Below are 57,671 nucleotides of genomic sequence, written 5' to 3'. Positions count from 1 at the left end.
CTGACTAGTAAATATCCTATTTACTATATCGATTCCATTCGATTATCCCTTCACAGTCCTTGTCCGATAAATCATCCTAATTCATCGCCCTCTTCCTGAGGCTACCAAATCCTTGGCTTAGTTCCTGTTCCGTTCCGTCAGTTCCTTCCGACGAGATAAAGATTACGCGATCTAGGATTTGAAACAACACTTGCAGATCACATTTTTTCTTATCCTGTTAATTTATTTTAACACTTAAGCATTAAGGTGTTGTTATATAATGGATTTTTCATTTCACCGAGAAATAAGACACAAGACATTACGATATAACCCTATCAAGTTGTGAGAGATCTCTCACAAGCTCACAAGAGATTCACCCAGTGCGAACTTATAGAGTACTCATAATAAAAATAGAGTTAATCAACATAGAGTCGACTGGCCAAGTAAACAAAAAGCGCACAGATGAATACATACTCATCGGTGCGCTTTATTTGTTGTCACAACCTAACAGGGAAAACAATGAAACGAAGAGTTAGTGCGTTACTGACTTTGAAAATACATTAATAATGATGGTACCAGCCATGATTAAACCTATCCCTAGCACTGCGTATTTATCAAGATGTTGACCTGAAAAAATCCAACTCAGCATCGCCACTAAAACAATACCAGCTCCGCACCAAATCGCATACGCAACACCAACAGGCATAGTACGCACAGTAAGCGATAACATAAAAAAAGCGATACCGTAGCCAGCTAACACTAATAACGTCAGTCCAGGCTTAGTAAACTGCTCTGTTTTAGGTAAGAAGCTCGTTGCAATCACTTCGCACACAATCGCGATAGACAATGGAATCATTGGTGACAAGGATGTTAAATAAGAGAGCATAGACGACAAATATGGTTTAATAACAAACCAAGAATACTACGTGATTATGACGAAAAAGAAATAACAATCACCATTAAATGTTCTTTATGTCGCAATAAGTGTTTCTTATGGTCAAGAACCGCAAATCGAATTAATTATTTCGTTAGCATGACTATAATTACAATGACTTAGCAACGTGGATTACTCATCCCACTCTACAACCTGACCACAGTCGTAAACCCCATCACTATAAGCTGGGGTAAAATTAATGAAGATGTTATTTTTCGCTACAGGCACTTGCTCAACTAAAGTAGCAGCAATTAACTCCAACATCGAAGCTATTTGCTGCTCTGTATTGAAGTTTGGTGCAATCAAGTCGATCAATATTGGGTGGGTATTAATCGGTTGCTGATGCACCGCTTTACCACCATGAACATAATGACCCGCAGGGATATAATCCCAAGTCAGCATAATATGATGAGGCTCAATGCCGGTTGATGCAGAAACGGCGCTGGAAAGACTATTTAATACTTGCGGGATCGGTACTTCTTGCTGTGCAAAAGGTAATGATTTAATTCTTATTAGCGGCATATCAACACTCCCTAATTGGCCTCTCCTTCACCGACCTTCTTACTTCACAATCGGCTACCTCTAATAAATCTTAGCTAATCAACAAATAAACGCCCTATCTTATCGATGAGACAAATAAAAAAACGCCAGCCGAAGCTGACGTTACTTTCTCTAACACGATGAGACGCACGCTGAGTTACTCGCAGGCGTCCTTACCGCAACAAGGGTTATGAACCCGTTCTGCACAGTTATACGGCTCTATATGGATGATGACATCAACAACTTCATCAATTTCTTCTAAAATATGGCTTTTAAAATTTTCAGCTATCGTATGGGCGTTATCGACTGACATTTCTGGGTCCACAAGTAGGTGGAAGTCCAACAAGATATTACTGCCAGTACGACGACTTCGAATCGCGTGTACTTCGCCAATGTCTTGATCATTATCAGCGTAACGTTGGATTTTCTGTTCAAGCTCACTGTCAGCTTCAGCTTCCGTAAGTTCCCAGATAGCAGGCCATAATATTTCAAAGGCCGCTTTTAAGATCATCGTCGTTACCAGCAAGGCTGCGATTTGATCAAGATAATACAAATCAGGCAACACGTAATTTGCAATAACCGCAATCGCAACAGGTAACGAACTCAACGCATCAGAACGGTGGTGCCATGCATTGGCGTGTAATGCTCGACTGTTAATCTTTTTCGCTTGAATTATCGTCCAACGATAAAGGGCTTCTTTAACCAAAATAGAGGCGATTGCAGCGCCAAAGGCAAGCATACCTGGTGTGTTAGTTGATTCATGACCAATCGTGCTTATTGAATCCCACCCTATGCCAAGTCCAACTAAAACAAGGATCACACCGATAAAAATATTGGTTAGCGTTTCAAATCGCCCATGCCCATAAGGATGCTCTTTATCTGCTGGCGCCGTCCAGTAACGAGAACCGATCAAAATAGCGGTATCAGTCACAAGATCAGAGAAACTATGAACACCATCGGCAACGAGTGCTTGGCTACCTGTAATTTTACCCACGGTTATTTTAATAATAGCTAAAACGACGTTAGCGATTGAACCGACCCAAGTGGCTTTTTGAATTACCTTTACTGGCTGCTGTAGCATACAAACTCTCAATTACATCAATCAGCAGGTATGATAACGGGGTGTTTACCGAAACACTAGCTTCTGTTTTGCAATTACTTTTTGATAACAGTCACAATCCACGACATGATCATTGACCATCCCCGTTGCCTGCATAAAGGCATAACAGATTGTTTCACCTACAAACTTAAACCCTTTCTTCTTCAAAAATTTGCTCATAGCCCTCGATGCCTCTGTCGATACAGGCACTTCGGCCATCGAGGTCCATTGGTTATTTATGGGAAAACCGCCTGTAAACTGCCAAAGCGCTTTCGCTAATGACCCATATTCATTCTGTAAAGCTATTGCTGCCGCCGCATTGGTATACACAGAGGCGATTTTCCCTCGATGTTTTATCACATCGTATGTAGCAATCACACTATCAACATGGTTCTCATCTAGCACAGCTAAGCGGGTCAAATCGTAATGTAAGAATGCATTTTTATAGCCATCTCGCTTTTTCAGTACCGTTAACCAACTCAGCCCAGCTTGAGCACCTTCTAAGGTGATAAATTCAAATAATTGTGTATCGCAAACAACGGGAAGTCCCCACTCCGTATCATGGTAGTCTTTTTCTAACGCATGATGCTGAGCCCAACCACAGCTATTACTTTTCATTATATAAACCCGACTCAATTTAAGTATTAAATAATATAAGTTTAGGTATATTCAACTCATTAAAAATCGACATTTTTTTGACGGTTAAATATACTCTGTCAATATTGCGAGATGATATAGCAACTATTTACATCGTCTTTTATAAAGAAAGCATATAATAGCTTTACTTGATTGCATAAATTTCCCGTAGCCTTCACATAACGCATATTTTCATTTGATTAATTTGCTAATCGCACCATAATGTCTAGGAATCAATACTAATATTATTGATGTTAGAAAAAGGATTTTTATGAAAAACATCACCGCTTTCATCGATCAATTTGAAAAGCAGCATCGTTCTGCTGCTTGTTGGGTTTACTCTGAAAATGACACCTATACTGAAATTGAGGGAGGCGGCATTATCCGTGTAAGTAAGCTCCGAAGCATTTTAGAGCATCATTTACACATTGTAATCCAACCCATCGATGCAGGTTCATTGGATGCTCACTTGCTTCTTCCTGAGATATCTATGGCTGTACCTGTTCAATTTATTAGTGGCAAAATTTCATCATTTTCTGAGTTAAATGCCGCTTAAAAACTAGACAACGGGTTGCATAGCTTAAATTTAATTAAGCGCATTCTTATTTAAGGGAGTAGTTATAATAACAACTCCCTTTTTCATTTAGCGATGACGTCTTATCATTAAAAGTAGAATAAGTACGAAATTTCTTCGTAACCATTCATTATGTTATTTTCTTATTTATTTTCGATATAGTTAGAAACCGTACGTGGAGTACCATCTTCACAGGATTTTCTTCCTTCTTCGATTCCATCGTTATATTTTTGACTTCTCTTTGCTAATGTATGATCTATTTCTACGGGTAAACGTCCGCTTTGAGAATCATAGGTTTTCGAACGACATCCCTGATTAAAACCATAAAAGAATATACTGTTGTATTCAGTTTCAACATCATACTCATCGGGTAAGAACTGATAATTATCCAGCCCTGTATCAATATTATTAACACTGCTATTGGTACAACCAACTATCGACATAACCATCATCCCTGACGCAATCCATATAAATTTCGATTGTTGCATGACAAGTCCCTACCATTTCAATACGTCTATTAAGCTTATACCAATACTGAATTTTCACTGCGTTAACCGCGCCGCTATCGCACGATAACGGTAATAAAAAACCACCCGAAGGTGGTCTGTTAGTATTCTCGTGCTAGTTATTAGCGCTGATCACGATTAAGGATCGCGTTGAAACGTTCAAAGCCTCGCTCTAGATCGCGGATCAAATCGTCAGGATCTTCCAAACCAATATGTAACCTCAGCATTGGCCCTGCAAAGTCTTTCTTCGTCGCAGTGCGTAGGCTATTAATGTTTTCGTTCGCCAGAATAAGACTTTCAAAACCGCCCCAAGAATACCCCATGCTGAAATGTTCCATACCATCGAGTAACGCAGTAAGCGCCTCAGTATTGCCACGGTTCAATACCAGAGAAAACAAACCATTGGAGCCTTTAAAATCACGCTTGAAAAACTCATGTCCTTCACAAGAAGGTAAAGCTGGGTGGCGAACATGATCAACCTCTTCACGCTCAGCTAACCAATGTGCGATACGCAGTGCGCTTTTTTCGTGCTGCTTTAAACGAACCCCCAAAGTACGTAAACCGCGCATCGCCAAGTAAACATCATCAGGTGATGTACATTGCCCCATAAGGTAACTGTTTTCGCGTAGTTGATCCCAGCAACGTGCATTTGCTGTTGCTGTTCCTAACATGACATCGGAATGGCCAACAACATATTTGGTTGCCGCTTGCACCGAAATATCAACCCCGTGCTCGAATGGCTGGAAGTTAATTGGCGAGGCCCAAGTGTTATCTAGCATCACCACTATGTCTTGCTCATGCGCAATACGAGCTAAAGTCGGCACATCTTGTACTTCCATTGTGATAGAACATGGTGATTCAAGGAAAAGTACGCTGGTATTAGGCTGAATTAAATCACGAAGTCCTTCGCCGATCATTGGGTCGTAATACGTCGTTTCGATACCCATATTCTTCAGGATCTTGTCACAAAAATCGCGGGTTGGCTCATAAGCGCCATCAACCATTAAAATATGATCGCCTGTTTTTACAAACGATAGAATAGCATTACTGATCGCCGCTGTTCCACAAGGATACAAAGCACAACCTACTCCGCCCTCTAATTCCACCATCGCATCTTGAAAAGCGAAATGGGTATTTGTGCCACGACGCCCATAAAACAATGACTTATCCATGCGTTTAGACGCGGATTCTTTCATATCTGCAACGCTATCAAACACTATCGTCGATGCGCGACTCACAGGGGGGTTAACTAACTTCTGCGTCCATTTCTTTGCTCGACCAGCCGTCACAATACTGGTATCTAACGCTTTCTTTTCCATGGATAATTCACTTCCCTATTCATGTAAAGGCACAATAAAATCAAACTCAACGTTACCACACCTAATAGAATATGAAAGTGAAGATTATCGAAGACCTTCAATGCATATATAATCAAAACGCTGTTGCGTATTTTTCAACAGTACTCACTGTGCCATGCATTGATTCTGGTACCACTTGATGTTCTTCTATATCCCTTTGCCATACCAGTTCATCACTAATTTCAAGATGAGCACGATAATTCAAACATGCACGCATTATGTCCTCTTCACCACTCACTTTTGCGGTTAACATGGTGAGTAATAATGCTTTATGGGCGTAATGGCGATGAAGAGTAATAGCTAATGTTGAAGAGCAAGGTTTATCACCTTGTGGACGTAGCACTTGAAGGGCCTGTTTTTTAGGATAAATCTGAAATACATTATGATTTATCGATTTCGCCTGTTTGATCGTAGAACGAATTTCACAACGAGTAATCGGGCTATAGCATGATTCACAATGAGCGCTACTGACCCCTTTTAAATAGGCTTTATGTAAGCTGGTTAACTCACCATCTAAGCTAGGTAGGCTTAAAAAAATAATATCTTCGTAGTCATCACCCAGCGTTTGAAAGATGCCTCGCGTTTGAGCGACATAGCCATGCTCAAGCAAACAACTGATGGCCTTTAGTCCCGCTAAATACTGCTGCAAGATGTCGCGCATCACTTCACACCCTTGCTGATGAGGTAATACCATCGCCCCCTCTGATTCGACAGCGGACGACTTCAATCGCTGTACCTGCATTTCTACATATTGAGTAATCTGGTGATTTAACTTCATGTCTGATTGATACATAGCGCCGCCCTCTACCATGAGTGTTAACGATTGCGTTATAAGCACCATTACGGTGTATCACTAAGGTAAAGCAATTGTAGTGCCTATTTTTATCAACCTTATCCTCTGCCTTTTCGGGCATTTATGATGCAGGATGCACAATCCTTTCTTGTCTGTCTTAATTTGCGAATCTTATTGCAAATTTGTTGTTAGGCTTAGTTTTCCGCTAATAAATCAGAAAAACGTTTTATAACAACTTCTCTGCCACATTCAACACATCGGTAAACCGCAGATCCTGTTAACTGGGAACCTGCACATCTAGGGGTTACTCGGATAAAATGTATAGCCCCACAATAATTACATTCCATCATTATTTCTCACTGTCGAAAGGGGATTTAACGAAATAGCGAGCCATGCTTCTTAACACTAACTGCCAAGTAAATGAAAAAACACAGCTCGCTGTATTTGGTTACTTAGACTTTTTCGTACAAAAGCTAAGAGAAAGATCATAGGCAAAGGCGAACATGCGTGCACTGCTAGTGCTACCAATAACAATCCCAGACATCTCGCTGCGACTGTCACATTCCGTAATGTAACTACTGTTGTTCCACTTCAAAGTGATGCGCTGTTTAACCCCACCAGGACATATAACGACTTGGCTGTAATCGTCAGTGGTATGTACCGTGACATATCCTTGGCATTCAAGGCTTTCAATCTCTTTGATGATGGCAAGTGCCAAAGGGTACTGCTCAGATGTTGGCGCATGTATTTTCTGGTGAATGGTTCTATTATTCATTACGACTTTACTTATTCAGAATGGTTGGCCATGTGACTAATTAACTGTCAGGAATAATTGGTTAAGCATGACCAACCAAATTCAGTTGAGTTGTGACTAAACTATTTACATTCATTGAATAGCCCCTCGCGATCTGCTTTATAAAACACCTGGTGCCTGAATCAAAAGCTTACTTCTCAAGCACTGTCACAGAACACTCATCGCGCTTTAGCTTGCCCTTTACGACCATGGCAGGGCGTACCATTCCTTACCGCTGCAAATCACAAACAAACGGTCGATCATCGGCTACTCTCTGTATACATAGCCCGAAATATTGATGCTTTCACAGGCAACCCACATAAAGGACACCATCCTTTATAAAGGCAAAAAAATGAACGAAGACCCAAACCAAAAATAAGGGACTTCATCCTTTATTCGTATAATACACACCTCACCTCTTCTTATCAACAGGATCAATAATGCAATTCATTTATAAATAAAAAAGCGCCTGATACAAAGCATCAGGCGCTATTTCTATATCACTCTTTTGTGAATCGTTAAGCCAATCAGTATCACTTAGACAACACGAAAACGGCTCATCGCCTGCTGTAGGTTAACAGCTAACTGGCTTAATTCATGACAAGCTTGTGTCGTGTGACCAGATCCTTCCACCACTTCAGCTGAAGATTCATTAATCTTAGTGACACTGCGGCCTAGTTCTTCGGTAACTGAATCTTGCTCACTACAAGCACTCGCAATTTGAACACTCATATCCGCGATTCTACCTACTGTTGCTTCAATAGATTGAATCTTATCACCCGTATTTTGGCTTTGCTGCACACAGGAATGGATCAACGAGCAACTTTCATTGGTTGCTTCACGCGCTTCATTTGCACTTTTTTGTAGCTTTTCGATAATCGCAATAATTTCACCCGTTGAGTGCTGCGTACGACCTGCTAGCGTTCTCACTTCATCGGCAACAACAGCAAAACCACGGCCTTGATCACCAGCACGTGCAGCTTCAATCGCGGCATTTAACGCAAGTAAGTTTGTTTGTTCGGCGATATCGCGGATCACATCAACAACCATGCTGATGTTTTCAGATTCTTTTACCAACTGCCCAACTAATGCACCTGCATTTTCAATTTCAGCTGACGCACTTTGGATATGTTGAATGGTTTCTGTCACCTCTGCCGCACCTTCAGAAGCCTCAATGTTTGCTTCCGATGCCGATGATGATGCCACTTCAGTATTACTTGCCACTTCCGCAACGGTGGCTTTCATTTGCTCCATCGCGGTTGCAACCATAGTGATTTCGTTTTGTTGAACACTCATACCCGCAGATGATTGTGCAGCAACTGCACTCACTTCTTCAACTGCCGAACTTAGTTGAGTAACCGCCGCAACAATCTCTTCAATCAAGCTGCGTAAATTGTATTGCATGGTGATCGTAGTATCGGCTAACTTGCCCAGCTCGTCATTGCCCATCTCATCACGTTGAATGTTATGAGTTAAATTACCGCTAGCAATGGCTTGTGCTTGCGCCATCACAAGGCTGAGTGGATGACAGATTAGACGAGACAATAAGATATTGCTGCCAATCATAAAAGCAACCAAGCCAATAATACTTGCGATAGTAATGTTCACCACACTCGCAATGCTTTCAAGCATTGACTCTCGGTTACTCTCAACGAAACTAAGGTTCATCTCGAGTAGTTCATCCATTGCAGCTTCAAGCGCTGTAAACTCTTCAAATGTACCCGCTAAAATCGGTTGGGCTGCACTGATATCGCCTCGACCAGCCGCTTCATTAAAGCCGTTTAATGAATATTGATAACTCCGCCATGTCGACATAACACGATCAAAAACGCGCTGTTCATCAGCAGAGGCAACCGTTGCACCATAATCAGCAAACTTTTGAGCTACAGCTGCGTGCTGTTGGTCCGCTTTCGCAATACGTGAGCGGATATCATTCAGTTCAGTATAAGTTAGAATGGCATATTGGGTGCGGCGTGCGTATGACAACTCAAACATCATATCTTCGACGCTGAGCACACTTGGTAATGTTGAATCGGTAAAGTTAACCACACCATTGCGAACCGTATTTAGCTCACTATTAATGAATAAGCCAAAACCGATTAAAACCAAAACGATGGCTGAAAAGACACTGGCTATTTTTTTGCCAATGGACAAATTGCGAAAAGTAAGCACTGAAAAGACCTTATTTATATACATATAAGTATTTACTAGCAGGCTCAAAAAGAAAGACCTCGTCATGAATTATGCTTTCATGTTCGTGAGGTTTTATATGCTGATTCTATCTACCTGAGCAAAGATTAACACCAAACCTTGTACTCATTTCATATCAAATCAGGAAATGGTTCTTCTCTTGCGTCTGTTAAATACCCCCATAAACTTATAGGCGGCCATACCTAACCCGTTGTTAAGCAACAAGTGGTATTTTCATAAAATAAGAGATTTAGCCCAAACATAATGCCTATAAATGAGTCACAATCCTCCCAAAAGGAGCCCCGCCACCTCCCCCAAATCCCATAATGAAGAAAGTTGACCTTCCTGTTACATATTCACAATGTGATTTAACCACAAACAAAAACGGGCCACATTATGTGGCCCGCTTAAAATTGTGATGACCGATTAAGGCTCTTCACTAATAGGTTTTGGCATATAGTGCTCAGGTTTTAAGCCTAGATACTCAGGTAACGTAGTACCTACTGAAATAGACGACCAAGTACCCGTGACGATACCAATGAACATAGCAATCGAGAAGCCTTGTAATGGCCCACCACCGAGTAACCATAAAGCTCCCACCGTAATAAGCGTTGTCCCTGACGTGACCATAGTACGAGAGATCGTTGCTGCGATTGCCTGATTATTCGTGGTTTCTGTATCTTGATTTGGCTTAGAAATCAGTAGTTCACGGATCCTATCGGCAATAATAATCGAGTCATTCAAGGAGTAACCTAAAATCGCCAATACCGCAGCAAGTACTGTTAGATTGAATTCCATTTGCGTTGCCGCAAAGAAGCCCAGAACAAAGACCACATCATGTAATAATGCGAATAACGACCCCGCCGCCAAGCGCCATTCAAAGCGGTAGCTTAGGTAACCCAAGATACATAGCATCGCGACTAAAATCGCCATACCACCTTGGTTCGCCAATTCAGCCCCCACTTGTGGGCCAACAATTGATGTATTTAACACCTGAATTTGGCTATGTAGCGGCGCAAGAATTGTACTGATATCTTGCAGCTCTTGGCCTGTTTCAGGCGCAGCATAACGTAGTACCCAACGGCCAGGTTCGCTGGCAGAAATGACAGCCACATCTTGTTTCATTGCCGCATTCATAAGAGGCGCAATTTCGCTACTGGTAATTTCAGGCTTGATCTGAATTTCAGTAACCACACCACCAGTGAAGTCTAAGCCCCAGTTAAGCCCATTTACGGCTATCATGGTGAACGATATCGCCATGAGTAATACTGACACCATACTGGTACGGTAACGCCACTTTGTTGCATTTTTCATATTAATAAACATGGTGTTAAATCCTTACTTCGCGGCGAGAGTCACGACCCCACACCAAGTTAATCATGGCGCGTGAGGCAAAAATACCTGTAAACATACTGGTGAGTAGACCAAGGCCGAGTGTTAGTGCAAAGCCTTGAATAGGGCCATTACCCACAGAATAAAGCACAACTGCAGTGATCATTGTGGTGAAGTTAGCATCGAAAATCGTACCAAAAGCACTATCGAAACCACGATCTATGGCTTGGGCCATACTGCGACCTTCTCGTAATTTATCCTTAATACGCTCAAAGATAAGTACGTTAGTATCAACCGCCATACCGACTGTCAGCACTAAACCGGCAATACCAGGCAAGGTCAGTACTGCGCCTGGGATCATCGCCAACAGACCAAATAGCATGATCATGTTAGAGACAAGTGCGATATTCGCCACCCAGCCTAAACGACGATACCAGCACGCCATAAATAGCAAGGTAATACCAAGACCCAGACCTAGCGCAGCAAAACCATTCTCAATATTTTCAGCACCCAATGTCGGGCCGATAGTACGCTCTTCTACAATAGTTACTGGCGCGGTTAATGAACCTGCACGTAGTAGCAACGCCAATTCTTGCGCATCTTGCAACGAACCTGCACCTGTAATACGGAAGCGGTTACCTAGCTGTGATTGAATCGTCGCGACACTGATGATGGTGTTGCTTTGGCTTGCTTTGCCATTTTCATCGCGGCTGTATTCACTGTAAGAGGTTGCCATCGGTTTACCAATGTGAGTTCGCGAAAACTCAGACATGATCTTACCGCCAGTGCTGTCTAGGGTAATGTTAACTTCAGGCATACCCATTTCACCTAAACTACCGCGAGCGTCAACAATGTGATCTCCCCCTAGCACGGCTTTACGAGCAACACGTACTGGACGACCATCTTTATCGTTAACCACCATGGTGCTACCCGTGCCCGCTTCTCTTACTTCATAAAACGCAAGACTCGCCGTTGCACCAATCACATTTTTAGCGGCGGCTGGATCTTGAACACCCGGTAATTCAATACGAATACGGTGCTCACCCTGACGCTGTACTAAAGCTTCCGTAATACCCAGCTCTTCAATACGGCTGCGCATTGTTTGTAGATTTTGTTGTACGGTTAAATTACGAAGCTGGGTTTGCTCGCTTTCTTTCATGGTGATGTAAACACCATCACCTTTACTGCTACGTACCTGCCATTGTGGGTATTGCTTACTAATAAACTTACGAACAACGCTATTCGCGTCTGAATTCGGTAAGTTCACCGCTAGCGTATCACTTTGGGTTTGCGTCATAGACGTAGAGCGAATGCCTTCTTTACGCAGCTGAAGACGTAGCTCATCGGCTAGCTGTTCAGTTTGAGCGCTAAATACTTGGTCAATATCCACATCCAGCAAGAACTGCACACCACCACGTAAATCTAAGCCCAATTTAATTGGTTCAAAGCCCATAGATTGCAACCACATAGGGGCTGCAGGCTCCAGCGCCAACGCAACTTGAGAGTCATCTTTCACCATAGTCGATAGCACGGCTTTCGCATGGGATTGTTGGGTTTCATCATTCAACACAACAATGGTTCTTTTGTCGCTTTGATCTATACGTTTAGTTGTAATGCCTTGCTCTGCTAACGCCTGCTGTAACGCTAATGGCGTCGAGGTTAGTCCTGCTTTCGCACCGATCTGAACCGCAGCATTCTCACCGTACCACGTAGGAATTGCACTCAGTGCCATCACACACAAGGTCACAATTAATACAACATACTTCCACGCCGAGTAGTGGTTCAATAAACGCGGTTTGTTTCTTTGGCTAGCTCTTTGACTAGATCTTTGATTAGTTCTTTGATTCATTTTATAAACGCCAAGTCTCACACGGCAGATGCCTAGTTACGCCTTAAAAAGCACAACTACACGCAATCTGAGTGTTCAAAAACACAGAGATAACTCCATAACAAGCAAGTGATCAGAGTTTTGGAGGCATGAAGTTCAACAGTTGTCGACGGGTGATATAGATAATACCTAGCGCCATCTATGTTGCCCTATCAATGCCAAAGGAGAAACTAAGCGGTGATCAGGCGGTGCTGATACTGAGTATGAGTGAGGTTTGACTCTTTCCAGCCAGCAAGCCGAGAAGAAGAGGATACGTGCGTTAACATCCAATCCACAGAGGGACTGATTTCAGCTTGATAGCCAATCACAAAGAATTGTGAGGGTTCAATCGGCAGCTCATGCGCCAATTGATAACTTGGTTGAATCGTCTCAGGATCATCACGCAACATACTGCTATAGCGCGATGTGTACATCATACCAAGGTGGAAGCGGTGCATATCATCGGTATGCGAACCCTTTTCTGGTTGCTGATGATTCACACTAAATGTTGACTTAAATACACATTGCTGTTGCGGAAAATTCGCAGCCATGTCGAGGGCCTGCGTTGAATGCGTCTTGAAAAGTGATTCGTGTATATGCTGCGAATAATGCAATGACGTTGCTGCAGGTATTTGAGGTGCACGAATCTCGTCCGCGTGTGCAAGAGAACCTGCACCCAGACAAAATACCACCATCAATACACGTAGAAACGTTGTTAGCATAGTCTTTGCATTATTATTTCAAGTCACAGCATCATAGAGTTCGATACTCGTTGTTACAAGCAATTATTTGAGCAAGATCGGTCATTACGTCAATTTGACTGATATATTTTCTGACAACACTGATAATCGCCCCCGTTTCTACCTCAACAAGCACAAATCCATCTTAATTACATTCACCTTAATACCGAATAACAACGCATCATTACCCTTATTTAGCACGATAACCATTCACGGATAATATTTGAATCCCTTACCCTCCCTCGTTATATTGCCATAACAAAAATCACAATAAAGGAAGTTAGCGCTATGGCAACACACAAAATCGCCTTCATTGGCCTAGGTACTATGGGCTTTCCAATGGCAGGACATTTAGCCAATGCAGGTCATGACGTTACCGTGTATAACCGCACTACAGCAACCGCTGAGCGCTGGCTAACACAGTACCAAGGTTCACATGCATTAACGCCTGCAGAAGCTGCACAAGGTGCTGAATTTATTTTTACTTGCGTAGGCAACGATGACGATGTTCGTCAAGTTTATACCGGTGAAAATGGTATTTTAGCGACAGTACAAGCGGGCGCCATTCTTATCGACAACACCACAGCCTCGGCGGAAGTTGCTCGTGAAGTCGCCGCTGCCGCTTTAACTGCCAATACACAGTTTTTAGATGCCCCCGTTTCTGGTGGTGAAGCTGGCGCAGTCAACGGTTGCCTTACCGTCATGGTTGGCGGTGACGCGGCTACATTTGAAAAAGCACAACCCGTGATGGATTGTTTTGCAAAAGCAACAACCCTGATGGGTGACGTTGGCTACGGGCAAATAACCAAAATGGCTAACCAACTTTGTATTGCGGGCGTTTTACAGGGCCTTTCTGAAGCGATTACCCTAGCAAAATCCGCAGGACTAGATATTGCACAAATGACGGAAGTGCTAAAGCATGGCGCTGCGGGGTCTTGGCAATTAGAAAACCGTGCTGCGACCATGGCCAATAACGACTTCGATTTTGGTTTTGCCATTGATTGGATGCGTAAAGATTTAAGCATCTGTTTTGATGCCGCAGACAAGCTCGGTGTGGATCTGCCTCTGGCGAAACAAGTTGACGAGCGTTATGCCTCATTACAGCAACGTGGTTACAGCCGCGCAGATACCTCGGTGTTAATTAAACAGTTTGATGACGAAGCGCGCTAAAAACAATTAACCTAGAGGGCGATATAATTCTTATTGCCCTCTTTATATAGCTGTATTTGGTCAGAACTGAAACTGTGTTTTAGTCTTTATCTGACCATACAGCAAATTCATTGCCACTTGGTTCAATAAAGTGAAAACGTCTACCGCCAGGAAAAGTGAAAATAGGCCTGATGATCGCCCCACCCGCTTGCTCAACTTTCGCTTGAGTTTGTTCAAGCTTCTCACTATAAAACACAATCAAAGCTGCACCTTGCGATGTGGTACTCATTAAATCAGATTGATAAAAACCACCCTCTATACAAGGGTCACTGAAAGCAGAATACTCAGGACCATAATCGACAAACGTCCACTTAAACACCGTTGTAAAAAAGGCTTTAGTTGCAGAAATATCTTTGGCGGGTAATTCTAAATAGTTAATAGCTTCATGCTTATTCATTTGTCATCCCTTACTTTGTTTTTTCCAGTGTAATCACTGCCTATTATTGTGTCTCAAGCAATTCAAATAATCGTGATCCCTCTACCCCTTTCATCACCTTTCTTCCATTGCTTCCCTTCTGGCTATGGGGATCGTAAGAATTAAGTTAGCCCTCTGTAAGACAACAAAAAAGCCGCTGCATCTCTGCAACGGCTTCCTTATTTACGCTAAATCGATATTGTCTTATAGACCAATGAAGATACCCGCAAGTGCAGCACTCATTAGGTTAGCCAATGTCGCAGCCAATACCGCTTTAAAGCCAAGGCTTGCAACATCACTGCGGCGTTCAGGCGCCATTACACCAATCGAACCAATCTGAATCGCAATAGAACCAATGTTAGCAAAACCACACAGTGCAAAAGTGATGATCACTTGGCTTTGTGCCGATAGCGTTTCTTTCACGCTAACGAAATCAAGGAAGGCAACAAATTCGTTCAAAATCATCTTCTGACCAATGAACGCACCCGCTTGCAGCATTTCCGTAGCAGGAACACCGATGATGAATGCAAGTGGTGAGAATACGTAACCAAGAATGCTTTGCAGTGTCAGACCTTCAAAACCAGCCCAACCGCCAACCATTTCAAGGCCAGCATTCGCCATCGCAATCACACTCACAAAAGCAATAAGCATAGTACCGATTGCAACAGCAACCTTCATACCATTCATCGCACCAGCTGCCAGTGCGTCAATCATATTGCTGTGATCGCTTTTCGCCATCTCAATATCAGTTTGCTCAACGGCAACACTTTGCTCTGGCACTAAAATCTTCGCCATCAGCAAACTACCTGGAGCTGCCATAAAACTTGCTGCGATAAGGTATTTTAGATCAACACCTAAGCCTGCATAGCCACCTAGAACACTACCCGCAACTGACGCCATACCACCAGTCATCACTGCAAACAGTTCAGAACGTGTCATTTGAGGAAGGAAAGGCTTAACAAGAAGAGGGGATTCACCTTGAGAAAGGAAGATATTACCAGTAGCAACTAAAGATTCTGCACGGCTAGTACCAAGAAGACGCTGAATACCACCACCAATAACACGGATGATCCACTGCATCACGCCAAGGTGGTAAAGCAAAGAGATTAAAGCACTAATGAAAATAACGAGAGGAAGGACGCGAATTGCGAAGATAAAACCAGTTGTTGCTAAATCACCAAATAGGAACTTGATCCCTTCATCAGCGAAACCAAGAATGCTTGCTACGCCACTACTCATGGCTCCCAGCATCTTTTGCCCAATTGGTATATACAATACCAAAGCGGCAAATCCGGCCTGTAATAATAAGGCCCCACCAACTGTTCGCCAGTTGATTGCTTTTCGATTTTCAGATAATACGCACGCACATGCCACCAGTACAAAAATACCGGCAATACTAATTAACAACTGCATTATTTCGTCCTGCTACTTCTTTTAAAATGGATTGCGAAAAATGAAGGTGTTACTGCCTGCTGCCATAGCGGAACAACTGCTTTCGGGGAAAAAGCACAATAGGAGGGTTCTGAAGAATAACCTTCAGAAAATAAAGAGATGTCCGTCCAACTAAACAACATACAAGTCACCTTGATAACAAGCTAATACTCTGCCGGTCCAACTCCGTGGGTCGTTCACATTCCATGGTGACAGCTTGTAATAAGGTGGCTGAACTCGATGGTTCTGGCCGAGGGCGGAGTATATAGAGATCAAAATCACATTAACAATTTTATTCCCATAATTTTTCGTGATCTGGCGCTGATTGTGCACTTTTTGAACTAGACAAGAGACGAAAACGTTTGCCTGAGCCAGCATAACTAACAACGCAATAATGGATAGTTGATAACCATCAAATTGCAATAAGTTTCATTTGTAAGTTTACCAACCACATTCTAGGTTTAGATGAACAGCTCTTCACTCCATTCATACGGTGTGTCACATGCAAAAAGGATTTACGTTAATTGAGCTCGTGGTTGTCATTGTCATCTTGGGCATCTTAGCCGTTTTTGCTGCTCCACGTTTCTTAAACATACAAAGTGATGCCCGCATTGCGACACTGCAAGGTTTTCAAGGAGCCCTGCAAGGCGCAGATGGCATTGTGTTTGGAAAAGCCATAGTTCAAGGCCTAGAGAAACAAGAAAAAGTTCACTTAGATGGCACTCTTGCATCATCTGGTAGCGCGCCTGCAACATCGATAGAACTTAAATACGGCCACCCAGCTCAAAACAAAGAGAACCTAACGCTAGCAATGAAGACAGACTTACAAATCACCGACATTGAAGTTAGCGAGACGGAGGATTATTACGGTGAAGGGATCTATGCTTATCAAAGTGAGCAGGCACTAGAGCAAGTGCAAATTGAAGATAGCATGTGCTATATGCGGGTTCTTAATAAGAAGCAGACTGGTGAATTGCTCTTTAGCCTAATAAAAGAAGGCTGCTAACCAACTTCGCGTTGCTATGTATTTCTGGCATAATGCAGTACGACACCCGCTACCCGACACATTATGCCTATGCCGATGCCGATGCAAAACCTGACACAATGTGTAAAACCAATAACAACAATAGCATTAGTGATTGCACTGCTTATCAAGCCTGACGCTTATGCTAATCAGTTCGTGTTAGATGTTAAGCTTCTTAATTACAGCGATTCGTACGGCAATCTTCGTATACCAAGCAGCGTTCAGCTTGATCTCCCCGATCCTCTCAATGTGAAAGGCAACTTAAACCTAGAGAAAAGCCAGCTTACACGATTACCGCGGTCGTTAACGGTTGGCGGCAATCTCAACCTCGCTTATAGTCAAGTCACACAACTTCCTCGCAAGCTGAAAGTTAAGGGTTATATTAATTTAGCGCATTCAAATATTCAGCTACTAAATAATGGTCTACAGGTCACTGGCGATTTAAGTTTAATGGGCACAAATATAAAGCAACTCCCTCCCTATCTTTACGTAGGCGGAAACTTATATCTTGCTCATACGAAAATAACAGAACTTCCTGAGTATCTAACAGTGAAGGGAAGTGTTTATTTAGGGGGAATACAAATAAAGAAAACGGCAGAAAGCATCAATATTGGTGGTAATATTTATCAATAAAGTTAAGCAAACGTTTACTTACCAATGATAAATAAAAGGTTATTAGTAAATAGTGATGACTTCAGGTGTAATTAGGGATTTTTATTAGCCAGAAACATATTTCTAATGTTTCTGGCTAAACAGATAATCTGACATAAGGAAACCTATGTGGTTGATAAGATGTCAGATTTTTTCTTACTTCGCGCTGTTTTTAGCGCTTGTTGTTTGTGATTGATGGTAGAACCATTGTCTGCGGCTTCTATTTCTCATCTTGCACCTCTCTTCATAAATACTATGAGTAGGTGGTATTACAACTTTATACCGGTTACTCACTTAACTCGCTGTACTATACGCAGGTAAATATTACAAACATATTACGTATTGGATAAATACAACGTCATTTGCTTCCCTTGAGGTATTAAACACATTAAACAATAAGAACAGACAGCTAGTTAATAACTACTGAGTGTTTTGTTTTATTCAATACTGAGGGTTAAAGAACGATAAATGTAACGGAGGAATTTCGAAGGAATTAATATGAATGGATATCGCCTACGACTTACTTTACAACCTCTGTTTAACACTTATACGATTTAATATAAGGTGCTTTTTATCATGTTGCAACCTTATCTAGCAATAATTTATGTGATAAACAGCAATCTTTTTTATCTTACCTTAGCAAAAGTAGTTCAAAACACGGCTGTAAGTCTATGTTGTATATTGTTTAATCGTTTGCGTAAACTCAGGATACCAAAGCGGCATAAAAACCTATTTTAACGCTCAAAAAACAAACAAGGCTCCATTTGCATTCCTGCTAATCTTGGTGAAACCAGATATGAGCGACTTTTTCTAAACCTTGACAGTATAAAGTTTCAATACAACACTTATGATGGATATTTAGATGCTACCGCGCTCTAGGAGAGCTACATAAAAGAAGGATTTTCCTATCTATTCACTTTCTTCTGAGCAATAGCAACATTGATAGGCCGCTAATGAAAGGAGTGAGTTATGAGTGTTCATCAGATCACCTTGGAACAAAAGGCAAAAGTCCCACGTAAAGTCCTGTTTGATCTACTCGCTGATCATGAAAACCTCGATCGATTCTTTCGTGCTAACTTCTCTCTGATCAAAAAAGGAAACCCAACATCGAATGGTATTGGTGCTGTACGCGAAGTATCAACAGGCCCTTTTACCTATCAAGAGCAAATCCTAGACTACAAAGAAAATGAACACCTCCACTATAAAATAATTCAAGGTGGGCCAGTTAAAGAACACGGCAGCTGGATCCAAATCCAAAGTGTGAATGCCAAGCAGAGCTTGATTCATTACCGGATAATGTTTACGCCAAAGGTCGAGGGCACAGGCTGGCTCATCAAATTTGTACTTGAGCAAGAACTTAAAAAAGCACTACAAACACTTGCCAAGCACGGCGAAGCCAAATGGCAGGTATGAAGAACAACGATTAGCTTACCCATTTATTAAATGGCACCAATGTCAGCGACACCAGTGCGTAAATTTGGCTGCATAAAAGCCATATCACTCTATTTGCCTTCCCTTTACCTTCCCTTGCTGCACTGTCATCGGCTTGTCACCTCTTATTTCTAACCTGTAGACAGCTATGTTATTAGTCATATTTTTGATCTAGTCGGTGTGAATCCTTCGTTGAACAAGATTTAATCAAGTCATACCACCCAACACACTGCATTGATGTTTTTTCAGCCCAGAAAGGTAGTTCTTTAATGAAGCAGCAGCCGCTATTAACCACCGAGCGCCTTATTTTGCGCCCATTCCAGTTATCCGATGCTTTAACAGTCCAAAAGCTTGCGGGCGATCCCCTTATCGCTAATGGGACGATTAATGTCCCCCACCCTTACGATGATGGCATGGCTGGACAATGGATCGGTAAACATGTCGCTGGTTGGCATAGTCAGCAATCGGCCATTTACGCCATTACCCTTAAATCGAATCACCAACTTATTGGATGTGTCGGACTGCATAATATTAATAACCATACCGCACAGCTTGGCTACTGGATTGGGGTACCTTTTTGGGGGAAAGGATATTGCACCGAATCGGCTCAACGAATAGTTGATTTTGCCTTTAAGAAATTAGAATTAGAGAAAATATATTCGCGCCATTTAAGCCGTGAAGCTGCACCTGGCAAAGTCATGAAAAAAATAGGCATGAAACATGTGATGAGGAAAAATGGCGCGCTCAGGGTAAACCGATTAACCGAAGATCTCGATTATTACGAAATGAAAACCGCAGATGAAATGACATGCAGCGCGACTTAATACTGCATCAAAATTATGTGGCACCTGCTATGTGGTACCACACTCAGCGATGATGGTTAAATACGCTTAACCTTTGCCATGTAAAGCGCATCAACGTACTCGCCATTTCGGAATGCGAATTGAGTCGCAAGCCCCTCTTCAACAAAACCTAGTTTTTTGTAAAGTGCGATGCCCGCTTCATTATCGGTATATACTGTCAGCTCAATTCTGCGAATATTCAGCCAGTTCTCTGCCAAGTCTACCGCTGCCGCAAGAATTGTCGAACCCACCCCTTGCCCCTGAAAATCATCATGCACTGCCATCCCCACACTCGCCACGTGTTTACGACGGGGATTTTCCTCTACCATCATCCCCAGTTGACCAACGATACGGCCATCTAATTCTGCGACTAAGCTATGAACATTATTCGGCATATCTGTCAGGCGTTTTTGCCACATCGCCAGTGAAGGAAGTGGGAGTTGTAAAGTTCCCGCTTGTGCTTTCGCTCCGGCATACAAATTGCGAATTTGCTCTATGTCTGTCTGTTCCGTTGGTCTCACTTCAATCATTACTTCGCTTCCTTGTCATTCTACATAACCGCCACTAACAATTTTTTGATTGCTAGGGTTCTTCGAAGATGACAACAAAAGCATAGAAGATCAACTGCAATTCATTAAATAATAACAAGTTAATACCAAATCCAAACATGTTGTATTCGGGCAACCTTGTCTCGTTATCAAACTAAGCGCCTCTTTGTTCAAGCTAACCAAACCCACTATTGATATCTTTATTATTAGCGAGAATAAATAGCAAACTAAGAGTTATAACCCGTGCCCCCCATTCACCTATACTCTTGTTAATTAGTGCTCCTTATGATCTAAACAAGGTCTTAACGCGTTAATACTCAGTGAATGTAAAAGTGAAAGCCAAAACAATAATTGAACAGTTTATTCAACATAAAGATCTAGCTTGTTGTACATTTAATTTTTTATATTTGCAAACGGTAGTAAGCCACTGAATATATAGCTTTTGATAAATAAGCATGGAATTTTGCAATAAATCGTAAAAGATATCGGTCTTATATGTTGATTGTGAAGTTCCACAAAACAACAAGAAAACACCAACAATGGATGAGGTAAAATTATGTCTAGCTTAAAAGTAATCGCTGCAACTGCTGTACTTTTGATGTCTTCGTCTGCTTTTGCTGATATCAGAGTTGCAGATACCCACAATGGTGCATGGGTGACCATTACTGAAAATGGCCAACCTGCGGCTAATGCCAAGGTCTCCGTCGCGAATGTACCACAGCAGAAAGATTCATACACAACCGATGAACGTGGCCGTGTATTTATTCCATTAACATTAGAAAGCTCGCGTTCAATTAAATACCATGCAACAACAGAAAGCGGTAAAAAATCATCTCGTTTCGCTTTCCACTCTACTAATAAATAGCAAAATTGCCCCTGTTTATAACATTAAACAGGGGCTTATTTATCATAATCCTTTCGATTTAAATCTCTCGCAAGCACTAAGCCTAAACCTATTATTTGTAAAAATAACGCTAAGCTTTTCAACATGGAAATATTTTTTGCTTTATCAACTTGGTAATCAATTAATGCTAAGTTATCAATATAAAGTTGATTTATTTTATCGCGTTGTGATGATTGAAGATTAGTTAGCTTTTCCATTATATTAGGCAATGCTTCTTTGGTTATTTTATCTACGGGCTCTCCTAGCCAGGCTTGAATATCATCAATAACAAATTGAGCTAAATAGGGCGAAATATGATGATGATTTGCTTCACTTATAACCATCAGCGTTACTAGGTGTTCACGTTTTCGATCAATGGCTTCGACTTGCTGCCAGGTTAGCGCTATTAATTTATCGTTGCTGATCTGCTGCTGAATTAATACGTTTGCCGCTTGCACTTCGTCCTCAATGTAAAAATTTGTCATGAGTGCCGATACAATATTCATCAATAAGCCCGTTGCAACCACAGACCATGTGGGTATTTGCCACCTTAATGTCATCGCTCACCCCTTCTTCACTCTACTCTTTGAGTTGCATTTCACTACTCATCTAACCACTTGCTCCACCAGCCCCTCTAAGTATGGCAGGAGATACTCTCTCGAGATTGACTCCAGATACAATCTCGCTACTATTTACCGCCATAACCATTGCCTTAAGAGCTGTACTATGAAAACGCCGTGTATTGGGATATGTAAAAGTAATGACGGTATCTGTATTGGATGCCATCGAACGATAACTGAAATTCAACAATGGCGTCATTTAACGGATGAACAACGTGATGAAAAAATGGCTCAAGTTCAGCGTATCAACACGACACATACTTGCCAATTATGTGGTCAGCCCGCCTATTGCGAAATTACAGCGGGTGAAAGTCATTGTTGGTGCTATGAAATTACCCAAAGAGACACCAGTAGTATTAAAAGCGTTAACTGCCTTTGTAGAAGTTGCTTATCAAACCTTCCCATTAAAGTTGACTAAATAGCAGATAAAACAAACTAAACGTTTACTTTTTAGTTAAAAAGATCACAAAGTCGTTTGGCTTAGAATGATGCATCCACTATAATGCGTGCACCTTTACTAAAACAGTGTTCATTATGTCTTTTAGCCGTCATATTTTCTTCCTTTTGCTACTCTGCTCTTCAAGCTCAGCGCTCGCCTCTTCTCCTGTAAAGGCGCTACCTGACAACGAAATAATTTGCATGAAGGCACTAGAGAAATTGATCGTTACTAAGCAAATGGTATTTAGTAATAGCTCAGCAGAGCCAGACGCACGTCGTGATGCGGAACGTGTTATTGATGCGGCACGAGAAGTCTTTAATAACAATCAAAGCTATTGCGAAGCGGAATCGGCGATGCATCAGTACCAAGCAGACAAAGATGCAGGCTTTCGCTCTCGCCAAGGTGAGATCAACTTTTTTGGCCGTGGCGTAAGTTAATCGTCGCTCCATTACATCAAGTACTTACACTCATTTGACTGGTTTTGGTCTATGCTTCAACTAGGTTTAATAATAGAGAGTATGTACAATGTTTGGTCTAGAAAAAACCTCAAAATACAAGGCTATCTTTACGCATTCAAGTAAGGTTATCTTGCCTATAATTTTCGTTATTATTGGTATATCGGGCTGTGAGAAAAAAGCCCAAGTCGGCTTCACCCAAGATGACCTCAAACAAAGCTGGGTACTGACTAAAGTCGACGGTAAAGACCTGCAAACCACCGAACCGCGTATTACCCCCAATATGGCGATTGATTCAGATCTTAAAATCGCTGGCTTTAGCGGCTGCAATCGCTTTTTTGGCCAAATAGAGCTAACGGAGAATAACCTGAAGGTCACCGCGATGGGCTCCACCAAAATGGCGTGTATTCAAGATGATCAAGCGACGCTTGAAGCGCTCGTAACAACCTCACTGCAAAAAGATAATACCGTTTCATTAGAGAATGACACACTAACACTCACATCTGACCAACATATCCTGACATTTATGCCTGAAGACATTCCTGAAGGCGATGAGAAATAAAAAACATCATTTTTTATTTGTTGCAATGCGCTGTTTCTCACGGCATCATTTAGTCACAATATACTGACGACAAGACGGTAACTGCAAGTTTATCGTCTGATGCTTTGATAGGTAGATATGAAACTCAATAAACGCAAAGCTAAAGTCCTCCTCTCTGCTATCGACGAGTGGAAACGCGAGGATCAAATTTCACCAGAGCAAGCCACTAAACTCACCCAATCGATTGAAGTGGCAGGCTTTGACTGGCGTTTATTAGCGGTGTACTCCTTTTGGATTGCTATCAGCTGTTTCATTATCTCGGTGGGAGTGTTGTTGGCTGATGACTATCTGCTAGCACTGCTTGCTAATATTTTCGATGCCCCTGCCAGTGTCATGTGTGGCACCACAGCGGTTATTGCCGCCCTTTGCTATTATGCAGGGGTAAGACGACGATTCACCCATCCCTCAAAGACAATCAGTAACGAAGCGATTTTCTTTTTCGGGGTATTAATGAGTGCGGTATCAGTTGGTATTTTGGGGCAAACAACCATGTTTACACATGTAGACGATGCCACATTATTGCTGTTACTCACCGTCATTTATGCTGTGCTTGGTATTCGACTTTCTTCTGTACTTATCTGGATTTTCGCTTTATTAAGCTTTGTCGCTTGGATACAGCTAGAAACCACTGAAATTTCAGGTTTTTCCGATTACTTCCTTGGCATGAATCACCCAATGCGGTTTACCATCGTTGGTGGCTTTATTGCGCTAATGAGCCTGCAATGCCATCGCTTTATCCGTTCACAGCCTCTCAAAGATTCTACCCAGTTTATAGGGCTGCTCTTTTTCTTATTTGGATTATGGCTACTGTCTATTTTTGGCAATTATAGTAGTGCCAGCGCATGGTCGAGCGTGAAGCAAATCGAACTGATTCACTGGGCTATCTTATCAACCAGTATTTGTGCAGCCGTTCTTTACATGGGTATCCACTATGCAGATAGCCTGTGTCGTAGTTTCGGTATGACTTTCCTGTTGATTAACCTTTATACACGCTTTTTTGAGTATTTTTGGGATACCGCACATAAGACCATCTTTTTTGCCATTCTCGCGTTGAGCTTCTGGTTTATTGGCAGTCATGCAGAAAAGCTCTGGCAACTAGGTACGAAAACAGAAAACAAATAGGCTGTTTACGCTTATATCGCACTAAATAACTGAAATATTTAGCTTCACTGTTTAGTCTCTATTCAAACTTCGAGTATGATGGATACAACTACTTGCTTAAAATAGCTATGAGGATCACTCTATGAAAAAAGTTTTAATTGCAGCAGCACTCGCAACCTTATTAAGCGGCTGTGATAAAAATGAAGTTGGTGATGTGAGTTTAGGTATGTTCACCATGAAAGACATCAAAATCTCAAACTTGGATGATGAAAAGATCCCTGGAGTGACCTGCCATATTGCCTCTGTTGAAGCTAATTTAAGCCTTTCCGACCCAAGTGATAGCTCTATTTCTTGTCGTCAGACGGGTGATATCACACCTGAAATGCTCGCTCGAATTGATAAGAGTAAATCTGGTGAAGTGGTGTTTAAACAATCTAAAAGCATCTTCTTCAAATCAATGAAAGTTCGACGCATTTACGATGCCGAGAACCAAACATTACTTTACTTGTCTTACACAACCAAAGAGACAGAAGGCAGCTTCAAGCATAGCTTGTCTACTGTACCGCTATGGGGCACGAAGGCTTATGTTCAGCCTGCCACGCCAGCGTCATAGCCAAGTATAAAAGCAGCATCAATAAAAAGGCCGCAATCTTAATGACTTACCCAGAATGGTATTCATTAAGACTGCGGCCTTTTTGATACGCGATACGCAGCGCTATGACTGGTTATCTATAGTCACTGTCGCGACTACCTGTTGCTGAACAGACGCTTTTTGCGCGCGCGTCATCAACCAAGATGCAAGGCAACCAAACACCACCACTTGTAGCCATAATTGTCCCCACCAGCCAATCACTTGCTCAAACGTTGCGCCCATTTGATTCAAACGTACAAACCCATTTATAGCGGGCGTCGCAGGTGCAATTTGTGCTAAGTGATTTAACACATCAGGAATGGCAGAAGGTGGCCAAATAAAGCCTGCTGTGAAAATCAAAGGAATTGAGCTAATAAGCACGATAACCGTTGCCAATTCACGGCGTGGAATCAACTGCCCTATCACCATACCAGCAAAAATAACCGCCAGTAAGAAAGGCACCGTCATTGCCAATAGATCACCGATTGACGCCAGTCGACTAATGCCTAACGATTCAAAGCTATACCCGAAATAGTACGCGGTTAATGGCAGGTAAATCGTCATCATCAATAAGCCACGTACTATGATGATTTTCCATGCTGGGTAACGTAACCAATACCCCGTACCGCCTTGCAAACGATATTCGTTTTGACCACCGCCTAACATAGCAACAGCAATAAGCAATGTTTGGTGCAAAATCAGCACAAAGACAGCAGGCACAACGTAATTGATGTAACCCATTGAAGGGTTAAAAACAGGCTTCGTATTGAGTTTAATTGCCGAGAACTGATCAGCAGCTAAGGCGATGTTATCACCCGACATCACCATACGTGCCACTTTCAATTTAGCGCCGAGTGTACCGCCAACCGTTGCCATTCCTTCTACAATAGTGCCATACACTAAAAAGTAGGATGCATCGCCCGCATAGGCCAGAACAGGGCTTTTACCAAGTAATAAGTCGCGGTTAAAGTTCTCAGGGATCACCAATAAACCATGCACCTCACCAGCTTCAAGTTGCGTTTTAGCTTCATCAATAGAACGTGCAGATTGCTGCACTTTGACTTGCGGTGTTGCATCTATCATACGGATCAACTCACGGCTGATCTGGCTTTGATCGTGATTAACAACCGTTACAAGCTGTTCGCGCGGTAACTGCTGTGAATACGGCAGCGGGTACAGAAATGAATAAATCAACACCCCACCAAATACCGTAAACAGTAATGCTGGATTGGTAAAAATAGCGTTCAGCTCAAACTTTATTAGCGTACGCCAACTCATGACTTCACCTCACTTAATTGCTGGCTATTGGCTATCGCTCGCCCTTTCAATCCCACCAAAATCAGTACCACCCAAAAAGCGAAAATACCCGCTAATTTAGGTAAGCATGTTAACAATGTCGCGCCATAACTCACTTGCATCACCTGTACTTCAATGTAGTGACTGATCGGCAAGAGTGAGCGCCAAATTTGCGCTAATAGCGGCATATCACTCGCAGGGAAAGTGATCCCCATAAAAGCAAATGCGGGCGCAGTAAAACCTGCGACCATACTCATCGCGCGCGTTGGATCTAACGTGACTAAGAACAGTAACGCCCCAATAGCTTGGCAAGCCACAACCGTCAGTAATTGTGCAAATAGTACAATTCCCCAACTGCCATGCATTGGCCATGCTTGCCACAAGTACATGCCAACCATAAAGACGGCACCTTGTAGCCAAAACAGCCCCGTATAAGGTAGTAGCTTAGCCGCAAGATTACGCAGCGGTGCATTGGCTAACCATGCTTGTACCCCCTGCTGACGTAGCTCAGCAGCCATCGCCAGTACTGTGGTCGCCACCATGATAATTTGCCACATGGCAGGAATAGCGGCTGACACCAAAAACTGACCATAATCACTGCTGGTGTTATACAAGGGCGTAATTTGACTTCTGATTGGCACGGCTTGCCCTAGTGCTTGCAAAGGCACAGGGCTGCCTCCAACCATGTTCTTTAGCGTGTCTACTCCCGCGGTAAAGGTACCTTGCGCTTGAAGCAGTGCGGAGTTAACCAGCTTACCCACCAAAATAAATTGGCTGTTATAAAACGCTGTTACTTGCGGAGAACGCCCCAGCATCGCGTTTTCTTCTAACTTTGCGGGTAATACAACCAGCGCGTAAATATCCCCACTTCGTAATGCCGCACTGCCCTTCTCTACCGTTGTAAACTGAGCTGTAACGGCTAAAGCAGGGCTTGCATCATAGTAGCGAGTTAGCTGACGCGACATACGGCTATGGTCAAGATCAACCACACCGATAGAAAGGTCGCGGGCAATTCCCCCTGAGAAAATCGCCCACACGACGACAAACAGCACCGCAGGGATCCAGAGCGTCATGGCCTTTAACCACGCCTCTGAACGCCAAATATGCCACTCTCGTATTAGTTGCGAACGGAACATATTACTCCTGCTCTACTAAAATGCTCATACCTACCCGTAAACCTTCAATTGGTTCTACAGGGCGTGCTTCAACTTCAAAAGTGCGCATATCAAAGCCTTTCGCCGTATCTGTTGCACGCCAGGTTGCAAAATCACCCATCACCGACACATGGCTGACCATAAACGCATGACTCTCATCGCCTAATGCAGGGATCACAGCATTGAATGTTTGGCCTTCACGGTAATCTTTGAGGCTATCTTCACGTACATTGAAAACAGCCCAAGCATCATCCATGTCAACAATGCTAACCACAGGGAAACCTTGTGGAGCAAGCTCGCCAGAACGCAGAAGAATTTGACTGACTTCACCACGATGCCAGCTTTCTACACGCGTATCAGCTGCATATGCTTCTACTTCAGCAACGGCGCCAGCCGCCATTCGTGCTTGTTCAACAGCAGCACGTTTGGTTTCAACACGAGCACCTTCTTTGGCCATCTCTGCCATCTGGAATGCTGCACGTTCTGTGTAGCGAGCTGCTTGCCATTGCGTATAAGCCTCATCACGTTTTTGCTCAGCAATCACCCCATCGCGGTATAAGTTATCAACACGCTTATAGGTTTTTTCCATCAAGCTTGATGCCGCCTTAGCTTTCTGCCATTGATCATACGCTGCTGCAATTTCTTGACTACGTGCGCCTTTTTCAGCTTGTTCAGCCATCGCACCCGCCGCTTCTTGACCTGCACGTGCTTGCTCTAGTTTTGCGTCTAGCTCAGGGCTTAGTAGTGTAAAAATAAGCTGGCCACGTTCTACTTCTTCACCTTTTTTAACCAAAACCTGATCAACTCGACCCGGTACTTTCGATGAAATATTGTACTGCTGAGCTTCGATTTGCCCTTGAAGGCGTTCTGGCTGAGGTAGGTATGCTTGCCAGAAGGTGTAGCCAAGCCAGCCTACTAATGCAGCTGCCGGAATGATTGCAGCAAAAGACTTATACTTACTCATGACTAAACCTCTAAACCTTTATATTGTTGGTACTGATTAAAGCTATTCATTTCACCACTCACTGCCAGTAAGCGAGAGAGTGAGATTACATATTGGTATGCCGCAGCAAGACGCTGTGTTTTCACACCAGCCAAATACATTTCGGCATCCACCACTTCCAGTGATGTTGATAAACCTTGGCTAAATGCCTTATCACGTAAGCGAACATTTTCTTGTGCTAATGCGATACTTGATTTCAAGCTATTAAATTCTTCCAGCGCTTGTTGTGCTTCACGGTATGTCTTTTCAACCAGCACCGACAAATCTTGTTCTGCTTGGCGGCGTAAGTAACCGACCTGATCCACAGTGCTACGCGCTGCTTTTACTTTGCCAGAGCGGCCTGAATTATCGAACAGAGCAATATTCACTCCAACGCCAACCGCCCAATCTGGCGCTGTTTTTGCCGCTAACGTATCGTCTTCATGCAGGCTGTAGTTACCGTATAAGTACACTTCTGGGTAATACTTGCCTTTTTCGATATCAATCACACCGCTGGCTTGTTTTTTCTTGGAATCAAGAATATGTAAGCCTGGGTACTCAGTCAGTGTTTTCTCAAGGAAAGCACTCATAGGAGGCAGCGATTCATTGGTAAATAGACCCGTTGATAAATCCGCTGGGCTTGAGAGTTTTAGCAGTTTAGTCAAAGCAACTTGGGATATTTCATAATCACGTGCTGCTTTCTGACGCTCGACGCGAGCTTTGTCGTAAGAAGCTTCAGCTTGCAAACGCTCTACTTTTGCAATTTGCCCTTGCTGCTCTAATTTCTTAGCGTGATGTAAATGCTTCTTCAGCCCTTGCTCGACATCGATGCGCGTTTGAAGAACGTGCTTTGTTAGCACAACCCCAAAATAAAATTTCGATAAATCTTCGAATTTGGCCTGCTGCTTCATAGCCAGCATGTACTTTGCTTCGTCTTTCTGGCTTTTCGCTATATCTTGTGCGGCATCGATGCGCCCACCAGTAAAAATAGGCCAAATAGCGCGAATTGAGCTCGTAAACACATCACGCTTAGTGAGTTGCGAGGTAAATAAACTATCGGCAAGATCGGCAATCATGCCACCTTGACTGCCAATTGGCGTACTCGCAGCAAGATCAGAAGGCTTTATTTCTACCGCTTTATCTAAGCGGGTGTAATTGGCAGACATGGTAATTTTAGGCAGGTTTAAGTCACTTGCCGCATCTTGCATATACTGGGTACGATCAATATTCGCACGTTCAGCCGCTAGTGCATCACTGCTTTCAACAACAGTTCGCCACGCATCATTAAAACTTACAGGTGCTGCATGCACATTCGTCACACTAAGCAAGATGCTGACTAATGCGACAATAGGCTTCATTTTCATCATTAACCCTTATAGGTCTTTGTCTTTTGAACAATTCAACATCATTTTAGAGCATTTACTCTATGAAGTTCAATCTTGAATTTATAAATCATGCTAAAACATTCGATATTAAACAAAATGCTTATTGATAAGGTAACATGATAACGCTTCTAACCGTCGCTAACACCTGTTGATACATATAAATGCATGATGTTTTATTTTTAAACAAGGGCAACAACCCAATCAAATGCAACATGTTACCTATCGGTGTTAAACCGCTAAGTCATAAGCTATGAAACCACAAGCACATAAAGAAGGTATATTCTCAAGCTGGTATACGAGTGCTTTGGCAAGACGAGATAATAGAGAAAGGTTGAGGCGGTTAACGCCAGTTTGATACTGATGGCACTGTATTGGTAGATGGCACTATATAACAGGCAAAAAAATGGCGGGTATCTACCCGCCTAACGTCAATTAAGCCTAATTAGCAATATCCCTATTGCAAAGAACCATTACAAGATAAAGAATAGCATTCGATATAATTACAGAACACATGCCCGTTTATCTTTTGTGATTAAGATCACACTAGCAAAATACGACGAGCCGTTACCTCGTCATACCCACTCAGGTTCATGCTGTTCAAAACAAAAAAAACGGCTCACCTAGGTGAACCGCTCTTATCACGACGCAGACTATTTAGCCATAGAAATTAATGATTTACCAAACAGCCATTCAAGTTCTTTGATACTAGCCTCGCCAAAACGATCATGGCAAAGTTGGTATAAGCGCTCTATCCCACGCATCGCAAATTCATTTGAGCTTTCTGCCGTTACAATGTGGTGGAAAAGTAAGCGTAGAATTGCTAAGAATTTTTCATCATCTAACGCAGCGACCCAACTTGCGATAAACGCATCAAGATCACTGTCCAATTCCAGCTTTTCAATAAACAATTTAAAAATCCGTCCATCCATTGCATTGGCAAAGTCAGATTTTTTTGGAAAGTGGTGGCTAATGCCAGTACGGGAAATGCCTGTCTGCTTACTTAACGTGGTGTAAGACATTTTGTCATAACCTAATGTCAGCAGCTGATCAACAACAGCGTCCATAATGGTCTGAATTGTGATTTCGGTATCTTCTTTACTACGCTTTGGCATATTGAATGACTCTAAAAGTGTATTTGCCTAATCATGCAGTTTGCTGATTAGTTGATATTTATATCGCTGTTATCTGTTTAGTATTACAAAATGCTATTCCGTTAACCAGTATTCTGCTCGCTTTTTTTACTTGGATTCAAACAACATTGACGAAAACTAAAAATGCAAAAACAAAATTTCGAGTTTTATCACAAACCTAAAAATCGATTTTTTGACTTTTTCTTATTGTCGTCCAAACTTTTCAGCAGCTTCTTCTATATTACGGTAAAGATTCGTAGTCCAATATGGAAGTTCACTTGTCGCAATTAATGGTCCCTTACGTGGATCAGTCGGTGAAATGACCACATCAACATTTTCGACCCCAACAGTTTCAACCGCAATAAATAGCTCTTCAATCGCAACATCTCCCATCGCTAAACAACCGACTGATGATGCACGTCCGTGAATAAAAATATTCGAACCAGGCTGATGGCGCTGTTCCTTTTGTGCATGTTGAAGATCAAAATGGTTCGGATAATTCAATTTCATCGACAAATGGAAACGACTATTCGGGTTAAGTCCGATCACTCGGTATATACCTTCGGGTACTTGCTTATCACCTTCGCGCAACTTGGGGCCCAGTACACCACTCTGCTTTTTGACTACATAGCGTTTAATATAGCTCCAAGCTCCTCCTTGTTTAGCCCACAACTCTAAAGCTGCGTCTTCTTTTATTGCAAATAATCCTAATCTTTCGGGTGGATAGCTAATGCCAGACGCCGCAAACAGACGGGTTAAACGAGGAACAATAATAGGTGAATAACGGTTACGAACATCATCTACCGTACGTTGTCCATGCGGTGGATAATCTTGATATATTGATGTGGAATAATTTGCGCTACACGCCCAAGACGCGCAGACGAAGATACTCCCAACCATAAACCGATATAGCCCCATTTCAGTCGTCCCCTTCAGTTTGCTGCACTTCATGAACAAAGACTGATTACCACCGACAAAGTTAGCTAAGACTCCAGCGAATCAGAGTGTATTACACCCCCAGTAGCACGTTAAATGCACCAAAAGCCAAGAAATATCGTTCTTCGCATATAGAAAACAATAGCCATACCGATGACTTAACGATTAATTAGAAAAGACCACCTAATAACCTGCAAAATGTCGCTAAAAAAGGCAGTTAGTGAAAAGAAAATTCACTTTTATTAGTCAATTCTCAAAATAGCAACTTATCCTCATATTAAACATTATTTTTACATTTTTCTGGCAAGTGGCTCCTATAATTAACTTGACCGACCAGTTTCTATCATATTAGATTTAACAAGAGCGCAACAAAACAAGGATGAATTTGTATGACCTTACCTCTTTCTGCGGATCGTTTAAAGGAAACCACTATGCTTCAACCTCTACCCCATGAAATGATTTTGAAGTGGGCAGAAGAGCGAGCGGATGAAATTTACCTTCGTCAAATTATCAATCGCAAATTTGTTGATTACTCTTATGCTGACGTTGCAGATAAAGCACTAAGACTTGTTAGTGCGCTACGAGACTTAGGTATCCAACCGGGAGACCGTGTCGCTCTTGCTTCTAAAAACTGTGCTGAATGGTTTATTTGTGACTTAGCGATGATGTTAGGTAGCTATATTAGTGTCCCCGTTTTCCCAACTGCGGGGGCTGAGACAATTGAGCATTGCGTTACACACAGTGAATCAAAAGTATTGCTGATTGGTAAGCTTGACGACAGTAAGGCCATTGAATCAGTCTGTGCTGATCTGCCAGATCTTATTACCATAGGTTTTAACTACGACAGTACACCAAAGTGCCAATACCAGTTTAATACACTCATAGAGCAACACGAACCATCGACTGAACGTCCAAGTTATGAAAATGACGATCTCATGTCTATTGTATACACCTCAGGTACATCAGGATTACCAAAAGGCGCGATGCTCAGCTACGGCGCATTCGCGTGGTCATCACAACGACTAATCGACCATATCGGTATGCAAGATGGTGAGCGCTTGTTTTCCTACTTACCGCTGGCACATATCACTGAGCGTGTGTATATCTTCGGTTCTTCCGTGATGGCAGGTATGCAAGTTGCTTTCCCTGAATCACTCGATACTTTTATCGATGATGTAAAAATGCATCGACCAACCTTATTTATCTCAGTACCTCGTTTATGGACCCTGTTCCAACAACGTATTCAAGATAAACTACCGCAACGAAAACTCGACTTCTTACTTAAGATCCCTTTCATTTCAGGGGTTATTAAGCGCAAATTAGCGGATGGGCTCGGCCTAGATAAAGCGCGAGTCCTTGGTTGTGGCTCAGCCCCTGTTTCGCCAGCATTGCTGCGTTGGTACGAACGCATTGGGCTGAATATTACAGAAGCATGGGGAATGACGGAATCCTTTGCCTACAGTACGCTTAACCACCCATTCCGAAGTGACAAAATTGGCTCTGTCGGTAACCCAGGACCTGGCGTTGAAATTAAGATTGCCGCAGATGAAGAAATTCTGGTCCGTAGTGAAGGGCTATTCTCTGGCTACTACAAAAATGAAGAAGCCAGTAAAGAATGTTTTGATCAGGATGGATGGCTGCACACGGGCGATATTGGCTCCGTTGATGACGAAGGTTACATCACAATTGAAGGCCGTAAAAAAGACACCTTTAAAACAGCGAAAGGTAAATTTGTTTCGCCAGTACCTATTGAAAAACGCCTATTCGAGTTAAGTAACGTCGAAATGATGTGCTTAATCGGTTCGGGCATGCCTGCACCTGTCTTATTAGCCATTCCACACGAATTCCCGAACTTTGATCGCAAGCGCTACGAGAAAAAAGTGCACCATGTCATCGATACCATCAACCAAGAACTTGAATCTCACGCAAAGATAAAAGGTGTGTTAATGATTAAAGAACCGTGGTCGATTGAAAACGGTATTTTAACGCCAACACTGAAAATTAAGCGCCATATCCTAGAAAAGCGCTACCAAGATATTGGTAATGAATGGCCTAAGGGTCAGCTAGTGCAGTGGGAAGAATAATACCTTTCAACGGCTCCCATGGAGCAACAGAGCAATGAACTAATCATCAATAGCAAAAAGGCGTAACCGAACTTCTAATTCCCTAGAAGCTGGTTACGCCTTTTTCTTTATGCTTTACGCATACTGTCATCACTAAACTTGGCAGCCGCCTTAAACAACAAAGCGATCAACCGCGGTTTTCAATTGCTCTGAACTTGCGCTTAATTGCATGCTAGTTGTTGTATTTTCCTGTGCAGAACCAACACTTTTATGTACCACTTCGCTAATATTATTTAAGTTCTGCGATACTTCATTAGTCACTTGGCTTTGCTCTTCAACAGCGGCTGCAATCTGCGTGCTTGAATCAAGAATAAGCTCAATGTCGGCCATAATTTGCGTTAGCCTTTCTTCCGCAGACTCCGCTTGTGACACGCTATCGCTGCTGTGCCCTTGGCAATCAGAAATGTTGGTAACAACCTGATTCGTTTTCGATTGTAGGGTTTCAATAATTTGGCTAATTTCAGCTGTCGAGTGCTGTGTTCGCTGCGCTAAGGTACGTACTTCATCAGCAACAACCGCAAAACCACGTCCTTGATCACCCGCTCGTGCAGCTTCAATTGCCGCATTCAGTGCCAATAAGTTTGTTTGCTCAGCAATATCACCGATCACATTCATCACGGCACCAATATTGTTCGAAGCTGTAGAGAGCTCGTCAACCAGTTGGTTGGTTGAAGATAATGAAGATGAAAGCATATTGATAACATTGCGGGTGTTAACAACTTCATCCAAGCCACTACGCGCTGTACCTTGCGCTGTTTCAGCATTACGTGCAGCGTTGCCGGTTGTTTCAGCAATTTCATTGATGGTTGCAGACATTTCAGTAACAGCAGTTACGACCATTTCAGTCTCTGCTTGCTGCATATTTAAATCATCTTCCGCTTGAGTGCTTCGGTCACGAATGCTGACCGCTTCATCATTAACGGTGTGACTCACCTGCTGAACTTCACGCATGAAGGTATGCAGTTTATCTAGCGTAGTATTGATACTGGTCGACATACTGCCGATTTCATCATCTGTCTCGATTGGAGCTCGCAGCGTCAGATCATTGCGGTGATCGACATTTTCCATCATTTTCTGTAGCCCTTCGATACGGCGAATGACGTTACGCTTGGTTAACTCACTGATGATCAATAAACCACTGATCGCGATAAATGCAAAAATACTCGCGAGATAAAGCAAAGTATCCAAGTCTGAATCTACTTCATCAAATATATCATGTGCAATACCATCAAATTTCGATTCAATGCTATGCGCTGCACTTCGTGTTTGACCACGTAGACCATCTTTAGATGTAACCCCAATCGTATTCGACAGTCTTTCGGCCTGCGTTAATTGCTCTAGTAGCGATGCTAAATCTTGCAAACCATCGCGGTCTGCGTTTTCAGTTAGCTCCGCCATAATCACAGTACTGATTTGGTTAACGCGAGCAAGTTTTTCTGATGAGAACTTATTAGCAACATCACGCACTAAGTTAGTCAGTTCAATATAAGCAACAAGTGCTTCTTCTTGGTGAAGGTGTACCGACAAGTGCTCTGTCGTATCAATAATTTTAGGCACTAGGCCCGTGGCAGACTCTTCATGCCCCAATTGATTGTACATATCAGACATTTTCAAAAAAGCCGCTACATATTGCTCGACTTCACGATCCATTTCGATCACAGGGGTAATATCAAAACCGATTGACTCAGCCGCAACTTTTAAAGTGTCGTTTAAATCTCTGAAGTGACTCGCTTGCTGATTAAATTTATCGATAGAGACTTGATCACGACGAATCATGAAGTCCTTTTCGTAACGGCGTAAATTCAAAAGAGATATTTCAAGTTCTTTTGCTACACTGATTTGCGTGGTCATATCGAGTACACGAAAAACAGAGAAAATAGATAGCCCAAAAAGAAACAATACCAGACATGCAGGCCCTGTACTTAAAAGGGTTAACTTGCTACGAATTTTCATTAGAAACCTAATACGTTAATTTATTTATACTGCCGAAATCACACAAAGCCGTATGACATCAAACTTGATTTTTGAGCTAATATACATGACTAAAAATACGCTGTCATAAAAAAGAAGTAACTCTATGCTAGCACAGCCCAAAGAGACCAATTAACACAAATAAAATCAACATGATAATAAAAAAATACCTGCAAAAGTTTTTTACTTACACCATGGCATTTAGCATTTTACAAGCCCAGCCACCGGTGCTTTTGCATACAAACACCTAACAACATGGTTTAACATTCGCCAATAACCACAGCTATCAGCGTTCATGTAATAAATGCCAAATTAAAACGAAAAAAGCCAACCATCAGATTTGGTTGGCTTTCAATTATCGAGAAAATAGAGCTCTCTATTTACGTCATTAATACTTACTTCAGAGCGTCTACAATCGTATCAATATTGTATTCCATCATCTTCAAATACGTCGGCGCAGGACCTGTAGGCTCAGAAAGCGCATCTGAATATAACTGACCACCGATCTTAGCATCAGTTTCACGGCTGATTTGTTCAATCAGACGGTTATCAGAGATATTTTCAACAAATACGGCTTTAATACCTTCACTGCGAATTTGTTTAATAATTTTAGCAACATCACCAGCGCTCGCTTCTGATTCTGTGCTTGTGCCCTGAGGCGCATGAAAATCAATATTATAATCTCGCGCCATATACGCAAATGCGGCATGCGGAGTAATCACCTTACGTTTATCTTCAGGAATTAATGCCACTTTCTTATGTAACTCAACATCTAACTTATCAAGCTGTTGAATATAGTTGGCTGCATTACGCTGGTAATCTTCAGCGTTATTGGGATCAACTTTCGTTAGACCTTGCTCGATATTTTTCACATACACTTTAACGTTCTTAATGCTGTGCCATGAATGCGGGTCAAATTCACCATGCGCATGATCGTGGTCATGGTCATGGTCATGGTCATGGTCATGGTCATGGTCATGGTCATGGTCATGGTCATGGTCATGGTCATCATGATGGCCGTGTCCACCACAAGAGCAACTATGGCCTTTAATTGTATCGATACCGTCAGCCGCTAATACTTTATTACCCTTAAAGTTCGATGACTCTAACAAGCGAGGCATCCAACCTTCAAATTCAAGCCCATTCATCACAACTAATTGTGCAGATGCAATTGCCTTTGCGTCCATAGGCGCTGGGTTATATACATGTGCATCACCATTTGCTTTTACTAAGTTGGTAATAGCAACATGATCGCCACCCACTTGCTGAACAAGATCACCCAACACCGAAAAACTGGTAACAACAGGAACTTTTGTATCGGCCATTACTGCTGAACTACAACCAAGCCCAAGCGCAATCATAGAAACTGCGAAAGTTGCTTTAGACATTTATTTCCCCTTTTGATTAATTTGCAAATTGCTTCAGCAATAAGCCGCCATGTCGCCCTATCAATAACGACACGATATACATTCCACCCAGTACCAACACAATCGCAGGGCTAGTTGCCAAACTTGCGTGATACGATAAAAACAGACCGAAGTAACAGCTCACTACAGAGGCAACAAAGGCAATAACCAGCATGATGCCCAAACGAGCCGTCCAAAAACGTGCAATTGCGGCAGGTAAAATCATTAAACCCACCGCCATTAAGGTGCCTAAAGCATGGAAACCAGCCACTAGGTTCAACACAACCAAGAGTAAAAAGCTGTAATGCGCAACAGAGCTTAATTTACTGACTGTTCGGAAAAAGGCCGGATCAACACATTCCATCACAATCGGGCGATACAAAATGGCCAACATCAAGATCGAAATGGTTGCAATCGAAGTCAGTAAAATTAGGGCTTCATCGTTTAGTGCTAATGTGGAACCAAAAAGGACATGCAAGAGATCAACATTGCTCCCTTTGGAAGAAATAATCAGCACGCCCGTTGCTAATGACAACAAGTAAAACGCGGCCATACTAGAGTCTTCTTCGGCATGAGAATGCCGTGCAACAATGCCCGCTAACACCGCAACAATACACCCAGCAACAACACCACCAATGGTCATCGCAGACACCGACAAGCCTGAAATCAAAAAACCAATCGCGGCCCCCGGTAAAATCGCGTGTGCCATGGCATCACCCGTTAAGCTCATTCTGCGTAGAGTCAGAAAGACCCCGATCGGTGTAGCACTCAAGCTCAATACAACACAGCCCCATAGTGCTCGCTGCATAAAGGAAAAATCTGAAAAAGGCTCAATAAATAATGTATAGAAATCAGGACTCATGCGACTTGGCTTTTATTCGTAGATAGTTCAATTGGAGATTGCGCTAAATGTTGGTATCCCGCAGCAATCAAATTGGTTGGAGATAAGGCGATATGTACCTCGCCTTTAGCAATCATTTGGGTTGCTACTAGCATCACTTGCGGAAAGTATCGTTGCACTAAACCAAGATCATGAATAACAGCAATGACCGTTTTACCTGCTTGCTGGCAACTGCGGATCACTTGCATTAAGTCTTCAATAGTTTGCGCGTCAATCGCATTAAAAGGCTCATCGAGCAGCAAGATATCTGCGTCTTGCACTAACATGCGAGCAAATAGCATACGTTGAAACTGCCCGCCAGATAGCTCACTGATTTGACGTTCTTCCATCCCTAACAAGCCAACAGTTTCTAGCGCTTGGTAAATTCGAGCACTTTCTTGACGATTAAAAGCTCGCCAAAAACTTAAACGTCGCCATGCGCCTGCAGCCACAAATTCACGTACCGTGATAGGAAACTGCTTATCAATTTGGCTGCTCTGCGGTAAATACGCCACATCTTTTAGGCTATGCTGCCCAAGTGAGATAACACCTTCACTTGGCTTAATCTGATCCATGATGGTTTTTAGTAACGTCGACTTACCTGCACCATTTGGGCCCACGATCGCCAGAAGTTCCCCTTCTTCGATTGTGGCCGACACATCAGATAGCGCCAGTTCATCTCGGTAACGAACTGATATATTTTTTATGGATATCATCTAGTTAAGCCCATCAAATTAGAAATGACAGCATAAGCCACAAAGCAGCTATAGCAACAAGAGCGGCAATAAGGCGGACAGGTACGCTGGTTAATAATAGCGATACACCAAAGCGATGCAATGTTATATCATTACACTCACTATCGACATTAGGAGGGAATTTACTTTGTTTCATGACTCACTACTTTCCACTGCTATTAACTATAAGCATCACAAACGCACTTACAGCCTCAAGCACAATATCGTTACAATATAACATAACAAATAAAGATCTGGCTAGTTGTTTAGAATTGATCTCATTTAGACCCCGAATGAAAAGAAAACCACTCTACTTTGGGTGAGCCTATAATTAACATATTAGGTTTGATGGTGAATCAATTTGAAATTCTAGCAACACCACTATAGTATCGACACTTAGTTTACTATCAAACCAAATGCTCATAAGGTTCCTACCGTGAAAGTAACAAAAACAACTCTTTGTATTGCTAGCGCAATATTTGCAACATCAGCCATGGCAACCGATAGCCACAATTTCTCAGACCCTACCAAAACAGCAACGTCTGTATATGGCGACATGGCAACAGGTCGATTAGAGGCAAAAGTTGATAAGATTCCTGATGCAAAAATAAGCGGAAATACTACCGTATTTAATCTGGGAGTGACCTCGGAGGTTTATAATCGCGATGGCGTTAGGGCCGCTATGATGATTGGCTATAGCTACTTAGACCGCCTATCAGGAAAAATCGGCAATCAACCTGATACTGATATTAATGTCAAAAATGGCCATCGTAATGCCTACAGCTTAGGATTCGCAGCAGCAAAAGATTTTGACCACAACATTTTAAGCACAGTATACGCAAACTTTAATTACCACTGGCTGCAAGCTGACTCACCTTTTTTGTCTGAAGGTTATGACTTAACGTTAACAGGTAAGCTCAATACGATTGAAGTCGGTTCAGGTGAATTAAACTTCTACCCAAGTTACACCTATACCCACCCTAAAACAAAACAGCCGAACGGCGATAATGATACTTTCAACACTTATGCTGTTCGAATTGCTTATGCTATGGATATGTTTAGTGTTTATGCAGAACCTAAACGTGTTGACGGTGAATTCGTATATGGCTTAGGTGCAGGTTACAATTTCACCAGCGATTTTGTTATTGGTGCGCGCTACGAAAGCTTCTCAAAAAACTACAACGATCTAAAACTTGAACTTAACGAGTTCTCGCTGGTATTAGATTACCGCTTCTAAGCGCCATATTTGCACCTACACTCCAAATACGTTGTTGTAGGTGCATTTTCACCATACTCGCACTGTTCAACACCTCTCAATAAGTGTAAGTAAGCCTGTATAACCCTTGGTCTCCCCTACCGAAATTGCCGTAAACATGTTATCTTTCACCTCAATAAAACAACATACATAATTCTCTTTAAAGGCCAAGCCTAGCCATGACTTCAGCCAATCATTCGCCCGATAAAAACTCAACGCCTACCAGTAGCAAACCTGAAAAAAAATCATGGTTTCGCCGCCTATGTACTTGGCTAGTCGGTACCTTCAGCATAATCTTTCTCGCGCTTATTATTGCGCTCACTGTTGGTATAAAAATCGATCTTACCCCCTACCGTGATCGTATAGCCCAAATGATTACCGATAACCTTCATCGCGATACGCATATTTCGGGTGATATTGAGTTACTTATCGGCTTCAGTCCTGAGATTAAGATCAATCAAGTTGAAATCGCAAATATCGAGAGTATGCCTTGGCAACCTATGCTGACCTCGGGGCATATCTCAGCCAAAATTAACGTACTTCCACTATTACAAAATACGCTCTCTATCGACTATTTGGCACTTAACGATATCAGTGTACTTCTTTTTAAAGATTATGAAGGCAAGGCAAACTGGCAATTCGATACCACTCCACCAGGTGATAGCGCACAAGTAAGTACTAACAAGGATCCGTTAAGTTTTCATCTTAAGATTGGCGAACGCATCACCGCAGAAAACATCAACCTCGTTTACGATGACCAGCCACAAGGCAGCTATTTTGATTGGCAGCTTAATAAGCTGGATTTACAACAGCGCGACGAGCAATGGCATCTAACAACGCAAGGCTATGCACTTGGGCAAGAGTACAACTTGTCTCTTGATGGTGATTTAGAAGACATTATCAATCAGCAAACCGGTAACGTTTCGATTCAAGGCGCATTTGCTGGGGCAAAACTCGCGATAGATGCGAACCTACAGCCGCCACAATCGGGGGAATCAACCGCGAGTGTTCAACTGGATTGGCAAAACACTCAACCTATTGAAGACTTACTGGGTTTAGATGTTAAACACGTCGCTCCACTTTCCGTCAGCACAAATATTTCTGCATCTGTGAATCACTTATTTGTGAATGATGTAAAGCTACGTAGCCCAGTAACTTCAGCTGATGGCCACTTTGCCATTGAATTAGGTAAGCATAATTTCATTGATGGTCAGCTAGACATCCCTGTGATTGATCTGCGCCCTTGGTTACAGCCAGAGCCTGAACCACAAATGATGATGGCATACTCTAGTGCTCCCCCACAGAAATCACCACTGCAACAAGCACTTGATAAATGGTTAATTGAAACCACAACAAAGCTAGGTATTCAAATCGGTGAGATCAAAGGCTTAGGAACAAGTATTGAAAATCTATCGCTGAACGTTGAGGGGGAAGCTGGTAAATTATCAGCGCCTATGACAGCAGACATTGCGCAAGTGCCTTTCCGGGGTAATGCCACGATTGATGCGACTGAATGGACATCTAATGTAGATATTCAGCTAGGAGCAACCGATTCACCACTTGGTGAAATGGCGCGTTGGTTAACGGGAATTTACGCGGCCAAAGGTCACCTTGATGATGCCAAACTACAGGTTAAAACGTCAGGGACGAAATTAAGTGAATGGCTAGATAACAGCGAAATAGTACTATCCATTGATCAAGCTAAAGTAAATTGGGCTAAAGCAGCAACCTTTAGCATTGATAAAGCACGCCTTAACGCAGGTATGCATCTACCGTTTAAATCATCGATTAAAGGTGAATTGATGGGCATCCCTGCACATATTACTGCGCAGGCAGGTACGCTCGCTGATATTATTGAACGCCGTGACTGGCCAACTCAGTTAGATTTTGAAAGCCCAGTATTAACAGCACATGCTAAAGGTTTGTTAGTACAAACTAACTGGCAAGAAGGTAGCCACTTTTCGCTATCAATCCAAGGCAATGATGCAAGCGCATTAAGCCCATGGTTAGGAACACAAACTCAGGTATCAGGCCCTATCGCTATTGAAGGTAAACTCGATTACCAAGATGGGCTCATCGCGTTAATGATGAATAAACTGATCCTCATGAATAGCCAAGGCCAGCTTGCGCTCAAATGGCGACCTGAGACGGGTAACCAATGGGCAGCAATCAGCGGCCAATTTTCTCGATTGGATTTCACGCAGTTTGGCCAATTCATTAATGATAATGAGCTACCTGAAGTAGAACAAACCATTCCTACGCAAGGTGCAAACCTCACCATTCCACTGCTTAGCGATGATATCGTTATTATTGATGCTGATGTAGATATTGCTATCGATACACTTGTATGGGCCGATCAGCAACTATCAGACATTGCCTTCAATGGGAAAATGCGTAACGGCAACATGCCCTCGTCGCCGTTTAAAATGCGCTACGCGGGCAGTCGTTATAACGGTGATATTTCACTTAACATCAATGCAGCTACCATCAATTCTCAGCTCAACCTTATCGTTAATAAACCAGACATAGGTCAAATAGCCCAGAACCTCAGCATTACTAACGATCTTGGTATGACATTAGATCAAGCCAAATTAGCAATCCGTCTATCAGGCCGCACTGTGCTTGAGTTAATGGAAATGGCAAAAATTAATGCCCAGCTAACCGGCGGACAATTACTACTTTCAGATATATACACAGGTAAAGCCTTAGATGTGTACTTAGCAAAAGGACAGTTTGCAACAGGGCCAGCAACGGACACCACCCTATCCTTACAAGGTGAGGTGGCAAAACGCCCCGTTAAGCTTTTGCTGTCTTCAGTTTCGCTAAAACAAGCCAACGATGGTCGTAAAACACTGCCCGCTTCTATGGCCTTATCCATAGGTGATATGCACTTTAACGCTAAGTCTGAATTGGCGCTGCCGCTAGACTTCAAAAAATTAGCACTTAACCTGCAGGCTGAAATACCTAACCTTGATCGCCTCAACCACTTCACTGGCGTGGCACTGCCCCCCTACGGACCAATTAGCTTAAAAGCCCAGTTAGCTTCAGATGAAAATGGCTACCGCTTCCGCGACCTACTAATCAAAGTCAATAAGAGCCAATTAACTGGGCATGGCGACCTTCAGCCGCAGGGGAAATATGGTAAGCCAGATGTACGTGTTGCGTTAACTGCACCTTTTATCCAATTAAATGACTTCCAAGTTGGTCATTGGCAAGCATGGCTAGACGAAAATCATGCGTCAGCAGAAACAAGTCCCCAAGCGCCGCAAGAAGCTAAAAGCCAACCATCCCCAGTGATCAGTCCTGAAGGCCTAAACTGGCTCAATGGTGATCTCACGGTCGCTGTAGATGAAGTGCGTTCAGGTAAAGACTGGTTAGGTGCGGGCTCACTTCACCTAAACCTCAATAATGGGCATTTAGTACTGGAACCCTTGCATGTGAAATTGCCTGGGGGAGATATCGCTATTAATGCAAAAATCAAAGCGCGTGGCGATATGTTCGACATTGACTTACAAGGTAAAGTGGACAACTTCGACTATGGTGTTCTAGCGCGTCGCATCCAAAACGACACAGATATGTCGGGGAAAATTAGTACGCAATTTTCGCTAACCAGCCTTGCCAATTCACCCGATACCTTAATGAGAAATGCCAATGGCTTTATCGGCTTTGCCGCTTGGCCTGAAGCATTTGAAGCCGATCTGATTGACCTGTGGGCTGTGAATCTAACCGATGCAATTTTACCGAGCTTTACTGATGAAAATAACTCAGTGCTGAACTGTGTCGCGGCAGGGGTTGATATTCGTGACGGCAATATCAAACAACGCAATATGCTGCTTGATACCACGCGCATTCAAGTCAATGGGAAATTTGATGCATCGTATCAAGATCGCAGTTTTGATCTTTACTTACGTCCGCAATCAAAAAAAGCACAAATTTTTAGCTTACAAACCCCGATTGAGGTGCATGGTCAATTTGATGACTTTGATTTAAACGTGCCACTGTCGGCCATTTTCGAAACCTCGGTGCGTTTTACCACCAGCCCAGTAATTTCACCTATTCGCTGGCTGATTGAAAAACCATTGGAGCGCGACGGCAGTAAAACCTGCGAACTGATTTGGCAAGGTCAACACAAGTAAACGACTAAGGCCTACCGCTTTGGTTCAAGCCAGAGCGAAGTGACACTAGACTGTTAACGCCATATCTATCAAGCCCAAACCAGCATAGGTTTGGGCTTTTTCATCTCAGAGCCAATAAATTTCACTCAACAAAAAAGCCGCAACCTACGATAAACATAAGTTGCGACTTAATTATATTCAGCGGCACTTAACAATTATAACGTTAAGCAAAAAGCTTACGCCTACTTAGGGCCTTATTTAGCTGTGTCGTCTTTATGCTCTGCGCGGTAGTATTCCCACGAATCGACAACAGTACCGTTAGCCAGTTTACATTGGCCAAATTGACCATCGGCATTTTCACCAACAAGGTACTCACCACCTTGCTCTTCACAGAATACGGCTGATGGATCAGCCATGCCTAGCATTGGTTGTTCAGCATCTTCATGGTGCTGATTGTAGTAAGCCCACTCTTCAACTTCGGTACCATCTGCTAATTGGCAATAACCCACTTGACCGTCAGCTTCATCTTTAATAACAGACACACCACCTTGCTCTTCACAAAACACTGATGCAGGGTTAGCCATACCAATCAATGCATCTGTGCTAGCTGCTTGATTATCTTCACTATTGGCACGGAAATATTCCCATGCTTCCACTTCAGTACCATCGCTTAACTGACAAAAACCGACTTGGCCATTTTCACCGTCTTTATTGATGTAGGTGCCACCTTGCTCCTCACAAAATACCGCTGATGGGTTAGCCATACCAATTGGTTGTTCTGCTTTATCATCATTGTTGTCGTTCATGAAAGTCCACTCTTCAATTAAACGGCCGTCACTTAATTTACAATAGCCAACTTGACCACCATCTTCATCCTTAATCACCACTTCACCACCCTGCTCAACACAAAACTCTGAGGCTGGATTTGCCATTGAGGGCATAGTTTCTTGCGGCTTTTCAGCTTCTGAACACGCGGTTAGTCCAACGGTAGCCAATAAAACGACTAATAGTGTTTTTTTCATAAGTAAAAATCCTATAACTGTTTTTATTTTACGATCATTAATCGAACATCGTTTTAATGACCATCGTTTGATGATGTACTTTACGCTATTTTGACTTGATGTCAAACCACATTTGATAAAGTACAGGCATAACTTAACCGTTTAAATATGATCTCCAATGAAATTAAGGTCATTTTTCCTTATGAAGATACTCTTTGATTTAATAACAAACTGTGATTTATGGGATCAAGTACAAAAAAATAGACATTTCGTTCTAACTTATCCAGGAAATACGCAACAAATATGCGTATTGAGCATTATCTCTGTTTGTATATGTATTCATTTTCACTCATAATATTGCGCCTAAATTAGCCAATAAACGGTTAAGCCAGAGTAGGTTGTGGTAAATGGAACAAAAAATATTAGTCGTGGAAGATAGTCGACCTTTTCGCAGAGCCATCGAATCTGAATTGAGGCAAGCTGGTTTCTTACCTGTTTTTGCTGAAACCATAGCCGAAGCCGAGCACGTACTCGACCAAGACACCAACTTCCTCTGTGCTATTCTAGATTACTGCCTACCTGACGGTCAGGACGGTGAAATTATTGATGTGTGCTTATCTGTTGGCATCAAAGTTATCGTTTTAACCGCAATGATGGATGAAATAACACGCGAGAAAGTGTTAGCCAAAACCGTCATCGACTATATTCCTAAAGACAGCCCAAGCTGTATTTCAGCTATTATCCCTATTCTTCACCGTTTGGCGAAAAACAGTTCCCATAAAGTACTGCTCGTTGATGACTCCATTACGGCTCGCAAATACACCCGCAGTTTACTAGAGCGCCAATACCTGAATGTTATTGAAGCAAAAAATGGTGAACATGCCTTAGAAATCATGCAAAAAGACAGAGAGATTAGTCTTGTGATCACAGACTATGCGATGCCTGAGCGTGATGGCGTTAGCCTAGTCAAAGAGCTGCGTAAACAATATAGCCTGGATAAATTAGCGGTTATTGGTCTATCGGGTAGCGATGAAGCATCGCTAACCGCAAAGTTTTTGAAAGCTGGTGCCAACGACTTTTTAACTAAGCCCTTTAATCAAGAAGAGTTTTACTGTCGTCTACATAGTACACTGAATATTCTCGATTCAGAGCGCCGCTTGTACCACCTAGCTAACCAAGATTACCTCACACAAACGTGGAATCGTCGTTACTTCTTTGATCACCCAATGAGTAAAAATCATCAGTCACCGCGCTGTTTAGCCTTGATTGATATTGATAATTTTAAAGCGATCAACGATAACTTTGGTCACCATATTGGTGACATGATCTTGATTGAATTGGCGACAGTTCTTAAAAATTATTTCCCCGATGCACTGGTCTCCCGCTTCGGAGGTGAAGAGTTCTGTATTCTTTATGGTAACTCTCCACATATTTTCGAGCAGCGGCTGGAAGCGATGAAAAATGAAATTGCGAACGCCGAACTAACCATTCTGAGTAATAAAATTCAATATACGGTCAGTACTGGTGTAGTCGCAACTGAAGGTAATATTCACGATCTACTAAGACGCGCTGACAGCTGTTTATACAAAGCAAAATCTCAAGGCCGTAACTGCATCGTTAAAGAGCAGCTCGCATAACAAAGAAAGCCAGTTGATTAATCAACTGGCTTTGTTGTATTTATCATCGTCTGCCTAGTCAATCACTGCACTTCAGCTTCTTTTACTTTCTCAGCTAAGTTATTCAGTTCAACAGGCAATGTTTGCTTCACATAGATACCAGGAGCAGGCATGAGTGCGGGGTGGTTATCACTACCGATAGAGCGAGCATCGACAGGCTCCGCTTCCGCAAAACCCGCTAGCCATTGGTCCCAGTGTGTCCACCATGAACCATCTTGGCGTTCTGCTCCTTTTAGCCAAGCTTCAGGGTCATCACCTAGATCATCATTCACCCAGTAACCATATTTATTTTTCGCAGGGTGATTCACAATACCTGCAATATGGCCTGATTCACCCAGTACAAATGTCGATTTACCGCTTAAATGACGAGAACCACGATAAGTCCCCTGCCAAAGAGCAATATGATCTTCAATGGTAGAGATAAAATACGTGGGTACTTTTATCTTAGTCAGATCAATATCTACACCACCGATCTGCACACCTTTCGGCTCAACCAGTTTGTTCTCTAAATAGAATTTACGCAGTAAAGTGTTATGACACGAAGCTGCAACATTGGTGCTATCACCATTCCAATACAATAAGTCAAAATCAATTGGACTATTACCCTTAAGGTAATTGTTGATGTAGTAATTCCAATATAAGCTATTTTCACGCAACAAACTGAAGGTCACGCTCAGCGAGCGACCATCCATATAACCTTTCGACAGATTTTCTGCTTCAATGGCAGAAATGATAGGGTCATTGATATACGCCCCAATCTCACCAGGTTGTGAGAAATCAAGCAGGGTCGTAAAGAAGGTGGCAGATTTAACCCGACTACGCATACGCTTTGCGGAATAATAGGCTAATGTCGACGCCAGTAAACTTCCACCAATGCAGTACCCTGCGGTATTAATTTGCTTTTCACCCGTAATTTCAGACACCGCATCAATTGCTTTAATCGTGCCGTCGAGTACATAGTGCTCAAAATCAACATCTATCATAGATGCGTCAGGGTTACGCCAAGACATCATAAAGACGGTATGTCCTTGCTCCACGAGCCAGCGAACCATTGAGTTCTTTTCACGAAGATCAAGAATATAGTATTTGTTAATGAATGGCGGCACAATCAGCAATGGCGTTGCGTTAACTTGTTCCGTTAGCGGCTTATACTGAATAAGTTCAAATAACTCATTTTTATATACAACATCGCCTGCGGTATTCGCAACATTCGTCCCTAATTCAAATGCACTGTCATTCGTCATTCGAATTTTAAGTACATCGGCACTAGATTGAATATCTTCTTGTAACAACTCCATACCTTTAACTAAGTTTTCACCATTACTTTCAACGGTCAGCTTTACTAGTTCAGGGTTAGTCGTTACGAAGTTTGTAGGCGAGAGTGCATTGATTGCCTGACGAGAAAAGAAGCTTAAACGCTCCTTGGTTTTTTCGTCTAAGCCTTCAATGGCATCAATACTTTCTTGCATCGTGTTGCTATAAAGCAAATACGATTGCTTTATATAATTATAAAACGCTTCATTTTCCCATGCAGGATCACTGAAACGCTTATCATCTTTTGCAGGTTTGACTGCGGCATCTTCATTACCAGGCATCATGGTAATGTTTTGCCAGATTTTCATTTGGTTTTCCCACCAATTCATCTGCACTTTAGCAAGCGCTGCAGGCTGTGCAGAGGCTTTCTCAATCAGTTGAGTCGCGTCATCAAGATTGACTTCATTGAGTGCTTTCGTGAGGGGGGTGTTAATCGCTGCTTTGCCAGAATCCAATTCTTTCCACCACAGCTGATTCATTTCTTGAAGCTTGGCAAAGTAGTCCGAAAAGAAGTTTTGATCCATGATAATGACCTCGTTTATGGACTAAAAAATGCCGCCTAAAATAAGGCGGCATTACGGTCATTTACTTATGCTGTTGGTGTTGCTTGCTGTACATTTTCAGCGACAAGCTCTTCAACATCGGTTTTAAATTCTTGAGCAATAGATTGGAACTTGTTGCTATCGTCCATCAGTTGCTGAGACAGCTTCGTTAGCGTCTCTAGTTGCTGACTATTGAAAGCAGTGAGTGATTGTACGTCTTTCACTTCGCCAACCGCTTTCAATTGAGATAGCCCTAGATCACTGTATGCACGAACTGCCGCTAATTGTAGCTCTGTAATATCTTCAACATTCTTAGTGAAAAGTTTGTTGAATTTTACGTATGGTGCCAGTGTTTTCTCTGTTTGCTCTGAGAACGATTTGAACATTTCCGTATACATGTTTTGTATCCTTAATCATTAAGTAATAAGCTGGCTTCAAGCATCACTATGCCATGTCGCTATCCGCCTATACGTATCATTGGTTAAACACTTTTCAATACAATGGCAGTACCCATACCGCCACCGACACACAAAGTTGCGAGGCCATATTCGGTGTTACGACGACGCATTTCATGCAGTAGACTGACAATAATTCGGTTGCCTGATGCCCCTAGAGGATGACCCAGCGCGATCGCACCACCATTAACATTTGAACGCTCTGCAATGTCTTCAACTTTCACATCTAGCTCGTCAGCTAACTCATGCAACACACCAAGCGCTTGACCAGCAAAGGCCTCGTTAAATTCAAATAGCCCAACTTGTTCAATCGACAGATCGGCTTTATCGAGTGCTTTCATTACTGCAGGAACAGGGCCAAGTCCCATCACTTCAGGTGCAACACCTGCTTGCGCATAACTTTGAATTTCAGCAAGAGGGGTAAGGCCATATTTTTTAACGGCCGCTTCAGAAGCAACAATAATCGCACTACCGCCATCATTAATCCCAGAGGCATTACCCGCTGTCACAGATCCTTCTTTATTAAAGGCTGGGCGCAATTGCGCTAATCCTTCAATACTGGCATCGGCTTTTGGGTATTCATCGGTATCAACAACCGAGGTTTTTCGACGAACTGTCACTTCAACAGGCGCAATTTCATCTTTGAAAGTCCCTTGCTCTATCGCCGCTACTGCACGTTGTTGGCTAGCTAATGCAAAGTTATCTTGTTGTTCACGAGTCAAACCAACTTTAGCAACAACATTTTCAGCAGTCACACCCATGTGATAATTATTGAACACATCGGTTAACCCATCAGCAACAAGCAGATCTGTCATTTCAAGGTTGCCCATTTTTTGTCCGTCACGCACTTTCGATGACACACAAAATGGAATTTGCGACATACTTTCAGCACCAGCAGCAACCACAAGATCAGCATCACCCGCTTTAATGTGGGCGGCTGCATCCATCACCGTTTTCATACCACTGCCGCACACCATGTTTAAGCTATATGCAGGCACTTCGTTTGGCACGCCAGCGTATAATGCGGCTTGGCGACCAGGGCCCATACCTTGGCCGGCGCCAACAACGTTGCCGACGATCACTTCATCTAGGTGAGCAGGTTGAATATTTGCTTGCTGTATTGCGGCTTTGATTGCTACAGCACCTAATTGCGCAGGAGATACTGATTTTAGTGCGCCATTAAAACAGCCAATTGGCGTACGCTTTGCTGCAACAATAAATACTTTTGCCATTTCCAAGTTCCTTTATTCCATTAAAAGAGTGCACCAATTAGTGCATGTACAAGCCACCGTTAACATTCAGGGTTTCACCCGTAATGTATGCGGCCTGCTCACTGGCTAAGAAAATAACAGCAGCAGCAATTTCTTCTGGCTTAGCTAAGCGCTTCATTGGAATTTCAGCTTTAATGCCATCAAGCACTTCTTCTCTAATCGCTTCAACCATAGGTGTTCCCGTATAGCCTGGTGCAATTGCATTTACTGTCACACCAGAACGCGCACCTTCAGCAGCAAGTGCTTTGGTAAAACCAATCATGCCAGCTTTAGCCGCAGAATAGTTTGCTTGACCAAATTGACCTTTTAAACCATTGACTGATGTGATGTTAATAATGCGTGCGTTTCCATGCTCGCACATAGATGCAAACAAGGGTTGTGTTACATTAAATAGGCTATTGAGATTGGTGTTAATAACGTCATTCCATTGCTGCGCTGTCATACGCTTAAATGTTGTATCTCGCGTAATACCGGCGTTATTTACCAATACATCAATGTTGCCTTCTTCCTGCAATAGTGTTGCAAGCGCTTCTTCGCAATATGCTGCATCTGTAACATCCAGCGGGAGTATGCGTACTTGCTCGTCAGAATAATTATTCTCTTTTAACCATTTCTTCGCACACGCTTCATTCGTTGGAAAGTACGTTGCAATCACACGAAAACCAGCTGTCACCAAATTATTCGTAATAGACGAACCAATACCACCTTTAGCACCTGTAACTAATGCTTTCTTTGCCATGAACACAGACTCCTTCCTACCCTTAATGAGAACACACACTATTGATATACAAGCAAAATAAAACTAGCACGCCAACCTTATGTGTATTTCTACCAACCAAAATAGTGTTAACGTTATTTATAAACCTGCCAATATCCTAACGTTGTTTAAATACACTTCAGTGATACATTTGTTGCATATTTATTATAAGAGCACAGAGTCATATACTTATCAACACACAGTATGAATGGTCGTACCAATATACCTGAATAGAATCACACTTATTATATCTATCAATAACCGAGGCGATGTTGCGGAAATATTAAAAATCATTTTCTTGCTAGGCATAATTGCAAACATGACCCAATGAATAATTAGTTAAGCTGTTCTTTATGCAGAAGAAAGTAATCATCTCTACCTGTATACACAGTCATCTTGCACATAGGATGATTCGCAATAGCAACCCACTACGCACCTTAACGCCTTACAAGCAACAAGGTGCGACACCAAACTCATGTAGCCATATAGGGTTTAATGAAATCTAAACGAGGAAATGAATCTGCAAAAAGAGGATAATGAAGCGTTAGACAAAACAACGAGAGAGGATTTAAAGTACTGACTTTCGCGTACCACCCTCGAACTTATTCCGTTTTATTTAGTCATATCAGGTATTAAACCTATTTTGTCTATCAACAAGGACAATCTACTCCATGCTAGCAGATACATTTCAACGTCTTAATACATACTTAGAAAGCCAAGTTATTGGCCAACCAGCCCTCGTTAAACAACTACTTATAGCTCTACTTGCTGATGGGCACATTTTGGTTGAAGGGCCTCCTGGTCTTGCAAAGACACGCGCTGTAAAAGTATTGTCTGACTGCATTGAAGGTGATTTTCATCGCATCCAATTTACGCCCGATCTTCTGCCTGCCGATTTAACAGGAACTGATATTTTCCGCCCAGAAACGGGAGAATTTACTTTTCAACCGGGGCCAATTTTTAATGCTCTCGTCCTTGCAGATGAAATAAACCGCGCACCAGCCAAGGTGCAAGCTGCGATGCTAGAAGCCATGGCAGAAAAGCAGATCACAGCTGGCCGTAATACTTACCCTCTACCTGATTTGTTTCTGGTGATGGCGACCCAAAACCCGATAGAGCAAGAAGGTACTTATCCATTACCAGAAGCACAGCTTGATCGCTTCTTGCTGCAATTAAACGTTGACTATCCAAGCGAAGCCAGCGAGCTAGAGATTCTGCGTCTTAACCGTGGCGAAGCCCAAGGGCTAGAAAAACCCGAAGCTGTGCATGTAACAAAAGACACTATCTTTGAAGCACGACAAGCCGTATTAAATACGTATATGGCTGAAGATATTGAGCATTACATCATTCGCTTAGTCATGGCGACGCGCCAGCCAGAACGTTACAGTGACCAACTTAATAACTGGCTTCAAATGGGAGTAAGCCCACGTGCCACCTTGGCATTGGATCGCTGCGCCCGAGCGAATGCCTGGTTAAATGGTCGCGACTTTGTTACCCCAGAAGATGTTCAGCTAATGGCTTATCCTGTGTTACGTCACCGCTTGTTACTTAGCTATGAAGCCCAAGCAGAGAACGTTAAACCAGACACCATTATCACCACTCTAATTGAACAGGTTGCTTGCGTATGACGTTAGCAACACCGAATAGTGCCTTACCCCCCCATAGCGACGGTGTGCGCCTTTGCCTTGCTGAACTGCTGCAATACAAAGATCAGGCCGTGCGTTGGTTAGCGCCCGCACAAAGTATTTGGTCGTACTTAAATGGCAAGCACGCTAGCCGCCAAAAAGGTCGTGGGATGAATTTCTCAGAAGTGCGCCCTTATCAAGCTGGCGATGATATTCGTGCCATTGATTGGCGGGTGACGGCGCGTACAGGTAAAACACATACCAAATTGTTTACAGAAGAGCGTGAACAGCCCGTCATGCTATTGGTTGATCTCAGCAGCAGTATGCAGTTTGGTTCTGAACTCATGTTGAAGTCTGTTCAGGCGGCACATTTTGCCAGTTTACTTTGTTGGCTCACCATCAAAGAGCAAGACCGCATTGGTGCTATTGTTTACGACGGTCAAACCTTGCATGAAATAAAGCCAGCTGGACGTCAGCAGGGGGCGCTGCGGGTTATTAACCAATTAATTGCCAGCCAACAGCGCATCAATACCAGTAAACACGCGGCCGTTGATACCGCAGCACAACCCGCGGCAATTGATTTTTCGGCGGCGCTTCGTCACCTCAGTCATTTATGCCCCAAAGGCAGTGAAATCATTATTGTCAGCGATTTCCAATCACTAAAAGCAGATGATAAACAGTCACTAAGCCGATTACGTCATCATAATCGTATCCAATTTGTACAAATTCATGATCCACTAGAGCAAGGTATTACGGCATTTCGTGGCATTGAACAAGTCGCAGATAAGAGCCAGTCAGTGTGGCTCAATTTTGCCGCAGCAAGCACCAGAGAGCAGCTGGGTAGCCAATTTCAACACCACCAAGCGTTACTGAAAACACTCGCTAATTCATTGGCCATTCCCTTATATAGCCTTAATGCTGCTTTGCCTTTGCTCGAGCAGCTTGGACAACAGAAAGGGCAAGCATAAATTATGTCAGTACAATCAACGTCGACATTGCCTCTTGCAGACATTGTTTTGCCGCCACCACCAAGTCCATGGGTATTTGCTTGGGGTTGGTGGGCACTCGCTATCCTATTACTGATTGCGATAGGCATAACGGTATGGCGAATACGGCATTATAGGCAGACGCATAAAGCCCAAAAAGCCGCTCTCGCTTTACTGGCACAACACCGAGTAAATGGCACCTTAAGTGACATTAACACTGTGCTTCGCCAAGCCGCCTTGAGCTATTTTCCGCGAGAACGTGTCGCTTCGCTAACGGGCAATGCTTGGTTAGCTTTTTTAGACCAACAATGCTCAACGCCTTCTCAGGCGGGGTTTGTCAGCAATGAAGCCATTTGGTTACGCGGCCTGTTCGCCATGAACCAGCTCACGCCAGAGGAATATCAGCAATGTTATCGCTTAGCAGAAGCATGGCTAAAGCACGCATTGCCGCCATCATCTAACAAGCTAAATACTGACGTAAACAGTAGTACGATTAAAACGGAGAATAACCGTGTTTGAATTCACGTGGTTATGGGCAGGCCTGCTGTTACCACTGCCCTACCTTGTCTATCGGTTTGCAAAACCCGTCCACCAGCAAGCAGCCGTTACCTTACCCCAGCTACCCGAAGGTATAGGGCAACAACAAAAACGCAGCCAGCTCGGCCTAATAACGATGTCACTGATCTGGATAGCACTTCTAGCCGCGCTTGCACGACCAGTCTGGTACGGTGATCCCATCGAGATCAACCCCGATCACCGTGACATGCTACTTGCTGTTGATCTATCAGGATCGATGTCGATCCAAGATATGGTGACACCATCAGGCGAGAGCATAGATCGTTTAGCCGCCGTTAAAAATGTCCTCACTGACTTTATTAAGGCACGTAAAGGCGACCGCCTTGGCTTGGTGCTATTTGCAAACCATGCCTACTTACAAACGCCCCTTACGTTTGACCGTAAAACCGTCGAACAACAGCTCGATCGCACCGTACTTGGGTTAATCGGCCAAGCAACCGCTATCGGCGAAGGTTTAGGCGTAGCAACCAAGACATTTATAGACAGCGAAGCACCGCAGCGTGTCATCGTTTTGCTTAGCGATGGTGCTAATACCGCAGGCGTCATAGAGCCATTAGAAGCTGCAAAACTGGCAGCAGATAGTAATGTAACCATCTATACCGTAGGGGTGGGTGCAGAAGAAATGATCCAGCAAGGGCTATTCAGTAATAGGGTGGTCAATCCGTCACAAGATCTGGATGAAAGTATGCTCACACGCATTGCAGAAATGACTGGCGGGCAATATTTCCGCGCCCGTAACCCGCAAGAGCTCAGTAATATTTATCAGCTGATTGATCAAATGGAACCGATTAACACAGCACAGCAGACATGGCGACCAAGAGACGAACTATTTCGTTATCCTCTCGCTTTAGCATTCTTTCTATCATGTTTATTGGTTATTTTTAGGAGGGCTCGTGGCTGATTTTACCCTTCTTCATCCACTGTGGTTACTGGCGTTGATTCCACTCGCTATTTTATTACCCTGGGTGTATTCAGCACGTCAAAAGACTCGCTTAATCGCCCCCCATTTGGCGAAACATTTTGGTATTACACCGCAAAACAATAATCGGTTTACCTATGGCCTAGCATTAATTTGGCTACTCGCTATTTTCGCGTTATCTGGCCCAAGCTGGCAAAAGTCGTCAGTACCCGCCTACTCTATTTCAGGTGCACGTGTGCTTGTTATGGATATGTCTCGCTCTATGTATGCAACTGACATTACCCCCAATCGCCTGACTCAAGCACGCTTTAAAGCATTAGATTTACTGCCAGGCTGGCAAGAAGGTAGTACAGGGTTGGTGACATACGCAGCTGATGGCTACATTGTCAGCCCGCTAACTCAAGATAGCACCACACTGGCAAGTTTAATTCCGTACCTCTCTCCTGAACTTTTGCCTATTCAGGGCAGCAACGCAGCAGCGGGTATTGAAGAAGCGATAACCCTATTAAAGCAAGCTGGTCATGCAGTTGGCGATATCGTATTAGTCACAGACGGGCTAAGTAAGAAAGAGTCGGAACAAAGCCTTGCGCTGCTCAATAAACACAAGTTTCGCTTGTCTATTTTAGCGGTAGGCACCCAGCAAGGGGCGCCAATTCAACTTGCCGATGGGCGTATTCTCAATGATCAGCAAGGGCAACCTGTTATCGATAAAGTGGATCTCGACACACTATTACCACTTGTTCGCCAAACAGGTGGCACATTACAGCTATCTCAGAATGATAACCGCGATGTCGATGCTTTGATCGCACTCACAGCGAAGCCCCAGCAACAAGCTAATCAGAGTAAAGACAAAACACTGGATGAGCGTATCAATAATGGCTTTTGGCTACTCATACCCGTTTGCTTGTTAGCCCTGCTTGGCTTTCGTCGTGGTTTATTGGTTGCGATCCCACTGGTGCTAATGCCTGTTCACGATGCAAGCGCTAATCCATGGCAAACTAACGACCAACAAGGACTTTCCTTGTATCAACAGCAAGATTATACCGCAGCAGCCGAGCACTTTACCGATCCAGCCTGGCAAGGTGTCAGCCAGTATAAAAATGGCGACTTCCCTTCGGCTATCAAGACGTTATCTCAGCTTGAGGATGCAAGCTCGCGTTACAACTTAGGCAATGCTTACGCACAAAATGGGCAGTACGAAGAAGCCCTCCAAGCATATGACCAAGCACTAGAACAACAGCCTGACTTTGCTCAAGCACAAAAGAACCGTTCGATTGTTGAGCAAGCCAAACAGCAACAGCAACAGCAACAGCAACAGCAACAGCAACAGCAACAGCAACAGCAACAGCAACAGCAACAGCAACAGCAACAAAAGGATAAACAAGCGAATCAGCAGAATCAGCAGAATCAGCAGAATCAGCAGAATCAGCAGAATCAGCAGAATCAGCAGAATCAGCAGAATCAGCAGAATCAGCAGAATCAGCAGAATCAGCAGAATCAGCAGAATCAGCAGAATCAGCAGAATCAGCAGAATCAGCAGAATCAGCAGAATCAGCAGAA

The 57,671-nt window shown here is 42.9% G+C and carries 52 protein-coding genes; 21 read left to right on the top strand and 31 right to left on the bottom strand.

Features of this window, described 5'->3' with window-relative positions; all coding sequences use genetic code 11:
• Nucleotides 1-511: 511 nt before the first annotated feature.
• The 4 genes from L4C35_RS12475 to L4C35_RS12460 form a co-directional block, all read right to left on the bottom strand.
• On the bottom strand, nucleotides 512-865 hold the full coding sequence (locus tag L4C35_RS12475; RefSeq protein WP_428463173.1) for a DMT family transporter: 354 nt from the start codon (nucleotides 863-865) through the stop codon (nucleotides 512-514).
• Between the two features lie 180 nt (nucleotides 866-1,045).
• On the bottom strand, nucleotides 1,046-1,435 hold the full coding sequence (locus L4C35_RS12470; RefSeq protein ID WP_428463172.1) for a hypothetical protein: 390 nt from the start codon (nucleotides 1,433-1,435) through the stop codon (nucleotides 1,046-1,048).
• 175 nt (nucleotides 1,436-1,610) lie between these two features.
• A complete protein-coding gene (locus L4C35_RS12465; protein WP_428463171.1) occupies nucleotides 1,611-2,534 on the bottom strand; it encodes a cation diffusion facilitator family transporter in 924 nt (307 codons plus the stop codon).
• A gap of 45 nt (nucleotides 2,535-2,579) precedes the next feature.
• Complete coding sequence (locus tag L4C35_RS12460) at nucleotides 2,580-3,170, bottom strand: DNA-3-methyladenine glycosylase I (protein WP_428463170.1); 591 nt, start codon at nucleotides 3,168-3,170, stop codon at nucleotides 2,580-2,582.
• Between the two features lie 289 nt (nucleotides 3,171-3,459).
• Between L4C35_RS12460 and L4C35_RS12455 the strand changes: the two genes are divergently transcribed.
• Nucleotides 3,460-3,744: a hypothetical protein gene (locus L4C35_RS12455; RefSeq protein WP_428463169.1), complete on the top strand. Its 285-nt coding sequence runs from the start codon at nucleotides 3,460-3,462 to the stop codon at nucleotides 3,742-3,744.
• A 161-nt stretch (nucleotides 3,745-3,905) separates the two neighbouring features.
• Here the strand turns inward: L4C35_RS12455 and L4C35_RS12450 are convergent, their stop codons facing one another.
• From L4C35_RS12450 to L4C35_RS12415, 8 genes are all read right to left on the bottom strand, one after another.
• Complete coding sequence (locus L4C35_RS12450; protein ID WP_428463168.1) at nucleotides 3,906-4,250, bottom strand: hypothetical protein; 345 nt, start codon at nucleotides 4,248-4,250, stop codon at nucleotides 3,906-3,908.
• Between the two features lie 140 nt (nucleotides 4,251-4,390).
• The gene (locus tag L4C35_RS12445) at nucleotides 4,391-5,587 is read right to left on the bottom strand and encodes a cystathionine beta-lyase (RefSeq protein WP_428463167.1); all 1,197 of its coding nucleotides are present in this window, start codon (nucleotides 5,585-5,587) and stop codon (nucleotides 4,391-4,393) included.
• Between the two features lie 112 nt (nucleotides 5,588-5,699).
• Entirely contained in the window at nucleotides 5,700-6,419 is a 720-nt protein-coding gene (locus L4C35_RS12440; protein WP_428463166.1) for a hypothetical protein, read from the bottom strand.
• A gap of 448 nt (nucleotides 6,420-6,867) precedes the next feature.
• Complete coding sequence (locus L4C35_RS12435) at nucleotides 6,868-7,194, bottom strand: hypothetical protein (protein ID WP_428463165.1); 327 nt, start codon at nucleotides 7,192-7,194, stop codon at nucleotides 6,868-6,870.
• A 555-nt stretch (nucleotides 7,195-7,749) separates the two neighbouring features.
• On the bottom strand, nucleotides 7,750-9,384 hold the full coding sequence (locus tag L4C35_RS12430) for a methyl-accepting chemotaxis protein (protein WP_428463164.1): 1,635 nt from the start codon (nucleotides 9,382-9,384) through the stop codon (nucleotides 7,750-7,752).
• A 444-nt stretch (nucleotides 9,385-9,828) separates the two neighbouring features.
• Nucleotides 9,829-10,728 carry a protein translocase subunit SecF gene (gene secF / locus L4C35_RS12425; RefSeq protein ID WP_428463163.1) on the bottom strand — a complete coding sequence of 300 codons (900 nt, stop codon included), beginning with the start codon at nucleotides 10,726-10,728 and terminating at the stop codon, nucleotides 9,829-9,831.
• Nucleotides 10,729-10,732: 4 nt separating this feature from the next.
• On the bottom strand, nucleotides 10,733-12,583 hold the full coding sequence (gene secD, locus L4C35_RS12420; RefSeq protein WP_428463162.1) for a protein translocase subunit SecD: 1,851 nt from the start codon (nucleotides 12,581-12,583) through the stop codon (nucleotides 10,733-10,735).
• 209 nt (nucleotides 12,584-12,792) lie between these two features.
• Nucleotides 12,793-13,323 carry a hypothetical protein gene (locus tag L4C35_RS12415; RefSeq protein ID WP_428463161.1) on the bottom strand — a complete coding sequence of 177 codons (531 nt, stop codon included), beginning with the start codon at nucleotides 13,321-13,323 and terminating at the stop codon, nucleotides 12,793-12,795.
• Between the two features lie 288 nt (nucleotides 13,324-13,611).
• On the opposite strand from L4C35_RS12415, the gene L4C35_RS12410 reads away from it, so the two are divergent.
• Nucleotides 13,612-14,511, top strand: coding sequence for an NAD(P)-dependent oxidoreductase (locus tag L4C35_RS12410; protein ID WP_428463361.1), 900 nt, complete (start codon nucleotides 13,612-13,614; stop codon nucleotides 14,509-14,511).
• Nucleotides 14,512-14,590: 79 nt separating this feature from the next.
• On the opposite strand, the gene L4C35_RS12405 is transcribed toward L4C35_RS12410, so the two are convergent.
• Together L4C35_RS12405 and L4C35_RS12400 are read right to left on the bottom strand one after the other, a co-directional pair.
• Nucleotides 14,591-14,947: a VOC family protein gene (locus L4C35_RS12405; protein WP_428463160.1), complete on the bottom strand. Its 357-nt coding sequence runs from the start codon at nucleotides 14,945-14,947 to the stop codon at nucleotides 14,591-14,593.
• Between the two features lie 222 nt (nucleotides 14,948-15,169).
• Nucleotides 15,170-16,378 (bottom strand): NupC/NupG family nucleoside CNT transporter, encoded by a 1,209-nt coding sequence (locus L4C35_RS12400; protein ID WP_048899306.1) that lies wholly within the window; start codon nucleotides 16,376-16,378, stop codon nucleotides 15,170-15,172.
• A 520-nt stretch (nucleotides 16,379-16,898) separates the two neighbouring features.
• Between L4C35_RS12400 and L4C35_RS12395 the strand changes: the two genes are divergently transcribed.
• From L4C35_RS12395 to L4C35_RS12380, 4 genes are all read left to right on the top strand, one after another.
• A complete protein-coding gene (locus L4C35_RS12395) occupies nucleotides 16,899-17,402 on the top strand; it encodes a type II secretion system protein (RefSeq protein WP_428463159.1) in 504 nt (167 codons plus the stop codon).
• An 81-nt stretch (nucleotides 17,403-17,483) separates the two neighbouring features.
• The gene (locus L4C35_RS12390) at nucleotides 17,484-18,053 is read left to right on the top strand and encodes a hypothetical protein (protein ID WP_428463158.1); all 570 of its coding nucleotides are present in this window, start codon (nucleotides 17,484-17,486) and stop codon (nucleotides 18,051-18,053) included.
• 987 nt (nucleotides 18,054-19,040) lie between these two features.
• Complete coding sequence (locus L4C35_RS12385) at nucleotides 19,041-19,484, top strand: SRPBCC family protein (protein ID WP_428463157.1); 444 nt, start codon at nucleotides 19,041-19,043, stop codon at nucleotides 19,482-19,484.
• 287 nt (nucleotides 19,485-19,771) lie between these two features.
• Nucleotides 19,772-20,326, top strand: coding sequence for a GNAT family N-acetyltransferase (locus L4C35_RS12380; RefSeq protein WP_428463156.1), 555 nt, complete (start codon nucleotides 19,772-19,774; stop codon nucleotides 20,324-20,326).
• Between the two features lie 56 nt (nucleotides 20,327-20,382).
• Here the strand turns inward: L4C35_RS12380 and L4C35_RS12375 are convergent, their stop codons facing one another.
• Nucleotides 20,383-20,874, bottom strand: a complete 492-nt coding sequence (locus L4C35_RS12375; RefSeq protein WP_428463155.1) for a GNAT family N-acetyltransferase — start codon at nucleotides 20,872-20,874, stop codon at nucleotides 20,383-20,385.
• Nucleotides 20,875-21,448: 574 nt separating this feature from the next.
• On the opposite strand from L4C35_RS12375, the gene L4C35_RS12370 reads away from it, so the two are divergent.
• Nucleotides 21,449-21,757, top strand: coding sequence for a transthyretin-like family protein (locus L4C35_RS12370; RefSeq protein WP_428463154.1), 309 nt, complete (start codon nucleotides 21,449-21,451; stop codon nucleotides 21,755-21,757).
• 35 nt (nucleotides 21,758-21,792) lie between these two features.
• Here L4C35_RS12370 and L4C35_RS12365 read toward each other — a convergent pair whose 3' ends face one another.
• The gene (locus L4C35_RS12365; protein WP_428463153.1) at nucleotides 21,793-22,335 is read right to left on the bottom strand and encodes a hypothetical protein; all 543 of its coding nucleotides are present in this window, start codon (nucleotides 22,333-22,335) and stop codon (nucleotides 21,793-21,795) included.
• On the opposite strand from L4C35_RS12365, the gene L4C35_RS12360 reads away from it, so the two are divergent.
• The 5 genes from L4C35_RS12360 to L4C35_RS12340 all read left to right on the top strand — a co-directional run bounded on the left by L4C35_RS12360 (nucleotide 22,259) and on the right by L4C35_RS12340 (nucleotide 25,604).
• Nucleotides 22,259-22,813, top strand: a complete 555-nt coding sequence (locus L4C35_RS12360) for a cysteine-rich CWC family protein (protein WP_428463152.1) — start codon at nucleotides 22,259-22,261, stop codon at nucleotides 22,811-22,813. The two genes, L4C35_RS12365 and L4C35_RS12360, sit on opposite strands and share 77 nt — an antisense overlap.
• Nucleotides 22,814-22,929: 116 nt before the next feature.
• Nucleotides 22,930-23,271: a hypothetical protein gene (locus tag L4C35_RS12355; RefSeq protein WP_428463151.1), complete on the top strand. Its 342-nt coding sequence runs from the start codon at nucleotides 22,930-22,932 to the stop codon at nucleotides 23,269-23,271.
• 151 nt (nucleotides 23,272-23,422) lie between these two features.
• Nucleotides 23,423-23,851: an META domain-containing protein gene (locus tag L4C35_RS12350; protein WP_428463150.1), complete on the top strand. Its 429-nt coding sequence runs from the start codon at nucleotides 23,423-23,425 to the stop codon at nucleotides 23,849-23,851.
• Between the two features lie 117 nt (nucleotides 23,852-23,968).
• Nucleotides 23,969-25,012 (top strand): hypothetical protein, encoded by a 1,044-nt coding sequence (locus L4C35_RS12345; protein ID WP_428463149.1) that lies wholly within the window; start codon nucleotides 23,969-23,971, stop codon nucleotides 25,010-25,012.
• A 121-nt stretch (nucleotides 25,013-25,133) separates the two neighbouring features.
• Nucleotides 25,134-25,604: a CreA family protein gene (locus tag L4C35_RS12340; protein ID WP_428463148.1), complete on the top strand. Its 471-nt coding sequence runs from the start codon at nucleotides 25,134-25,136 to the stop codon at nucleotides 25,602-25,604.
• 102 nt (nucleotides 25,605-25,706) lie between these two features.
• On the opposite strand, the gene L4C35_RS12335 is transcribed toward L4C35_RS12340, so the two are convergent.
• The 6 genes from L4C35_RS12335 to L4C35_RS12310 form a co-directional block, all read right to left on the bottom strand.
• On the bottom strand, nucleotides 25,707-26,900 hold the full coding sequence (locus tag L4C35_RS12335) for an ABC transporter permease (RefSeq protein ID WP_428463147.1): 1,194 nt from the start codon (nucleotides 26,898-26,900) through the stop codon (nucleotides 25,707-25,709).
• On the bottom strand, nucleotides 26,897-28,054 hold the full coding sequence (locus L4C35_RS12330; RefSeq protein ID WP_428463146.1) for an ABC transporter permease: 1,158 nt from the start codon (nucleotides 28,052-28,054) through the stop codon (nucleotides 26,897-26,899). The genes L4C35_RS12335 and L4C35_RS12330 overlap by 4 nt, the downstream gene beginning before the upstream one ends.
• Nucleotide 28,055: 1 nt before the next feature.
• A complete protein-coding gene (locus L4C35_RS12325) occupies nucleotides 28,056-29,036 on the bottom strand; it encodes an HlyD family secretion protein (protein ID WP_428463145.1) in 981 nt (326 codons plus the stop codon).
• A gap of 2 nt (nucleotides 29,037-29,038) precedes the next feature.
• Complete coding sequence (locus tag L4C35_RS12320; protein ID WP_428463360.1) at nucleotides 29,039-30,418, bottom strand: TolC family protein; 1,380 nt, start codon at nucleotides 30,416-30,418, stop codon at nucleotides 29,039-29,041.
• A 671-nt stretch (nucleotides 30,419-31,089) separates the two neighbouring features.
• On the bottom strand, nucleotides 31,090-31,551 hold the full coding sequence (locus L4C35_RS12315) for a TetR/AcrR family transcriptional regulator (RefSeq protein ID WP_428463144.1): 462 nt from the start codon (nucleotides 31,549-31,551) through the stop codon (nucleotides 31,090-31,092).
• A gap of 222 nt (nucleotides 31,552-31,773) precedes the next feature.
• Complete coding sequence (locus L4C35_RS12310; RefSeq protein WP_428463143.1) at nucleotides 31,774-32,520, bottom strand: L,D-transpeptidase family protein; 747 nt, start codon at nucleotides 32,518-32,520, stop codon at nucleotides 31,774-31,776.
• Nucleotides 32,521-32,894: 374 nt separating this feature from the next.
• Here L4C35_RS12310 and L4C35_RS12305 point away from each other — a divergent pair, with 374 nt between their 5' ends.
• Nucleotides 32,895-34,589, top strand: coding sequence for an AMP-binding protein (locus L4C35_RS12305; protein WP_428463142.1), 1,695 nt, complete (start codon nucleotides 32,895-32,897; stop codon nucleotides 34,587-34,589).
• Nucleotides 34,590-34,739: 150 nt separating this feature from the next.
• On the opposite strand, the gene L4C35_RS12300 is transcribed toward L4C35_RS12305, so the two are convergent.
• From L4C35_RS12300 to L4C35_RS12285, 4 genes are all read right to left on the bottom strand, one after another.
• Entirely contained in the window at nucleotides 34,740-36,581 is a 1,842-nt protein-coding gene (locus tag L4C35_RS12300; protein WP_428463141.1) for a methyl-accepting chemotaxis protein, read from the bottom strand.
• A 413-nt stretch (nucleotides 36,582-36,994) separates the two neighbouring features.
• On the bottom strand, nucleotides 36,995-37,987 hold the full coding sequence (locus tag L4C35_RS12295) for a metal ABC transporter substrate-binding protein (protein ID WP_428463140.1): 993 nt from the start codon (nucleotides 37,985-37,987) through the stop codon (nucleotides 36,995-36,997).
• Nucleotides 37,988-38,003: 16 nt separating this feature from the next.
• Nucleotides 38,004-38,867, bottom strand: a complete 864-nt coding sequence (locus tag L4C35_RS12290) for a metal ABC transporter permease (RefSeq protein ID WP_428463139.1) — start codon at nucleotides 38,865-38,867, stop codon at nucleotides 38,004-38,006.
• Nucleotides 38,864-39,601 carry a metal ABC transporter ATP-binding protein gene (locus L4C35_RS12285; protein WP_428463138.1) on the bottom strand — a complete coding sequence of 246 codons (738 nt, stop codon included), beginning with the start codon at nucleotides 39,599-39,601 and terminating at the stop codon, nucleotides 38,864-38,866. The genes L4C35_RS12290 and L4C35_RS12285 overlap by 4 nt, the downstream gene beginning before the upstream one ends.
• Nucleotides 39,602-40,055: 454 nt before the next feature.
• Between L4C35_RS12285 and L4C35_RS12280 the strand changes: the two genes are divergently transcribed.
• Nucleotides 40,056-40,856 carry a hypothetical protein gene (locus tag L4C35_RS12280; RefSeq protein WP_428463137.1) on the top strand — a complete coding sequence of 267 codons (801 nt, stop codon included), beginning with the start codon at nucleotides 40,056-40,058 and terminating at the stop codon, nucleotides 40,854-40,856.
• 197 nt (nucleotides 40,857-41,053) lie between these two features.
• Nucleotides 41,054-45,010: an AsmA family protein gene (locus L4C35_RS12275; RefSeq protein WP_428463136.1), complete on the top strand. Its 3,957-nt coding sequence runs from the start codon at nucleotides 41,054-41,056 to the stop codon at nucleotides 45,008-45,010.
• A gap of 233 nt (nucleotides 45,011-45,243) precedes the next feature.
• On the opposite strand, the gene L4C35_RS12270 is transcribed toward L4C35_RS12275, so the two are convergent.
• The gene (locus L4C35_RS12270) at nucleotides 45,244-46,011 is read right to left on the bottom strand and encodes a putative hemolysin (protein ID WP_428463135.1); all 768 of its coding nucleotides are present in this window, start codon (nucleotides 46,009-46,011) and stop codon (nucleotides 45,244-45,246) included.
• A gap of 386 nt (nucleotides 46,012-46,397) precedes the next feature.
• Between L4C35_RS12270 and L4C35_RS12265 the strand changes: the two genes are divergently transcribed.
• Nucleotides 46,398-47,627, top strand: coding sequence for a response regulator (locus tag L4C35_RS12265; RefSeq protein WP_428463134.1), 1,230 nt, complete (start codon nucleotides 46,398-46,400; stop codon nucleotides 47,625-47,627).
• A gap of 62 nt (nucleotides 47,628-47,689) precedes the next feature.
• Here the strand turns inward: L4C35_RS12265 and phaC are convergent, their stop codons facing one another.
• The 4 genes from phaC to L4C35_RS12245 all read right to left on the bottom strand — a co-directional run bounded on the left by phaC (nucleotide 47,690) and on the right by L4C35_RS12245 (nucleotide 51,987).
• Nucleotides 47,690-49,504 carry a class I poly(R)-hydroxyalkanoic acid synthase gene (phaC, locus tag L4C35_RS12260; protein WP_428463133.1) on the bottom strand — a complete coding sequence of 605 codons (1,815 nt, stop codon included), beginning with the start codon at nucleotides 49,502-49,504 and terminating at the stop codon, nucleotides 47,690-47,692.
• A 65-nt stretch (nucleotides 49,505-49,569) separates the two neighbouring features.
• The gene (locus L4C35_RS12255; RefSeq protein ID WP_428463132.1) at nucleotides 49,570-49,920 is read right to left on the bottom strand and encodes a phasin family protein; all 351 of its coding nucleotides are present in this window, start codon (nucleotides 49,918-49,920) and stop codon (nucleotides 49,570-49,572) included.
• An 83-nt stretch (nucleotides 49,921-50,003) separates the two neighbouring features.
• The gene (locus tag L4C35_RS12250; RefSeq protein ID WP_428463131.1) at nucleotides 50,004-51,209 is read right to left on the bottom strand and encodes an acetyl-CoA C-acetyltransferase; all 1,206 of its coding nucleotides are present in this window, start codon (nucleotides 51,207-51,209) and stop codon (nucleotides 50,004-50,006) included.
• 37 nt (nucleotides 51,210-51,246) lie between these two features.
• Nucleotides 51,247-51,987, bottom strand: a complete 741-nt coding sequence (locus L4C35_RS12245) for an SDR family oxidoreductase (RefSeq protein WP_428463130.1) — start codon at nucleotides 51,985-51,987, stop codon at nucleotides 51,247-51,249.
• Between the two features lie 689 nt (nucleotides 51,988-52,676).
• On the opposite strand from L4C35_RS12245, the gene L4C35_RS12240 reads away from it, so the two are divergent.
• From L4C35_RS12240 to L4C35_RS12220, 5 genes are all read left to right on the top strand, one after another.
• Nucleotides 52,677-53,633 (top strand): AAA family ATPase, encoded by a 957-nt coding sequence (locus tag L4C35_RS12240; protein WP_428463129.1) that lies wholly within the window; start codon nucleotides 52,677-52,679, stop codon nucleotides 53,631-53,633.
• Nucleotides 53,630-54,598 carry a DUF58 domain-containing protein gene (locus L4C35_RS12235; protein ID WP_428463128.1) on the top strand — a complete coding sequence of 323 codons (969 nt, stop codon included), beginning with the start codon at nucleotides 53,630-53,632 and terminating at the stop codon, nucleotides 54,596-54,598. Before L4C35_RS12240 ends, L4C35_RS12235 begins: the two co-directional genes overlap by 4 nt.
• A gap of 3 nt (nucleotides 54,599-54,601) precedes the next feature.
• A complete protein-coding gene (locus L4C35_RS12230) occupies nucleotides 54,602-55,135 on the top strand; it encodes a DUF4381 domain-containing protein (RefSeq protein WP_428463127.1) in 534 nt (177 codons plus the stop codon).
• Nucleotides 55,128-56,093: a vWA domain-containing protein gene (locus L4C35_RS12225; RefSeq protein ID WP_428463126.1), complete on the top strand. Its 966-nt coding sequence runs from the start codon at nucleotides 55,128-55,130 to the stop codon at nucleotides 56,091-56,093. Before L4C35_RS12230 ends, L4C35_RS12225 begins: the two co-directional genes overlap by 8 nt.
• Nucleotides 56,086-57,671, top strand: a 1,586-nt coding sequence (locus L4C35_RS12220; RefSeq protein WP_428463125.1) for a vWA domain-containing protein, incomplete at its 3' end; no start/stop codon positions are given. The genes L4C35_RS12225 and L4C35_RS12220, both read left to right, overlap by 8 nt.

The sequence above is a fragment of the Photobacterium kagoshimensis genome, from assembly GCF_050337045.1.
GTDB lineage: Bacteria > Pseudomonadota > Gammaproteobacteria > Enterobacterales > Vibrionaceae > Photobacterium > Photobacterium kagoshimensis.
This window is presented reverse-complemented; position numbering and strand designations above follow the sequence as displayed.

What these genes read in the sequence shown, in the direction of transcription:
- L4C35_RS12475 (WP_428463173.1), bottom strand. Translation starts at nt 865, where the DNA reads ATGCTCTCTTATTTAACATCCTTGTCACCAATGATTCCATTGTCTATC.
- L4C35_RS12470 (WP_428463172.1), bottom strand. Translation starts at nt 1,435, where the DNA reads ATGCCGCTAATAAGAATTAAATCATTACCTTTTGCACAGCAAGAAGTA.
- L4C35_RS12465 (WP_428463171.1), bottom strand. Translation starts at nt 2,534, where the DNA reads ATGCTACAGCAGCCAGTAAAGGTAATTCAAAAAGCCACTTGGGTCGGT.
- L4C35_RS12460 (WP_428463170.1), bottom strand. Translation starts at nt 3,170, where the DNA reads ATGAAAAGTAATAGCTGTGGTTGGGCTCAGCATCATGCGTTAGAAAAA.
- L4C35_RS12455 (WP_428463169.1), top strand. Translation starts at nt 3,460, where the DNA reads ATGAAAAACATCACCGCTTTCATCGATCAATTTGAAAAGCAGCATCGT.
- L4C35_RS12450 (WP_428463168.1), bottom strand. Translation starts at nt 4,250, where the DNA reads ATGCAACAATCGAAATTTATATGGATTGCGTCAGGGATGATGGTTATG.
- L4C35_RS12445 (WP_428463167.1), bottom strand. Translation starts at nt 5,587, where the DNA reads ATGGAAAAGAAAGCGTTAGATACCAGTATTGTGACGGCTGGTCGAGCA.
- L4C35_RS12440 (WP_428463166.1), bottom strand. Translation starts at nt 6,419, where the DNA reads ATGTATCAATCAGACATGAAGTTAAATCACCAGATTACTCAATATGTA.
- L4C35_RS12435 (WP_428463165.1), bottom strand. Translation starts at nt 7,194, where the DNA reads ATGAATAATAGAACCATTCACCAGAAAATACATGCGCCAACATCTGAG.
- secF (WP_428463163.1), bottom strand. Translation starts at nt 10,728, where the DNA reads ATGTTTATTAATATGAAAAATGCAACAAAGTGGCGTTACCGTACCAGT.
- secD (WP_428463162.1), bottom strand. Translation starts at nt 12,583, where the DNA reads ATGAATCAAAGAACTAATCAAAGATCTAGTCAAAGAGCTAGCCAAAGA.
- L4C35_RS12415 (WP_428463161.1), bottom strand. Translation starts at nt 13,323, where the DNA reads ATGCTAACAACGTTTCTACGTGTATTGATGGTGGTATTTTGTCTGGGT.
- L4C35_RS12405 (WP_428463160.1), bottom strand. Translation starts at nt 14,947, where the DNA reads ATGAATAAGCATGAAGCTATTAACTATTTAGAATTACCCGCCAAAGAT.
- L4C35_RS12400 (WP_048899306.1), bottom strand. Translation starts at nt 16,378, where the DNA reads ATGCAGTTGTTAATTAGTATTGCCGGTATTTTTGTACTGGTGGCATGT.
- L4C35_RS12395 (WP_428463159.1), top strand. Translation starts at nt 16,899, where the DNA reads ATGCAAAAAGGATTTACGTTAATTGAGCTCGTGGTTGTCATTGTCATC.
- L4C35_RS12390 (WP_428463158.1), top strand. Translation starts at nt 17,484, where the DNA reads ATGCAAAACCTGACACAATGTGTAAAACCAATAACAACAATAGCATTA.
- L4C35_RS12385 (WP_428463157.1), top strand. Translation starts at nt 19,041, where the DNA reads ATGAGTGTTCATCAGATCACCTTGGAACAAAAGGCAAAAGTCCCACGT.
- L4C35_RS12380 (WP_428463156.1), top strand. Translation starts at nt 19,772, where the DNA reads ATGAAGCAGCAGCCGCTATTAACCACCGAGCGCCTTATTTTGCGCCCA.
- L4C35_RS12375 (WP_428463155.1), bottom strand. Translation starts at nt 20,874, where the DNA reads ATGATTGAAGTGAGACCAACGGAACAGACAGACATAGAGCAAATTCGC.
- L4C35_RS12370 (WP_428463154.1), top strand. Translation starts at nt 21,449, where the DNA reads ATGTCTAGCTTAAAAGTAATCGCTGCAACTGCTGTACTTTTGATGTCT.
- L4C35_RS12360 (WP_428463152.1), top strand. Translation starts at nt 22,259, where the DNA reads ATGAGTGCCGATACAATATTCATCAATAAGCCCGTTGCAACCACAGAC.
- L4C35_RS12365 (WP_428463153.1), bottom strand. Translation starts at nt 22,335, where the DNA reads ATGACATTAAGGTGGCAAATACCCACATGGTCTGTGGTTGCAACGGGC.
- L4C35_RS12355 (WP_428463151.1), top strand. Translation starts at nt 22,930, where the DNA reads ATGTCTTTTAGCCGTCATATTTTCTTCCTTTTGCTACTCTGCTCTTCA.
- L4C35_RS12345 (WP_428463149.1), top strand. Translation starts at nt 23,969, where the DNA reads ATGAAACTCAATAAACGCAAAGCTAAAGTCCTCCTCTCTGCTATCGAC.
- L4C35_RS12340 (WP_428463148.1), top strand. Translation starts at nt 25,134, where the DNA reads ATGAAAAAAGTTTTAATTGCAGCAGCACTCGCAACCTTATTAAGCGGC.
- L4C35_RS12335 (WP_428463147.1), bottom strand. Translation starts at nt 26,900, where the DNA reads ATGAGTTGGCGTACGCTAATAAAGTTTGAGCTGAACGCTATTTTTACC.
- L4C35_RS12330 (WP_428463146.1), bottom strand. Translation starts at nt 28,054, where the DNA reads ATGTTCCGTTCGCAACTAATACGAGAGTGGCATATTTGGCGTTCAGAG.
- L4C35_RS12325 (WP_428463145.1), bottom strand. Translation starts at nt 29,036, where the DNA reads ATGAGTAAGTATAAGTCTTTTGCTGCAATCATTCCGGCAGCTGCATTA.
- L4C35_RS12320 (WP_428463360.1), bottom strand. Translation starts at nt 30,418, where the DNA reads ATGAAAATGAAGCCTATTGTCGCATTAGTCAGCATCTTGCTTAGTGTG.
- L4C35_RS12315 (WP_428463144.1), bottom strand. Translation starts at nt 31,551, where the DNA reads ATGCCAAAGCGTAGTAAAGAAGATACCGAAATCACAATTCAGACCATT.
- L4C35_RS12310 (WP_428463143.1), bottom strand. Translation starts at nt 32,520, where the DNA reads ATGAAGTGCAGCAAACTGAAGGGGACGACTGAAATGGGGCTATATCGG.
- L4C35_RS12305 (WP_428463142.1), top strand. Translation starts at nt 32,895, where the DNA reads ATGACCTTACCTCTTTCTGCGGATCGTTTAAAGGAAACCACTATGCTT.
- L4C35_RS12300 (WP_428463141.1), bottom strand. Translation starts at nt 36,581, where the DNA reads ATGAAAATTCGTAGCAAGTTAACCCTTTTAAGTACAGGGCCTGCATGT.
- L4C35_RS12295 (WP_428463140.1), bottom strand. Translation starts at nt 37,987, where the DNA reads ATGTCTAAAGCAACTTTCGCAGTTTCTATGATTGCGCTTGGGCTTGGT.
- L4C35_RS12290 (WP_428463139.1), bottom strand. Translation starts at nt 38,867, where the DNA reads ATGAGTCCTGATTTCTATACATTATTTATTGAGCCTTTTTCAGATTTT.
- L4C35_RS12285 (WP_428463138.1), bottom strand. Translation starts at nt 39,601, where the DNA reads ATGATATCCATAAAAAATATATCAGTTCGTTACCGAGATGAACTGGCG.
- L4C35_RS12275 (WP_428463136.1), top strand. Translation starts at nt 41,054, where the DNA reads ATGACTTCAGCCAATCATTCGCCCGATAAAAACTCAACGCCTACCAGT.
- L4C35_RS12270 (WP_428463135.1), bottom strand. Translation starts at nt 46,011, where the DNA reads ATGAAAAAAACACTATTAGTCGTTTTATTGGCTACCGTTGGACTAACC.
- L4C35_RS12265 (WP_428463134.1), top strand. Translation starts at nt 46,398, where the DNA reads ATGGAACAAAAAATATTAGTCGTGGAAGATAGTCGACCTTTTCGCAGA.
- phaC (WP_428463133.1), bottom strand. Translation starts at nt 49,504, where the DNA reads ATGGATCAAAACTTCTTTTCGGACTACTTTGCCAAGCTTCAAGAAATG.
- L4C35_RS12255 (WP_428463132.1), bottom strand. Translation starts at nt 49,920, where the DNA reads ATGTATACGGAAATGTTCAAATCGTTCTCAGAGCAAACAGAGAAAACA.
- L4C35_RS12250 (WP_428463131.1), bottom strand. Translation starts at nt 51,209, where the DNA reads ATGGCAAAAGTATTTATTGTTGCAGCAAAGCGTACGCCAATTGGCTGT.
- L4C35_RS12245 (WP_428463130.1), bottom strand. Translation starts at nt 51,987, where the DNA reads ATGGCAAAGAAAGCATTAGTTACAGGTGCTAAAGGTGGTATTGGTTCG.
- L4C35_RS12240 (WP_428463129.1), top strand. Translation starts at nt 52,677, where the DNA reads ATGCTAGCAGATACATTTCAACGTCTTAATACATACTTAGAAAGCCAA.
- L4C35_RS12235 (WP_428463128.1), top strand. Translation starts at nt 53,630, where the DNA reads ATGACGTTAGCAACACCGAATAGTGCCTTACCCCCCCATAGCGACGGT.
- L4C35_RS12230 (WP_428463127.1), top strand. Translation starts at nt 54,602, where the DNA reads ATGTCAGTACAATCAACGTCGACATTGCCTCTTGCAGACATTGTTTTG.